Raw genomic sequence first — 56,181 nt, forward strand, 5'->3', positions numbered from 1 at the left:
GCCGGTCAGCGGCCCACGACTGCTGGCCCGTGATGCACAGGCGCGCGCGGCCCTCATCGAGGTGTTGTGCGCCACCCAACAGGCGGCCGAGGTGTCCTCGACCCACATCCTGTTCCCGCCCGACCAGGAAGCGCGCCAGCTGTCCGAGGCCGGCTTCATGCTGCGCAGCGGCGTGCAGTTCCACTGGCTGAACGAAGGGTATGAATCGTTTGAAGAATTCCTGTCCACGCTTGAACAGAAGAAGCGCAAAAACATCCGCGCCGAGCGGCGCAAGGTCGCGCAGGCGGGCGTGACGCTCACCCGCGTGCGCGGACGCGACGCCAGCGACACCCAGTGGCGCTTCTTCAACCGCTGCTACCGCCACACCTACGCCGCGCACCACTCGACGCCCTACCTGAACCTGGACTTCTGGCTGCGCATCGGCGCGACCATGCCGGACAATATCCTGCTGGTGCTGGCCGAGCGCGATGGCAAGCCGGTCGCGGCCTCGCTCGTGATCCACGATGAAGACACGCTGTTCGGCCGCTACTGGGGCGAGATCGAACACGTGCCCTGCCTGCATTTCGAGGCCGCCTACTACCAGCCGCTCGAGTTCTGCATCGAACGGGGCATCAAGGTATTCGAAGGCGGCGCCCAGGGTGAACACAAGATGGCGCGCGGCTTCCTGCCGACGCGCACCTGGTCCGCGCACTGGCTGGCGCACCCGGCGTTCGCGGACGCGATCGAGCATTTCCTTGAACGCGAGGCCGGCGGCATCGACAGCTACATCGATGAACTGAACGACCGCAATCCCTTCCGCACGCGCGACTGATCAGCGGGCGGGCGCCGCCATTGGCGCGCGTTGGTCCAGCCAGGAATTTAGTGCTGGCAGGTCCTCGGCAATGCCCCCGCCGACGACCATGTCGACCAGCTTGCCATCACGGTCCAGCAGGGCCATGCTGGGAAAGCCCTTCACGCCGACCGTCTTGATCAACTTGGCTGCGTCCGGCACGACCGGCCACGCAAGCTTTGTTTCGCGAATGAAGTCGCGCGCTTCTTCCGCACTGTCGTGTGTCAGCGCGACGAAGTTGAGGTCACTGCGGCGTTGGGCCACTGCGTTCAGCGACGGCACTTCGCGAACGCATGGCGCGCAGCCCGCGAAATAAAAACTGACCAGCGTGTAGCGGCCGGCGAGAGCGCTCAAGTCGATCGCGGTGCCATCCAGGCGCTTGAGGTCGAAGGCCGGGAAGCGCTCGCCCGCCTTCAAGTGCGCGAAGCTTCTGAAATCGCTCATCTGCGCCGCCGACAGCAAGCGGAAGGCCAGGCCGTCGACATTGATCTTTTTGGCCATCCCATAGCCCCGCCCCGCCTGCACCTGTGCGGCGAACTGCTCCGGCGTGAGAGCCTTGCCGTTCTCGTCCTGGAATGCGACGTGGGCCGCGTCTTCCGGGCCGGCTTTCTTGTAGAGGCCCGCGACAATGTCCGGAATCGACTCCGGTTTCGATTGCGCGAAAGCCGGCGTGCACATCGCGGCGGCGAGCGAGACTGCACTGGCGAAGCGTGGAAAAGTCAGTCGCATGCAAACGTCCAAGGCTGGTCTCGAAGCCTGGATCGTGGCACGCCTTGCCACGCCTGGCAAGACGCTATGCCCTGTGCATGAACAGCTGCGGATTGGCGTCCGCATGCTCGCGCAACAGGTTCCACACTGCCCGCACGCGCTGCAGGCGATACAGGTCGGTCGGCGCGGCGAGCCAGTAGGCGCGCTCGGCGAAGAAGTCGGGCAGCACCAGCTGCAGGCTGCCGTCGTTGGGGATCGCGTACGGCGGCGCCAGCATCAGCCCGAGCCCGTGCTTGGCCGCTTCCACCTGCGCCGTCATGCCGGTGCAGCACAGGCGCCGGCGCGGCGTGAATCCGAGCTCGTTCAGGTAGGACAGCTCCTGGCTCGCCAGCCGGTCCTGCACGTAGTCGACGAAATCGTGATGCTGCAGGTCGCTATGCTCGCGGATCGGCGCATGCCGCGCCAGGTATTCGGGCGCGGCGTACAGGTACATGCGAAAGCTGGCCATGCGCGTGACCACGTAGCGGCCGGTGGTAGGCGGGTCCAGCATCACGCCGAGGTCGGCCTCGCGGTTGGCGAGGTTGGCGAAGCGCGGCAGCACCAGCAGGTCGATCGACAGGTCGGGATGGCTGCGCAGCAGGCCCGCCAGTAGCGGCGCCACCACGCGCACCCCGAACAGCTCCGGCACGCCGAGCCGCACCACGCCGTGCGCGATCACCTCCGCCCCGCCCAGCTGCTCGGCGGCGGCCAGCGCCGCGCCTTCCATCGCCTCCGCATGGGGCAGCAGCGTCTGGCCCATCTCGGTCAACTCGTAGCCTTCGCGCGAACGGTCGAACAGCGTGGTGCCAAGCTGTGTTTCGAGCCGGTCGATGCGGCGCGACACCGTGGTGTGCTCGACATCGAGCCGGCGCGAGGCGCCCGACAGCGTGCCGGCACGGGCCAGTTCGAGGAAGAAGCGCAGGTCGGTCCACTCGGGCAGGATGTTCATCGCGGGGAATTTGTTGTTTGTTTGGAATATTGTGCACTACCGCACATTCCACCCGCAACGGCTTTGTCGCAACACTTTGGTCCTGCACAGAAATCGTGCAAAAAAGCCTTGCCTCCGTCTTTCCGCTCTCGCACATGCATGGTGCATCTGCATGTGCAATTACGCACAATCATTGGGCGTGCTTGTCAGCTATTCATCGAAACCGAACGAAGGCACACTGCGGAGCGTGCGAGCCTGCCGCATGCCGCTATCCATAATTAGGAGACATAAGATGCGTCCTAGCAATAAGAAGATCAAGCTGCTGAACCGTTCCGCCATGTCCGCCGCCGTGCTGTTCGCCCTCTACGGCGGCACCAGCGGCGTCGCCTTTGCCCAGGAAAGCGGCGATGCCGCGCCGGCCGCGAGCTCGTCCGACCAGAACATCGAAAAAGTGGTCGTCACGGCGCGCCGGCGTGCCGAGCTGATCCAGGACGTGCCGGGCGCGGTCACCGCGATCTCGGGCGCCGAGCTGGAAAAGACCGCCATCCCCGACCTCACCGCCCTCACCGACACCGTCCCCAACACCACCCTCAAGGCCTCGCGCGGCACCAACACCACGCTGACCGCCTTCATCCGCGGCGTCGGCCAGCAAGACCCGGTGGCGGGCTACGAACAGGGCGTCGGCATCTACCTCGACGACGTCTACCTGGCCCGCCCGCAAGGCGCCCTCACCGACATCTACGATCTCGAACGCATCGAGGTGCTGCGCGGCCCGCAGGGCACCCTGTACGGCCGCAACACCATCGGCGGCGCGGTCAAGTACGTGACCAAGAAGCTGGCCGCGCAGCCGATGCTGGACGCCAAGGTCACGCTCGGCAACCACGGCGAGAAGGACGCGGTCCTCAAGGGCAGCATCCCGGTGTCGGACATGCTGCGCCTGGGCGCCACGGTCGGCACCTTCAACCACGACGGCTACGGCCATAACGTGGTCAACGGCAAGGAGAACTACAACAAGGACGTGACGGCCGGCCGCTTCAGCGCCGAGCTGCTCCCGAACAGCGACCTGTTCATCCGCTTCACCGCCGACAAGACCGTCGACAAGTCGCAGCCGCGCCAGGGCCATCGCATCACCAACGGCCCGGCGCCGGACAACCTGGCCCCGCTGCCCGGCCTGTACGACACCCGCGCCAACCTGTACGCCGTCGCCGGCCACCAGCAGAAGGTGACCAACGAAGGCGAGGCGCTGCTGATCGAGTACACCATCGACCCGACCCTGTCGTTCAAGTCGATCACCGCCTACCGCGCATCCAAATCGTATGCGCCAATCGACTTCGACTCGCTCAACACACCGCTGTTCGAGGCCCCGTCGATCTACAGCGACCACCAGACCAGCCAGGAATTCCAGCTGACCTACACCGGTTCGCGCCTGCAGGGCGTGGCCGGCGTGTACTACATGAAGGCCAACGCCTTCAACGAGTTCGACGTGCTGTACAACGCGCTGGGCGGCCTGTCGCTGTACACCCGCGACGACATCGACACCAAGACCTGGGCCGCGTACACCGACCTCAGCTACAGCCTCACCGACACCTTCAACGTCACCGTCGGCGGCCGCTACACCTCCGACCAGCGCCAGGCCGCGATCTTCAAGAAGACCTACCTCGGCCTGGCCGGCTCGCCGACCTTGGGCAACCCGGCCGCAGTCGGCGGCGTCGCCAACACCGACCTCGGCAAGAACGACCTGGACCGCACCGACAAGAAGTTCACGCCGAAAGTCGGGTTCGGCTGGAAGATGGCGCCGGAGCACAATGTGTACGCCACCTACGCCAAAGGCTTCAAGGGCGGCATGTTCGACCCGCGCATGGACCTGGGCGGCGCGCCCAACACCGCGCTGTCGCTGGCCAAGCGCAAGGGCGTGAATCCGGAAGAAGTCAGCACCGTCGAACTGGGCCTGAAGTCGTCGATGAACGGCGGCCGCATCCAGACCAATGCCGACGTGTTCTACTCGGACTACAAGAACGTGCAAGTGCCGGGCTCGATCCCGACCTACGACGCCAGCGGCAACGTGAACGGCTTCGCCGGTTCGCTGACCAACGCCGCCAAAGCCAAGATCAGCGGCGTCGAGCTGGAGGCGATCGCCTACCTCACCAGCTCGCTCAACGTGAGCGCCATGTACAGCCACATCGACGCCAAGTACAAGGAGTGGTTCACCGCGAACGGCGCCAACCTGGTCAACATCGCGGGCAGCACCGAGTTCCAGAACACGCCGCGCAACGCCGCCAACCTGGGCGTGAACTACGACTGGGCCTTCCCGGTGGCCGGCCGCAACGGCACCATGACCCTGATGAACAGCCTGTCGTACAAGAGCAAGGTGTACCAGACCGAGATCGCGCGCACCACCGGCGTGGCTTCGCTGGATGCGACGGTGCCCGGCAACCTGATGCTGGCGCAGGGCGGCTTCTCGACCTGGGACGCGGGCCTGGTGTGGACCAGCTCCGACCGCAAGATCCAGGTCGGGCTGCATGGCCGCAACCTGACGGACAAGCGCTACAAGGTGGCTGGCTATAACTTCTCCGGCTTCTTCAACACCGTCACCGCGTTCTACGGCGATCCGCGCACCTACCGCGCCACGCTCAACGTCAAGTTCTGATCCGGCCCGCCGGATATCCAGCAAAGGGGCGTCCACGGGCGCCCCTGCAGGACGGCTCGCGCCTGAAAACCGCTCATCTCGGGGTCCAATGCTCAACTACACCGCCCTCACTTTCATCAGCAGCGACGGCCTGTCCCTGTACGCGCGCGACTATGCCGGCGCGGCCGGCCCGGCGCACCTGCCCGTGATCTGCATCCATGGCCTGACCCGCAATTCCTCCGATTTCGACGAGTTCGCGCCGCAGTTGGCGGCCATGGGACGGCGCGTGATCGCGGTCGACGTGCGTGGCCGCGGCCACTCGCAGCGCGATCCCAACCCCGACAACTACAATCCGGCGGTCTACGCCGGCGACGTCGAAAAACTGATGCGCGACCTCGGCATCGCGCGCGCCGTGTTCGTGGGCACCTCGATGGGCGGCCTGATCACGATGGCGCTCGCGGCCCGCAACCTCGAACTGGTGGCCGCCGCCATCCTGAACGACATCGGCCCGGTGATCTCGCCCAAGGGCCTGGCCCGCATTTCGGGCTACACCGGCAAGGCCGTCTCACCCGCGACCTGGGACGAAGCGGCCGCCGTCGTCCGCGACATCAACCTGTGCGCCTTCCCCGCCAACTCCGGCAATGAATGGCTCAAGTGGGCGCACCGCGCCTTCGAGCCGGATGCCGAGGGCAGGCTGGCGGCGCGCTACGATCCGAATATTGCGATCGCCCTGCAAACGGGTAAACTCAGGCCGACGTCGCTGGCGGCGCGCCTGGCGTTCAAGCGCCTGGCGCGCAAGCGCCCCACCCTGCTGGTGCGCGGCACCTTGTCCGACCTGGTCGAAGAACACCAGGCCGCGTGGATGCGCAAGGCGGCGCCGGAGATGCAGTACGTCGAAGTGCCGGATGTCGGCCACGCGCCCATGCTCACCGAGCCCGAAGCGCTGGCCGCGATCCGCACCTTCCTCAGCCAGGTCGCATAATCATAAGGAGACCCGCATGAACAGCATCCGACCACTCGTCAAACCCCTCGGCCTGGCGCTCGCATTCGCATTCGCGGCCAGCTTCGCCGGCTCCGCGTACGCCGCGCCCGACCTCAAGATCGCCCTCATCGCCGGCAAGACCGGCGTGCTCGAATCCTATGCCAAGGAGACCGAGACCGGCTTCATGATGGGCCTCGAATACCTCACCAACGGCACCATGCAGATCGGCGGCCGCAAGATCAAGGTGATCGTCAAGGACGACCAGGGCAAGCCGGACCTCGGCCGCACCCTGCTCACCGAAGCCTACGCCGACGACAAGGCCGACATCGCGGTCGGCACCACCTCGTCCGGCTCCGCGATCGCGATGCTGCCGGTGGCGAAGGAATACAAGAAGGTGCTGGTGGTGGAGCCCGCCGTGGCCGACGAGATCACCGGCGCCAAGTGGAACAAGTACATCTTCCGCACCGCGCGCAACTCGACCCAGGATGCGCTGGCTGCGGCCTCCACGCTCAAGGCGGGCAGCGTCGGCTTCCTGGCGCAGGATTACGCCTTCGGCCGCGACGCCATCAAGGCCGGCAAGGAAGCGCTGGCCGCCACCGGCTCCAAGGCCAATGTGGTGCACGAGGAGTATGCGCCGGTCACCACCACCGATTTCACCGCATCGGCGCAGCGCCTGTTCGATGCGCTCAAAGATAAACCCCAGCCGCGCGTGCTGGCCATCGTCTGGGCCGGCCCCAACCCGATGAACAAGATCGCCGACATGAAGCCGGAACGCTACGGCATCGTGCTGGCGCCGGGCGGGAACATCCTGCCGGTCATGAAGACCTGGAAGGGCTATGCGGGCACCGAGGGCACGATCTATTACTACTACGGCTTCCCGAAGAATAAGATGAACGACTGGCTGGTGGCCGAGCACATGAAGCGCTTCCGCTCGCCGCCGGACATGTTCACCGCCGGCGGCATGGCCGCGGCCAGCGCCGTCTACACCGCCCTGTCCAAGGTGCCGAGCGCGAACAGCGAACAGCTGGTCGGCGCGATGGAAGGCATGTCCTTCGATACCCCGAAGGGCAAGATGACCTTCCGGAAGGAGGACCACCAGGCGCTGCAGCCGATGTACCACTTCCGCATCAAGAAGAACCAGAAGGACGAGTGGGACCTGCTCGAACTGGTGCGCGAAATCCCTGCCAGCGAACTGCCGCTGCCGGTGCAGAACAAGCGCTGATTCGATGAGCGGTACTTCGCAACAGCCCTCGCTGTCGACGCGCGGCCTGACCATCCGATTCGGTGGCCACGTCGCCGTCAACGCGGTGACGGCGGATTTCTACCCTGGCACGCTGACCGTCATCGTCGGCCCCAACGGCGCCGGCAAGACCACCTACTTCAACCTGGTCTCGGGTCAGCTGGCGGGCACCGCCGGCAGCGTATTCGTCGGCGGGCAGGACGTGACGCGCCACGGCCCGGCCAAGCGCACCCGCCTAGGCATCGGCCGCGCCTTCCAGCTGACCAACCTGTTCCCGCATCTCTCCGTGCTGGAAAACGTGCGCCTCGCCGTGCAGGCGCGCGCCGGCATGGGCCTGAACATCTGGTCGGTGTGGTCCAGCCACCGCGAACTGATCGCGCGCGCCGAGCACTACCTGGAGCGGGTGCACCTGTCGGCGCGCCGCGACGCCTGGGTCGGCACGCTGTCGCACGGCGACCAGCGCAAGCTCGAGGTGGCGATCCTGCTCGCGCTGGAGCCGTCGATCATGATGTTCGACGAGCCGACCGCCGGCATGAGCGTGGACGAAGTGCCGGTGGTGCTGGACCTGATCCACCAGGTGAAGGAAGAACGCAACAAGACCGTGCTGCTGGTCGAGCACAAGATGGACGTGGTGCGCGCGCTGGCCGACCGCATCATCGTGCTCCACAACGGCACGCTGGTCGCGGACGGCCAGCCGGCGGAAGTCATGCAATCGAAGATCGTACAGGAAGCCTATCTTGGAACGCCAGAACATGCCTGAGCCGCTGCTGTCCCTGTCGGGCGTTCACACCCACATCGGCCAGTACCACATCCTGCAGGGCGTCGACCTGGTCGTGCCACGCGGCGGGCTGTCGGTCCTGCTGGGCCGTAACGGCGCCGGCAAGACCACCACGCTGCGCACCATCATGGGCCTGTGGAAGGCCAGCGCCGGCAGCATCGTGTTCGAGGGCCGCGACATCACGAAGATGTCCACGCCCGACATCGCGCGCCTGGGCATCGCCTACGTCCCCGAAAGCATGGCTGTGTTCTCGGAACTCACCGTGCGCGAGAACCTGCTGCTGGCCGCGCGCGGGGGCGCCCTCGATTCGGCCCGCGTCGACTGGATCTGCGGCTTCTTCCCGGCCCTGAAAAAATTCTGGAACTACCCGGCCGGGAATCTCTCCGGCGGCCAGAAGCAGATGGTGGCCATCGCACGCGCGATCGTCGAGCCGAAAAAGCTGCTGCTGGTGGACGAGCCGACTAAAGGCCTGGCGCCGGCCATCGTGCAAAGCCTGATGGCCGCCTTCCGCGAACTGAAGGACCTCGATTCCACCATCCTGCTGGTCGAGCAGAACTTCAATTTCGTGCGTACGCTGGGCGATACGGTCGGCGTGATGGACGACGGCCGCGTGGCGCACGCCGGCGCGATGCGCGAACTGGCCGAGGACGACGCGCTGCAGACCCGCCTGCTCGGCCTCTCGCTCGATTCGCACCAATAGGACAAACGATGAGCGCTTCCCTCCCCCTTGCCACACCCGACACGCTGCCCGCGGCCAAGCGCGACATCGCGCCGCTGCTGCTGGTGCCGGTGCTGGTGCTCGCGATGCTGCCGCTGGTCGGCAGCTTCCCCACCTGGGTCACGCTGACCGTCGCCGGCCTCGCGATGGGCATGATGATCTTCATTATGGCCAGCGGCCTGACGCTCGTGTTCGGCCTGATGAGCGTGCTGAATTTCGGCCACGGCGCCTTCGTGTCGGTCGGCGCCTTCGCCGCGACCATGGTGCTGCTGCCCATGCACGGCTGGCTCGAAGCGGATTCGGTCGCCGCCAACCTCGGCGTGCTCGGCCTCGCACTGCTGGTGGCGATGGTGGTCACCGGCCTGCTCGGCTGGGCCTTCGAGCGCGTGATCATCATGCCGGTCTACGGCCAGCACCTCAAGCAGATCCTCGTCACGATGGGCGGCATGATCGTGTCCGAACAGCTGATCGCCGTGATCTGGGGCCCGGACCAGATCGCGCTGCCGCTGCCCACCACCTTGCGCGGCTCGATCCTGCTGGGCGACGCCGCCATCGAGAAGTACCGGCTGGTCGCGGTCGTCGTCGGCCTGGTGGTGTTCGCCGCGATGTTCCTGGTGCTGAACCGCACCCGCATCGGCCTGCTGATCCGCGCCGGCGTCGAGAACGGCGAGATGGTCGAGGCCCTCGGCTACCGCATCCGCCGCCTGTTCGTCGCAGTATTCGCGGCCGGTTCCGCGCTGGCCGGACTGGGCGGCGTGATGTGGGGCCTGTACAAGGAAACGCTGTCGGCATCGATGGGCGCCGAGACCATGATCATGATCTTCATCGTCGTCATCATCGGCGGCCTCGGTTCGATCGGCGGCTGCTTCATCGGGGCGCTTCTGATGGCCCTGGTCGCCAACTACGCCGGCTTCCTCGCGCCCAAGGTGGCGCTGGTCTCGAACATCATCCTGATGATCGCCATCCTGGTCTGGCGTCCGGCCGGGCTGTATTCCAAATCGCGTTGACCATCATGTTCAAAGCCATCCTGTCCGCCGACCTGCCGCGCAGCCGCGCGCTGGCCATCCTGCTGATCCTGATTTTCGCGAGCCTGGCGCTGGCGCCATTCATCGTCACCGGCGCGCGGCCGCTGAACACCGCCGCCACCATCTGCGTCTACATCGTGCTGGTCGCTTCGTACGACCTGCTGCTCGGCTACACCGGCATCGTCTCGTTCGCGCACACGATGTTCTACGGGATCGGGGCCTACGGCGTCGGCATCGCGCTGGCCAGCAGCGACGAGCCGGGATGGTCGCTGGTCTTCATCGGCCTGCTGGCGGCGCTGGCGGCGGCGCTGGTGCTCGCGCTGGTGGTCGGCCTGTTCGCACTGCGCGTGCGCGCCATCTTTTACGCCATGATCACGCTGGCGGTGGCGGCCTCGTTCTCGGTGCTGGCCTCGCAGCTGTCCGGCTTCACCGGCGGCGAGGACGGCAAGACCTTCAGCGTGCCGGAACTGCTGTCGCCCGGCTTCACGCTGGTCGAGCAGGAAGTGTTCGGGCGCGCGATCGACGGCAAGCTGCTCAGCTACTACCTGGTGTTCTTCGGTTGCCTCGCGCTGTTCCTCCTGCTGCTGCGGGTGGTGAATTCGCCCTTCGGCCGCGTGCTGCAGGCGATCCGCGAAAACGAATTCCGCGCCGAGGCGCTGGGCTACCGCACCATGTACTACCGGGTGCTCGCCAATGTGATTGCCGCGCTGGTGGCCGCCTGCGCTGGCGCGCTGATGGCCCTGTGGCTGCGCTACGTCGGGCCCAAAACCTCGCTCGGCTTCGAGATCATGACCGACATCCTGCTGATCGTCGTGATCGGCGGGATGGGCACCCTGTATGGCGCGGTGGTCGGCGCCACCTTGTTCATCATCGCCCAGAACTACCTCAAGGAGCTGATGGAACACGCGGCCGGCGCACTGGCCGGCGTGCCGCTGCTGGCCAACGCGCTGTCGCCGGACCGCTGGATGCTGTGGCTCGGCGTGCTGTTCATCCTGTCGGTCTACTTCTTCCCATTCGGGATCGTCGGCAAGCTGCGCCTCGCGGCCTTGCGCAAGCCGCGCTGATCCCACCCCGCGGGATCAACCCGCGATGCATGGAACATTGAATAAAGATCAATGTTCTTGCGCTTGCCAACCCTAAGATGGGGTGATCAATGGCCTCGCCGTCCAGCCAGCGCGAGCGACATCCCATCCTTCTGGCTCAGCATGGAAGCGCACCCATGACACGACTAGGAACCTTGGCCGCCGCATTGGCGCTGGCTGCCGCACCGTTTGCCGTCCACGCCGCCCCCGTCGTGGTGTTCACCGAAGGCTTCGACAACGCCAAGCTGCCTGGCTGGGTCCAGGTCAATCACGGCAGCCCGCCGGGCAATGGCTGGTTCCAGGGGAACGCCGCGATCTTCGGCGCGCAGGCGGGCAGCTCCTACATCGCCGCCAACTACCTCGGCGCGCTGTCCGGCAGCGGCACGGTCGACAGCTGGCTCATCTCGCCGGTCATCGACCTGTACGGCGCCAGCAGCTTCTCCTTCTTCACCCGCAGCGCGGCCGATCCCGGCTACGCGGATACATTGCAGGTCTATTTCTCGCCCGGCGCCGGCACCGACGTCGGCGCCTTCAGCGACCGCCTGGCCACCATCGGCGCGGGCGGCTATCCCTCGGCCTGGACCCAGGTCAGCACCGACATCAGCTTCACGGGCGCGGGCCGCTTCGCCTTCCGCTACACCGGCGACGCCGGCACGCTCGACTACATTGGCATCGACAGCGTGCGCGTGCTCAGCGCCGTGCCGGAACCCTCGTCCGCACTGATGCTCGGGCTGGGGCTGGGCGCGCTCGGCCTGCTGCGCCGCCGCGCATCGAAGCGATAGGAGGACCACGCCATGCACTACACAAAACTGCTGATGGCGCTGCCGCTGGCGGCCCTGTTCGCCGCGCTCATGGCGCACGCGCCGGCCCGCGCGCAAGAAGGAATGGTGGTGGCGCGCGACCCGCTCACCGGCGAGCTGCGCGCGCCGACGCCGGCCGAACGCAAGGCCCTGAATGCATCGCCCAAAGCCTCGCTGCGCGCCGCCGCTCCGGTCGCGCCGCAGGCCATCGTCAACCCGGACGGCAGTCGCAAGGTGCGCCTCGGCGAACGCGGCCAGGTGTATGAGGTGGTCCGGCGCGCGCCCGACGGCAAGCTCACCGGGCAATGCGTGCAGGGAGAGGACGCCGCCGGCCGCGCGCTGGCGAAACCCGTGGAGGCGCGCGATGAGGACCGCTAAGCTGCTGGCCGCGTTCGCGCTGGCGTGCGCCGTGGGCGCCGCGCAGGCCGCCGCCACCATCACCATCATCAACACCAATGCGCCGGGCGAAGGCTTCAACGACCCGACGCCGGTCGCGCCGGTCGGCGGCAACAGCGGCGCCACGCTCGGCCAGCAGCGCCTGATCGCCTTCCAGCGCGCCGCCGACCTCTGGGGCGCGACACTGACCAGCACGGTGCCGATCCGGATCGACGCCGCCTTCATCCCGCTCAACTGCAGCGCCAACAGCGCGGTGCTCGGCGCAGCCGGCGCCAACGAGATCTTTTCCGACTTCGCCAACGCGCCGCGCGCCGGCACCTGGTATCCGAGCGCGCTGGCCAGCAAGCTCGCGGGCGCCGACGTGACCACGCCCGACCAGCCGCACATCGTCGCGCGCTTCAATTCCCGGCTCGGCCTGTTCGCCGACTGCCTGCCCGGCTCCGGCTTCTATCTTGGCCTGGACGACAAGTTCGGCAGCGGGATCGACCTGGTGACCGTGCTGCTGCACGAATTCGCGCACGGCTTCGGCTTCCAGACCTTCACCGACGACGAGTCTGGCGAACAAATGCTCGGCCTCCCCTCGGTCTGGGACTACTACCTGCTCGACAACCGCAGCGACAAGGCCTGGGTGCAGATGACCGATGCCGAACGCGCCGCGTCGGCGGTCAGCGGCAACGGCCTGTCGTGGAACGGCCCGCTGGTGACGGCAACCGTGCCACGAGTGTTGGCCCACCGTTCGCGGCTCGTCATCAATGGCGCGGCGGCGGGCGATGCGGCCGGCAGCTACGCCGTTGGCGACGCCTCCTTCGGGCCGCCGCTGTCGCGCAGACCCGTGACCGGCCCGCTGATGCCGGTGGCCGACCAGCCGGACGGCAGCGGCCTCGCCTGCGCGCCGTTGTCGCTCGCCGCCGCGCTGGCGGTCCGGGGCCGCGTCGCGCTGGTCGACCGCGGCGGTTGCGCCTTCGTGGACAAGGCCAGGACAGTGCAGGAAGCCGGCGCGATCGGCATGGTCCTGGCCGACAACCAGCCGGGAGCGCTGGCCGGCATGACCGGCGCCGATCCCACCATCACGATCCCGTCGGTGCGCATCACACAGGCCGATGGACAGCTGCTCAAGTCGGCCCTGCAGCGCCGCTCGCGCTCGCGGTCGGGCGTGATCGCCAGCCTGGGTACCGATCCAAGGCAGCGCGCCGGCGCCGATGCGTCCGGCCGCATCCTGATGTATACACCCACCATCTACGAGCCGGGATCGACGGTCTCGCACTACGCCACCGACGCGAAGCCGGACCAGTTGATGGAACCGTTCATCAACACCGACCTGGCCCACACGGTAATGCCGCCGCGCGACCTGACCCTTTCGCTGCTGCGCGATATCGGCTGGTAAGGGCGAAAAAAAGGCCGCCCCTCGCGGGTGCGGCCCTTTGTTCGCGCGCGGCGCGGGATTACTTCTGTTTGGCGTTGTACGCGGCCACGCCGTTGAGGATCTCGGCCTTGGCTTCGTCCGGGCCGCCCCAGCCTTCGATCTTGACCCACTTGCCTTTTTCGAGGTCCTTGTAGTGCTCGAAGAAGTGCTGGATCTGCTGCAGGCGCAGGTCCTGCAGGTCTTCCGGCTTTTGCCAGTGGCTGTAGATCGGCAGGATCTTGTCGACCGGGACCGCCAGCACCTTGGCGTCGCCGCCGGCCTCGTCGGTCATCTTCAGCACGCCGATCGCGCGGCAGCGCACCACGACGCCCGGGATCAGCGGGAACGGGGTGATCACCAGCACGTCGCACGGGTCGCCGTCATCGGCGATGGTCCGCGGCACGTAGCCGTAGTTGCACGGATAGTGCATCGCGGTGCCCATGAAACGATCGACGAAAATCGCGCCGCTGTCCTTGTCCACTTCGTACTTGATCGGATCGGCGTTCATCGGGATCTCGATGATCACGTTGAAATCGTTCGGCACGTCGCGGCCGGCCGGCACTTTGTTCAAACTCATGAAAGGTCCTTGGTTGCTGAAGAATCAATGAAGGTGGAACATTATAGCGAATTGGGCACGGTTTGTGCGGCGCAGCAAGGGGAATGCTGTGCGGAAATTCGGAATGGGAACGTTTCGAAGAAGGCTGCGGTGGCGTTCTCGTGACTTCAAAACAACGTCATCCCCGCGAAGGCGGGGATCCATGCTGAGCTTGGGTCGTTTGCGGCGCGAGCGGCAACCTGCTGTCAACGGTCTATGGGTCCCCGCCTGCGCGGGAATGACGGTCTTGAGGGCGGGGGGATTACAAGATCGTGGCCAAGGCACACTGGCGGTAATGCGCCGCCGCTTCCGCCTCCTGCCCCAGCGCCTCATGCATCTGCGCCAGCTTCAGGTGTGCTTCCTGCACCATGTCGGGGTCGGTGACGTCCGACAGCGCCTGCTCCAGGTAGCGCTGGGCCTTGCCCCACAGTTTCTGGCGCAGGCACAGCGAACCAAGCGTCAGGGCCAGCTCCGGATCGTTGGGCCGCTCGGCCAGCCAGGCCTCGCAATGCTCGATCTGCGCCAGCAGCACCGCGGAGCCGGTCGGTCCGGCCGATTCGCGATAGGCGCGCACCAGGCGGTCGTCCCAGTTGGCCCGCAAGGCCGCATCGGCCACCGCGCGCGCCTCGTCGTGCAAGCCGCGCGCATTGAAGGCGGCGGCGGCGCGTTCGGCGATGTAGGGCTTGGTGCGGTCTTCCGCCGGCACCGTGGCCCACACGCGCTGGATCGACTCCGCGTCGTGCGTGCCCTCGGACAGCAGCGCCTCGTAAGCCATTTCGCGCAGGCGGCTCGACAGCGCCGGATGCAGCGCCTTGCGCTTGTCGAGGATGCGCACCAGCCGCAGCACCTCCGGCCAGTTGCGCGCCTGCTGGTTGGCCTTGAGCGACCATTGCAGCGCATGGATGTGGCGCTGGCCGCTCGCGTTCAGCTCGGCCACCGCCTCCAGCGCTTCCTCCGGCTGGTGTTCGTCGACGCGCAGCTCGGTCACCGTCATCAGTCGCGCGGTCTTCAGTCCGTTGTCGTGCACGATCCCTGCCAGCCAGGCGTCGCGCCGCGCCGGTTCGCGCATGCGGTGCGCCGCGCGGGCGCCGATCAGGGCCGCCAGGCCGGCGTTTTCCGGCAGTTCGGCGGCGCGCATCGCGGCCTTTTCGGCGTGGCCGAAGCGGCCTTCGAACAGCGCCTTGAGCGCATCGCGCAGGCCCTTGTTGCCTTCGCGTTCGCGCTTGCGCAGGCGGTAGGCCGACACCCGCTGCGGCATGCCCAGCGTGCCGCCGATCGCGCGCACCAGCCAGTACAGCACCAGGAACAGCAGCGCCACCAGCACCACGAACAGGTTGAGCGACATGTCGATCCGGTGCGGCGGATAGAACAGCACCACATTGCCCGGATTGAAGCGCGCGGTCACGGCCACGCCGATCGCCGCGGCCATCAAGAGGACTAACCAGAGTAGAAGACGCATGGCTTACTTCGCCTTGTAGTTGCGCACGGCGTTCAGGCTGTCGGCCAGCGTCGGCATTTCGATCGCGACGTTGTTGGCCTGGACCTGGCGCAGCGCCGCCAGCGCACCCTGCGTCGCGCGGGCGCGCGCGTCGAAGTACTTGAGCAGCATGTTCTGCGCGGTGCCGAGGTCGTCGCGGAAAGCCGTCTCGTTGCGCGACAGGAGCGCCAGGCGCGCGTTCAGCAGGCGCAGCTTGAGGTTCTCGCGCACGAAGTACGACTCGGACGGCGACAGCATCAGCGCTTCCGGCGTGTCCACCGTGCGCACGCGGATCAGCTGGCGGATGTCGTCCCACATCTCGGCACTCAAGGCGCGCCAGGTGTCTCCGGCGCGCTCGGCCAGCGTAGGCGGCTCGGGCTTCACGGCCGGATGCGACGGCTTGGCCTTGGCCTTGGGCTTCGGCAGCAACGGCGCCGGCGCGGCCGGCAGCGCCGGCTTCTCGTCCGACAGCAGCGGCAGCGTGTCCACGTCCGCGATCACGTTATCGAGGCGCAGCGCGACGCCGTTCAGGTCGACCGAGGGCAGCGCCTTCAGTTTTTCGATGTCGCGCGCGATGGCGCGGCGAATGGTGATGAACTGCGGCTTGTCGGAGCTCGACAGCGAACGGTCGGCATTCCCGAGCGCGATCAGCGCGCCCTGCACATTGCCGGCCAGTTGCAGCTGCTGGCTGGCGGTCGACAGCACCTGCTCGATCTCCGACAGCGCCCACTCGTCGCGGTTCTTCGACAGGTCCTGGTACAGCTGCTCGAGCGCGGCCTGCTGGCTCTGCGCTTCCTGCTGGCGGGTTTCGAGCACGCCGACCTTCACCTGCATCTGCTTGACCTGCTCGGCCACGTCGCGGGCCTGGGCCGAGGTCTCGGAGGCCAGCTGCTGGTCCTTCTGCAGCATGCGGGCGACGTCGGCGCGCATGCTGTTGATGCGGCTGTGGGTCGACCACGCCTGCGCGGCCAGCAGCACGGCCAGCACCGTGACCGCAAGCGGCAGCGGCTGGCGCAGGGTCTCGAACAGGCCCGGGCGCCGCGGCGGCGCGACGTAGGGAGCGGGTTGGCTGGCAGGAGCGGGCTGCGCGCCTTGTTCTGGGAGATTCGGCAGTTCGTTCATTCCTGTGATTGTAACGCGGCAAGCACGCCGGCGTCCCCTGAACCGGTCTGTGTCACCCGGGTGAGGCCCAGCGAAAAAGCGGTTTCCGCGATCCGGGCGTGCGGAACGACCAGATGCTGTTGTTGCAATTTTGCGACGCCGCCTTCCGGATCGAGCTCGCGCACCCGCTCGACCAGGCCGCGCAGGGCCTCCGAACTGGTGATGATCCAGTCGTTCGGCGTCGCGACCAGCGCCGCCAATTGGGCCGCCAGGGCCGGGGTCAGCGCCGGCACCGCGCGCCGGTAGGCGGGCACCACGGTGACCGCGGCGCCGGCGGCAATGAAGCCGTCGGCCATCAGTTCGCGCCCGCTTTCGCCGCGCACGATCAGCACGCGCCGGCCGGCCAGTTGCACCAGGTCGATCGCGCGCAGCAGGTGCTCGGTATCGCTGGCCTCGCCCTGGGCCGGGCAGTAGATGGTGACGCTGCGCTCATCCACGCCATGCCGGGCCAGCGCCGCGCGGCTGCCCTCGCCCACCACGCCGATCGCGACGCCGGAAGGCCACGCGGGGATGTGGGCAAAGGCGGCGTCGATCGCGTTGGGCGACACGAAGGCCGCCAGCGCATAGTCGCCGAGTTGGGCCAGCGCCTGCTTCAGCGCGGATTGGTCCGGCAGCGGCTCGATGTCGAGCAAAGGCAGCACCACCGCCTCGCGGCCCAGCGCGGCGACGGCGCGCGCCAGCGGCTCGGCCTGCGCGCGCGGACGGGTGATGACGACCTTACCAGGCATCGGGCGCGGCGGCCTCCCGGCAAGCCGCGAGGATCGCGTCGGCATCCTGCTGCTGCAGCAGCTCCGAGACCCGCAGGCCCAGTTGTTCCGGCTGGTCGGCCGGGCCGGACAGCTCGGCGCTGGCGCTGCGCTTGCCGTCGGGCGTGGCGACCATCGCGCGCAGGTGCATGGTGGCGCCGGCGATGGTGGCGTGGGCGGCCAGCGGGATCTGGCAGCTGCCGCCGAACACCTTGGACACCTTGCGCTCGGCGGCGACGGCCAGGCCGGTGGCGCGGTGGTTCAGCGGCGCCAGCAGCGCGGCGAGGTCGACGCCGTCGGCGCGCGGGCGGCTGGCGATCTCGATCGCCATCGCGCCCTGGCCGGCGGCCGGCAGGCTCATTTCCGGCGATAGCAGCGCGCGGATGCGCTGCGGCAGGCCGAGCCGCTTCAGGCCCGCGGCCGCGAGGATGATGGCGGCGTAGTCGCCGCGATCGAGCTTGCCGAGGCGGGTGTCGAGGTTGCCGCGCAGCGGCTTGATGACGAGCTGCGGGTAGCGCGCGGCGATCAGGGCCTGGCGGCGCAGGCTGCTGGTGCCGACCACCGCGCCGTCCGGCAGCGCGTCGAGGCTGGCGTAGTCGTTGGAGACGAAGGCGTCGCGCGGGTCCTCGCGCTCCAGCACGGCGGCCAGCGCGAAACCTTCCGGCAGTTCCATCGGCACGTCCTTGAGCGAATGCACGGCAAGGTCGGCGCGGCCCTCGTCCATCGCGACCTCCAGCTCCTTCACGAACAGGCCCTTGCCGCCGACCTTGGACAGGGCGCGGTCGAGGATCTGGTCGCCGCGCGTGGTCATGCCCAAGATCGAGACCGTGGTATTTGGATATAATGCTGCGAGGCGGTCGCGCACATGCTCGGCCTGCCACATGGCGAGCCGGCTTTCGCGCGAGGCGATAATCAGCTTCGAGGGCACGGCCGTCGTCAAATCAGCTGCTTTCAAAACGTATTCTTTCAAAGTCGTGAGCCACACCCGGCTTGCGGCGCCAAAGGGCTCGTACAAGAGATCACAAATTTTAGCACGCGCCCTCCCGCAGAACCGGTCAAAAGCCCTCCGCCAACCTTAACCCCTTTGGTCGACATGGAAACTCCCGCCGTAACCGTAGCATCCCCTGGTGCAGACAAAGACGCGCCGTTGAAAGAAGACATCCGCCTGCTCGGCCGCCTGCTGGGCGACGTGCTGCGCGACCAGGAAGGCGACACCGTCTTCGACGTGGTCGAAACCATCCGCCAGACTGCCGTGCGGTTCCGCCGCGACGCCGATCCGAAGGCGGCCGAGGAGCTGAACGCGCTGCTGCACAAGCTGACCCGTGACCAGACCATTTCGGTGGTCCGCGCCTTTTCCTACTTCTCGCACCTGGCCAATATCGCGGAAGACCAGCACCACATCCGCCGCCGCCGCGCCCACCTGATCGCCGGTTCGGCGCCGCAGGAAGGCAGCGTCGGCTTCGCGCTGGCGCGCCTCAACCAGGCCGGCATCGACCAGGCCACCGTCGAAGGCTTCCTGCGCGACGCGCTGATCTCGCCGGTGCTGACCGCGCACCCGACCGAAGTGCAGCGCAAGAGCATCCTCGACGCCGAGCACGACATCGCGCGCCTGATGGCCGAACGCGACCTGCCGCTCACGCCCAAGGAAAAGGTGCGCAACCTGCAGTTGCTGAACGCGCGCATCGCGACGCTGTGGCAGACCCGCATGCTGCGCTACACCAAGCTGACCGTGGCGGACGAGATCGAGAACGCGCTGTCCTACTACCAGACCACCTTCCTGACCGAGCTGCCGGCCCTGTACGACGACGTCGAGCAGGAGATCGGCGCGCAGTACCGCGGCCGCGCCGCCGCGCTCGACGACAGCGCCTTCATGCAGATGGGCAGCTGGATCGGCGGCGACCGCGACGGCAACCCCAACGTCAACGCGGACACCATGCGCCGCGCGCTGGTGCGCCAGTCGACCACCATCCTCGGCTACTACCTGGAGCAGGTGCACCTGCTGGGCGCCGAACTGTCGACCTCCACGCTGATGGTCGAAGCCAGCCCCGAGCTGCAGGCCCTGGCCGATGCCTCGCCCGACCACTCGCCGCACCGCGCCGACGAACCGTACCGCCGCGCCCTGATCGGCATCTACGCGCGCCTGGCCGCTACCTCCCGCGAACTGGGCAGCACCGACATCCTGCGCAAGGAAGTCGGCCACGCCGAGCGCTACCAGGACGCGCGCGAGTTCCGCGCCGAGCTCAAGATCGTCGCCGACTCGCTCACCGCCAACCACGGCGCCATGCTGGTCGCGCCGCGCCTGGCCGGCCTGATTCGCGCCGCGCGCATCTTCGGCTTCCACCTCGCTTCGCTCGACATGCGCCAGAGTTCGGACGTGCACGAGCGCGTGCTGGCCGAACTGCTTGAACGCGCCGGCGTCGAAGCCGACTACGCGAGCCTGGACGAAGCGGCCAAGGTCAAGCTGCTGCTGGCCGAACTGGCGCAGCCGCGCCTGCTCCTGTCGCCGTACGAGACCTATTCCGACGAAGCCAATACGGAGCTGGACGTGTTCCGCGCGGCGCGCGAGATCCGCGCCCGCTACGGCAAGCGCGCGATCCGCAACTACATCATCTCGCACACCGAGACCGTGTCCGACCTGCTGGAAGTGATGCTGCTGCAGAAGGAGACCGGCCTGTTCCGCGCCGGCAGCGGCGAATCGGACGTGATGGTGATCCCGCTGTTCGAGACCATCCCCGACCTGCAGCGCGCGTCCGAGATCATGGGCGAATGGATGGCGTTGCCGGTGGTGGCCAAGGTCATCGAGCAGCGCGGCCGGATCCAGGAAGTCATGCTGGGCTACTCGGATTCGAACAAGGACGGCGGCTTCCTGACCTCGAACTGGGAGCTGTACCAGGCCGAGATCGCGCTGGTGAAGGTGTTCGAGAAGGCCGGCGTGAAGATCCGCCTGTTCCACGGCCGCGGCGGCACCGTGGGCCGTGGCGGCGGCCCGAGCTACCAGGCGATCCTGGCGCAGCCGCCGGGCACCGTCAATGGCCAGATCCGCCTGACCGAACAGGGCGAGATCATCGCGTCCAAGTTCTCCAACGCCGAAATCGGCCGCCGCAACCTCGAGCTGCTGGTCGCGGCGACGCTGGAAGCGGGCCTGATGCCGACGCCAGGCGAGGGCGAGAAGGCCGACCGCATCCGCCAGTACGAAGCGGTGATGGCCGACCTGTCGGAACGCGCGTACAAGGCCTATCGCAACCTGGTGTACGAAACCCCGGGCTTCGCCGACTACTTCTTCGCGGCGACGCCGATCCGGGAAATCGCGGAACTCAACCTCGGTTCGCGCCCTGCTTCGCGCAAGGCCACCAACCGCATCGAGGACCTGCGTGCGATTCCCTGGGGCTTCTCGTGGGGCCAGTGCCGCCTGCTGCTGCCGGGCTGGTACGGCTTCGGCTCGGCCATCAGCGGCTGGCTCGAGGAAGGCGACCGCGAAGCGAAGCTGGAAACGCTGCGCGCGATGCACCGCGAGTGGCCGTTCTTCGCGACGCTGCTGTCGAACATGGACATGGTGCTGGCCAAGACCGACCTGCCGATCGCCTCGCGCTATGCCAAGCTGGTGCCGGACGTCGAGCTGCGCGAGCGGATCTTCAAACGCATCTCGGACGAGTATGCGGGCACGCTGCGCTGCCTGGCATCGGTCACCGGCACCGCCGAACGGCTGGCCTCCAACCCGTTGCTGGCGCGCTCGATCCAGAACCGGTTTGCGTATCTCGATCCGCTGAACCACTTGCAGGTGGAGCTGATCCACCGGCACCGGGCGCTGTCGAAGGAGGCGGATAATGTGGATCCACGGGTGCACCGCGGTATTCAGCTGAGTATCAATGGCGTGGCGGCGGGCTTGCGCAATACGGGCTGACCCGAAGCCTCAATACCGTCGTCTTCGCGCAGCGGGAGCATTGATCCGCCTTCGCGGGGACGACGTTATTTTATCTTTGCGGTAGTTCCCGGCATGTCGACCAAAGAAAGCGGCGCCGACGAGACAATTTGAGGAATTTCTGCCAGCTTTCGAACGCTACAATCGCTTGATTGACTTTCATCTTTCAAGATATGTATCGTTCGCTTCGCACCTGCGCGGCCGCCTGCCTGGCCGCCCTTTTCCTGAATGCCTGTGGCGGCGGTGGCGGCAGTGGCGCCGCCCCGGTCTCGCCGCCGCCTCCGGTGGTCGTCGATCCGCCACCGCCAACCCTGCTGCACGCCGAGTTGGTCGCCGGCCAGCCCAACACGCCGCCGCGCTATGCCAACGGCACGCTGGCCACCGCAGGCTTCAACAACCCCGCGCAACTGGCCTTCGACAAGGACGGCAACCTGTACGTCAGCGACGCGGACTACGTGGTCCGCAAGATCACGCCGTCCGGGCAGGTGTCGCTGCTGGCCGGTAGCGCCGGACATGCTGCCGCCGTCGATGGCAATACCACGAACGCATCGTTCATGCCGATCACCGGCATGGCGATCGACGCCGGCGGCAACGTGTACGTGTCAAGCGCCACCACAATACGCAAGATCACCCCGGCCGGGGTGGTGCTGACCTTCGCCGGCACGCAGTGGGCGATGGGCACGCAGGACGGGCCAGGTTCGCAGGCCGGCTTCTGGTCGATCCAGGGCATGACCATCGACGCTGCCGGCAACCTGTACGTGGCCGACTATGGCCTGCGCCGCGTGAGCCCCTCGGGCAATGTGGAGACGATCAAGCTCGAGCAATATCCGACCGAGCTGCGCGCGGTGGCGCTCGATCCTCGTGGCGGCATCACCGTCACCGATGGCAAGCAGCTGCTGCGCTACGACATGGCGGGCAAGCTGCTCCAAGCGATCGACATGACCGACCGGACCGATGTCGCGCCCGGCACCGAGACCCAGCAGCACTACACCCGGATCAACGCCATCGCCTATACCGCGGACGGCACGCTGTACGCCGTCGACACGGTGGACTACGCCTCCGCCAGCGTGGCCATCCGCATGGTCGACCCGTCGGGCAAGGTGACCACCCTGCACTCGCGGCTCCTGCCCGCCGGCTTGGCGAACGGGCCGATCGCCGCGGCGCACCTCGGCAACGCCGCCCCGGGCGGCAATGGCCTGCTGGTCGACAAGACCGGCAACCTGCTGCTGGCCGACGCCAGCAATCACGCGATCCGCAAGATCAGCCCCGGCCTGCAGGTAAGCACTTTTGCGGGCGGCTGGGCGCCGCCGCCAGGGTTCGCCGACGGGATCGGCGCCACCGCCGCTTTCGGTAGCATCGCAGGCTTTGGTACCGACAAGGCCGGCAACTACTACGTCGCCGACCGCGGCAATTGCGAGATCCGGAAGATCAGCCCCGCTCACGAGGTGACCACGCTGGCAGGCATTGCACTGTGCGGCAGCATCTATATGGACGGGGTCGGCGACAAGGCGCGCTTCCAGGCGATTACGGCGATGACCCAGGCCGCGGATGGCTCGCTGTACGTCACCGAAAAGACGACGGTGCGCAAGGTCGCGCTGGACGGCACCGTCAGCACGATCGCGGGAACTCTTGGCACCTACCAGAAGCAGGACGGGACCGGCTCGCAGGCAAGCTTCCAGAACCTGAACAGTATCGCGGTGGCGCCTGATGGCACGCTGCTGGTCAGCGACGGGGCCCAGGCGCTCAACGGCTGCAACTTCGATCTCGATAATGCGCCGACGTCGCTGCGTGCGATCACAACCCAGGGTGCGGCTGTGGTCACCACGCTTCCCGGAACCGAGTGGCTGTGCGGCCAGCGCGCCACCGCCCCGGCTGTGTGGTCGGCGAGCGACCTCGCCTTCGACGGCGCGGGCAAGCTGTATCTGGTCAGCGGAGGCTACCTCGGCAAGCGCACGCCGGACGGCACCGCGACTTGGCTGCTCGACAGCCAAGGCGCGAAGATCGCCGCGAACGAGGTGGTGGTGGATGATTCGGGCACCGTGTTCTTCGTGTATGACGGCGCGGTGTTCAAGTACGGGGCCGATCACGCCGTGACGAAGGTGCTGGCGCCGACCATCAGCGGGGCGCCGATTCCGATTACGCCGGATGTCGCGGTGGCCAGGGTGTCGGCGCTCACGTACATCGGGAACCACAAATTCGTGGCGAGCTTTGATCAGCAGGTGGTGGTGGTGACGCTCAAATAGCGCTCAGCCACCCACCGAAAAACCGTCGTTCCCGGCACTGCCGGAAACGACGTTTTTTGGGTTGGTGGTGATACAAAAAACGCGCCGACCCTTGCGGGTGGCGCGTTTTCTGTTGAGCGATGTAGCTTACTGGTGCTGCAGGAAGGTCTTCAGCTTGTCCGAGCGCGAAGGCTGGCGCAGCTTGCTCATCGCCTTGGCTTCGATCTGGCGGATTCGCTCGCGGGTCACGTCGAACTGCTTGCCCACCTCTTCCAGCGTGTGGTCGTTCGACATCTCCACGCCGTAGCGCATGCGCAGCACCTTCGCTTCGCGCGGGGTCAGCGAATCGAGCACCTCGGCGATCACATTGCGCATCGAGGCATGCATCGCGGCTTCCAGCGGCGCCAGGGTCGCAGTGTCCTCGATGAAGTCGCCCAGCTGCGAATCGCCGTCCTCGCCCATCGGCGTTTCCATCGAAATCGGCTCCTTGGCAATCTTCATGATCTCGCGCACCTTCGATTCCGGCATCTCCATCTTCTGCGCGAGCGTCGCCATATCCGGCTCGGTGCCGGTCTCCTGCATGATCTGGCGCGAGATGCGGTTCATCTTGTTGATGGTCTCGATCATGTGCACCGGCACGCGGATGGTACGGGCCATATCCGCGATCGAACGCGTGATCGCCTGGCGGATCCACCAGGTCGCGTAGGTCGAGAACTTGTAGCCGCGGCGGTATTCGAACTTGTCCACCGCCTTCAGCAGGCCGATATTCCCTTCCTGGATCAGGTCGAGGAACTGCAGGCCGCGGTTGATGTACTTCTTCGCGATCGAGATCACCAGGCGCAGGTTCGCCACCGTCATTTCGCGCTTGGCCTGGCGCGCGCGCTTCTCGCCGGCCGCCATCTGCTTGTTAATCTTGCGCAGGTCGGCCAGGGGCAGCGCCACGCGGGCCTGCAGGTCGATCATGCGCTGCTGCAATTCCTTGATCGCCGGGAGGTTGCGCGACAGGACCGCGCTGTACGGGTAGGCGCAATCGACTTCGCGGTCGCCCCATTCCAGGTCGGTCTCGTTGCCCGGGAAGACCTTGATGAAGTGCGCGCGCGGCATGCCGCAACGGTTCACGCAAATGTCCAGCACCGCGCGCTCGACGCTGCGCACTTCGTCCATCTGGCCGCGCAGGGTGTCGCACAGCTTCTCGACCACCTTGGCGGTGAAGCGCATGCCCAGCAGCTCGTTGGAAATGGTCTCCTGCGCCTTGACATAGGCCGCCGAGCCGTAGCCGACGGTCTTGAAGGCGTGGCCCATCTTGTCGAACTGCTTCTCGATCAGCGCGAACTTCTCCAGCGCGCCCTTCTTCAGCTGCGCCAGCTGCTCGGCGGTGTAGCCGGCGGCGCCGCCGGCGTTGCCTTCTTCCTCGTCCTCGCCATCGTCGAGGTCTTCCTCGTCCTCGTCATCCGAGCTGGCCGCCACCGGCGCGGCCGTTAACTCGTTCTGGTCGACGAAACCGTCCACCACTTCGTCGATCTTGGCTTCGTCGCTGGCGATCTTGTGCGACAGCGCGATGATTTCGGAGATCGTCACCGGGCAGGCCGAAATCGCCTGCACCATGTCCTTCAGGCCGTCCTCGATGCGCTTGGCGATCTCGATCTCGCCTTCGCGCGTCAGCAGCGCCACCGCGCCCATCTCGCGCATGTACATGCGGACCGGGTCGGTGGTGCGGCCGAATTCGGAGTCGACGGTCGACAGCGCGGTGGCCGCGGCAGCTTCGACTTCCTCGTCGCTGGTGGCGGTCGGCACGTTGTCCGACAGGAGCATCATCTCGGCTTCCGGCGCGCGCTCGTAGATCGCGATGCCCATGTCGTTGAAGGTCGCGATGATGCCCTCGATCGCTTCCGGATCGATGATGTTCTCGGGCAGGTGGTCGTTGATCTCGGCGTGGGTCAGGTAGCCGCGCTCCTTGCCCAGGTTGATCAGCGCCTTGATCTGGGCGCGGCGCTTTTCCAGATCGGCTTCACTGGTGCCGGCGTCGCCGTGGATCAGGCTGGCCAGGTTGCCCTTCATCTTGCGCTCACGGATGCGCGAGGCGACCTTCATCTCGGCGCGCTCGACCGCGTTCAGGGCGGCGATCTCGTCGTTTTCCGGCACGAATTCGCTCGGCTTGCGGCCACGGCGGCCCGGCACCTTCACGCCCGGCAGCACGTAGCCCGAAGTGTCGATCGCGGCCAGCGCGCTGGCGTCGGTGGTGGTGCTGACGGTGCCGGTGGCCGCGGCCGCCGGTGCAGCGGCGCCCCGCACGGTGCGGGCGCGCGCCGGCTTGGCCGCTTCAGCGGATGCGTCCGCCCCGGCCCCGGCTTGCTCCGCAGCCTGCGCGGCCTTCACTGCGGCCAGGCGCGACACGCGCTTCTTGACCACCACCGGCGCCGCAGCTTCCGCGGCCACGACCGCTTCGGGGGCCGCTTCGACCGCTTCGACTGGCACCGACGCCTCGGCCTGCTGTTCCGCCTGCGCTGCCTTGGCCGCGGCCAGGCGCGAACGCGTCTTTACCACGGTGACTTTGGCCGCGGCATCGGTTTCAAGCTGGTACGAGGTCGCGGTTTTCGGCACCGCCAGCGGGGCAGCGGCCTTGGCGGCCGGCTTCTTCGCCGTCAGTGTCAACGTCTTGGCAGGGTTTTTCATCATCACTCTCCAATCGCGGCGAGATGCGCGCCAGCGAGGTCAATAATCGACCTGAGCCGCAGCCGCGACTCGGTGCATAGGTTGGTTCAGGGGCAGCGCCCTAATTAGGGACGGACAGGCCGCAAATCAAGCAATTCCGCTCCTTGTCCAGGGAAGTTTCCTGGCGGGTGGGCGTGGCGGAGGCGTGCTGTGATCGAGGTTGCGGTGTGCATGTCGGAACGAAAAAAAGCCCGTCGATAACAAACGGGCTTGAATCTATTTTCTCAAGGAAGATAGAGGAGACAAACAGCATTATGCCGCATGGCAAGATTTTGCGATAATTGATAGTTCCGATAACGGATATCACTGCATCGCATAGCTGGGGCTGCTCGCCTTCCCTATCCCGTCTGCGCTGGCGCAAGCCGAGCGCAAGGCAAGCGGCGGATCATACACGATTTCGCCGCCGGCCGCTGCCGGGATGCCGTTTGCAACCAGCGGTTGGCGTCCGCCCGCAACCAGCTGTAGGCGCGCGGCCCTGCCACTTGAGCCAGCCGCCATGCTATCCTTCGCTTTCCAGTTCTTACAATGAAGTCAATGAATACCAATAGCACCGCCGCCGCATCCCAGGAACCGCAAACCGCCGCGCCCGCAGCCACGCCGGCACCAGCCCAGCCCGAGGCGGCGGGGCAAGCGCCGCAACTGTCGCCACGCGCCCTGCTCAAGCAGTTGCAACAAGATTTCACCGCATTCAAGCAGTGCTTGCCACTGGCCATCGGCGTCGACAAGCAGCTGCTGGCCCGCATGCCCGGCCTGAACCGCAAGGTGATGCGCGCCGCGCTCGGCATCCACACCGGCTCGCTGCGCTACCTGAAGGCCATGGAAAAAGCCACGGTCCGCTACGACCTCGACGGCCAGCCAGGCGAGGAAGTGACCGATACCCACCGCGCCCACGCCCGCGAACAACTGCAACAGCGCTTCAAGAAAGAAGCCGAGCGCAAACGCGCCGAACGCCAGGCCGCCGAGGCCGAGGAAGCGGCACGCAAGCGCCAGGAAAAGCTGCAGGCCCTCGCCTCCAAGTTCTCGTCGCGCCACTGACCGGCGCATGAGCGATTCGCACGACGAGCTGCTGCCGCCTTACGACGGCATCAAGCTGGACGATGTGCGCCTGGTGAAAACCGCGGCGGACGCGCAGCAGGCGCTGGCCGCGCTGTCCGCCAGCGACGTCATCGGCTTTGACACCGAATCCAAGCCGACGTTCACCAAAGGCGAAGTGTCGACCGGGCCGCACCTCGTGCAACTGGCCACTGACGATACCGCCTACCTGTTCCAGATCGGCCGGCCGGATGCGCTGGCGCCGCTGCGCGAGACTTTGCGCGCGGTGCTGGAGTCGCCCGCGATCCTGAAGGTCGGCTTCGGTCTCTCGGACGACCTGAGCCGGGTCCGGTCCAAGCTCGGCATCGATCCACAAAACGTGCTCGACCTGTCGACCGCGCTGCGCATCGACAAGAAGCACACCCTGGGCGCGAAGGCCGCCGTGGCGCGCTACTTCGGCCAGGAAATGCAGAAGTCCAAGCGCATCACGACCACCAACTGGGCCCAGCCGGTGCTGACCGAAAGGCAGATCCTGTACGCGGCCGACGACGCCCACGTGGCGCTGCGCATCTACCGCCGTGCCAGCGAGCTGAAGGGCTGACCTGCGGCCTGGGGAGGCGTGGTGGGTGGGCTGCCAAAACCCGTTCTCCCGATAAGGCCACATCTGGCGCGCTTCCGCTCGATTCGCAGACTCAGTTGCACGATTCACGGTCGAATCCAGTCGATTGGCGGTCGATTCCTACCGCTTTGCGCTCGATAAAGGCCGATTCGCGCTCGATTTCAGGCGCGCACGGCCACAATCTGAAATCGAGCGAGTTTCGCGATTAATCGACCACGCTTCGTAAAGAACCGAGCGCATATCGTCAAGATTCGAGCATGCATCGAGCATGCTCGAACAGGTATCGCACCTTATCGACTTAATCTGACGATATCGTGCGCACCGCGGAAAAAAGTCCCCACACCCCACCGCCCCGCCGGTCCCGCCCTGTGATCACTCTGGCAATGTATGATGTGCTCTGGACCCGCTTCCAAAGCCACGCATGCGCCTGTTCGCCCACACCGCTGTCGCCGTATCGCTGTCCCTGTCCGCCACCGCCCAGGCTGCGTCCGACGCCGTCCCCGACACCCTGGCCCAGCGCCTGACGGCCTGCACCTCCTGCCACGCCCGCAAGGATCCGCAGGGCGTGCCCGGCACCGACCGCTACTTCCCGCGCATCGCCGGCAAGCCCGCCGGTTATCTGTACAACCAGTTGATCAATTTCCGGGAGGGGCGCCGCCAGTACCCGCTGATGACCTATATGGTCGATCACCTGCCCGACGCCTACCTGCACGACATCGCCGACTACTTCTCGAACGAACACCTGCCCTACCCGCCGCCCGCCGCGTCCGACGCCGCGCCGGCGGTGCTCGAACGCGGCCGCCAGCTCGCGACCAAGGGCGATGCCACGCTCAAGGTCCCGGCCTGCATGGCCTGCCACGGCGAGCGCCTGACCGGTGTCGCGCCCGCGATCCCCGGCCTGGCCGGCCTGCCGCGCGACTACATCAACGCCCAGTTCGGCGCGTGGCGCAACAAGACGCGCAAGGCGCAGGCGCCGGACTGCATGGCCGCCATCGCCGCCCGACTGTCGCTGGCCGACGTGGCGGCCGTATCGAGCTGGCTGGCCGCGCAGCCGGTGCCGCCAGACGCCAGCCCGGCCACCTCGATCGCGCGCCCGCTGCCGCTGGCCTGCGGCAGCATGCCGGAGGCGGCCCGATGAATAAGTTTTTCTATCTCATCGCGCTCGTGGCCGCCCTGCTCGGCGCCGCCGTCTACCATGCCTGGCCGCGCGACCAGATGGTGGCCGGCACGCCAGCCGGGTGGGCCGCCACGCCAGCCAACATCGAGCGCGGCGCCTACCTCGCGCGCGCCGGCGACTGCATGGCCTGCCACACCGTGCGCGGCGGCGCCCCGTTCGCCGGCGGCCGCACCCTCGACACGCCGTTCGGCCGCGTGGTCTCGCCCAACATCACGCCCGACGCGGCGACCGGCATCGGCAACTGGAGCGCCGACGATTTCTGGAACGCCCTCCACAACGGCAAGGCGCCCGGCGGCCGCCTGCTGTACCCGGCCTTCCCCTACCCGAACTACACCAAGGTCACGCGCCCCGACAGCGACGCCTTGTACGCCTACCTGCGCAACATCGCGCCGCAGCGCCAGCCCAGCCAGCCGCACGGCCTGCGCTTCCCCTACAACCAGCAAGTCGCGCTGGCGGCCTGGCGCCTGCTCTACTTCAAGCCGGGCGTGCATGAACCGGATCCGAAGAAGCCGGCCGAATGGAACCGCGGCGCCTACCTGGTCGAGGGACTGGGCCATTGCAGCGCATGCCACAGCAGCCGCAACAGCCTGGGCGCGAGCGAAGCCGGCCTGTCCGGCGGCCTGATCCCGCAGATCGGCTGGTACGCGCCCTCGCTCACCGCCGACAACGAAGCGGGCCTGGGCAGCTGGGACCGCACCCACATCGTGCAGCTGCTGCGCACCGGCGTGGCGCCGCGCGCGACCGTGTTCGGGCCGATGGCGGAAGTGGTGTCGCGCAGCCTACAGCACCTGTCCGAGCCGGACCTGGACGCGATGGCGCTCTACTTGCAATCGCTGCCCGCCACGCCGGCCGCGCCGCAGGAACTGCCGCCGCCACCGCAGCTGGAACCCGTGCTGCGCCAGGGCGAGGCGCTGTACAAGGAGCACTGCGCCGACTGCCACGGCGCCGGCGGCCAGGGCAAGGGCGGGGTCTATCCGCCGCTGGCCGGCAACCGCGCGCTGACCATGCGCGAGCCGGTCAACGCGATCCGCATTGTCCTGAATGGTGGATTTGCGCCCGGCACCGCGGGCAATCCGCGGCCCTTCGGCATGCCGCCCTACGGCCCGGTGCTGTCGGATGGAGAGGTGGCGGCGGTGGTCACTTTTCTCCGCGCCAGCTGGGGCAACCGCGCCGCGCCGGTGACGTCGGCCGAAGTGAACCGCTACCGCACGGTGCCGCTCGATTAAGCGTTAACTTACACACGTCGTCCCGGCGAAGGCCGAGATCCATAGAACGTTTGCGACGTCCGGAAATCAGCATGGGTCCCCGCCTGCGCGGGGACGACGTTGCAACGGTTATCGGCTGATCAGATCATCTCGGCGAAGCCGATACGGTCGGTGGTGGCCGCACGCGCCGCGTCCACGCTGACCTTGTGCGAGGCCAGGAACTGCTCCAGCATCGAATTCATGGTGTGGCTGTTCGGGACCCGGCCCGCGTTCAGGTGCTCGCGCACCGCACCGAGGTCGCCCTGCTCCAGCATGCGCGCCACCGCCGGCTCCATGGTCAGGCACTCGGTCGCCAGGTGGTAGCGGTTGCCTTCGCTCGAGGGCAGCAGCGCCTGGCACAGCACGCCGCGCAGCGCGTGCGCCAGCGCCTGGGTCTGGGCGCCGTCGTTGCCGAGCAGGCGCATCATCTTCTGCAGCCCCAGCTCGGTCGAGCGCGCATGCAGCGAGGCCAGCACCAGCGGACCGGATTCGGCCAGCGCCAGCGCCTCCTGCGCGGTCTGGGCGTCGCGGATCTCGCCGATCACGATCACGTCCGGGCGCTCGCGCAGCGCGTCCAGCGCGCCCAGGTAGTAGCTCTCCACGTCCGCATCCACGCCCACCTCGCGCTGGGTGACAATGCAGCGGCGCTGCGGGATCAGGGTCTCGACCGGATCCTCGATGGTGATGATGTGGCCCGAGCGGTGGCGGTTGATCTCGTCCAGGATCGAGGCGATGGTGGTCGACTTGCCCTGGCAGGTGTCGCCGATGATCAGCACCAGACCGTTGGTCAGGCAAGCGAACTCCTGCTCGTCGGCGTGCAGGCCCAGCTCCGGCAGCGGCAGCGGCTCCTTGGGGAAGCGCCGGATCACGCAGCCAAGCCGCTTCTTGCCCTGGAAGCTGAAACAGTTGGCGCGGATGCGCGCGGTATGCAGGTCGATCGAGCGGTCGAAGGCGCGCTCCAGGATGCGTTCGGCCCAGTTCGGCTCGATCACCTCGAAGAATTCCTCCAGCTCCTCGCGCGTGATCGGCGAATCGGTCACCGCCACCAGGCCCTTCGGCTGGCGCAGCATCAGCGGGCTGTTCTGGTGGATGATGATGTCCGAGAACACCAGCCGCGAGTTCAGCAGGTGCAGGATCTGCTCGACCAGGGTGCCGAACACCGGATGGTCCTCGTTCTCGATATAGGTGAGAGTGGGAATCTGCGAGGACTGTTGGAATTCCATGGCGCGGGCGGGCGTGGGTGAGCGATTGCAGGATTATAAAACCAGCGCCAGCGGAATCTTGCATCTTTGAAAGAAAAATGTTCGGCGTGACATCTTCACAACGAGCATTGCTGTGATTGCAAAGCGGACCCGGGAGTGGCAGGATATTTACAAACCATTCCTGGAAGAGACGATCATGCGCTACCTGCTCCCTTTCCTGGCCGCTCTCCTGCTGCCGGGCGCGGCTGCGGCCGCCGACAGCTTCCTGGCCCGGTGTGACCGCGAAATGGCGCCGGTGCTGGAAGTGAAGGCGGAAGAGGCCGAGTTCGACTTGTCCAGCTCGGTGTCGAGCAAGGTGCTCAACACCAGGGGCAGCTACGCCAGCGCCAACCAGCTCACGATGGGCCTGACCTCGGGCACCAACCGCACCGAGATCACGATCGACGCCCCGGGCCTGCGCGACACCGCCACCGGGCGCGAATGCGTGTCGCCGCACATCTACGTCGACATGGCCTACAAGCCGCTGCAGGTGTTCGTGGCGCGCGAATTCCACCAGCAGTCCTGCGCCTACCGGACCGTCTACGAGCACGAGATGCGCCACGTGCAAATCTACCGCGACAACCTGCCGGTGCTGGAGCGGAAGGTGCGCGAGGCGCTGCAACAGCGCTACGGCACCCATGCGCTCATCATCCCGGCCGGCGCCCCGGCCAATGCCGGCATCGACCAGCTGCAGAAGGACGTCGACACCTGGCTGCGCCCCTATATCAGGGAACTGCTGGCCGACGTCGAGCACCAGCAGACCCTGCTCGACACCCCGGAAGAAGTGTTCCGCCTGTCGCACGCCTGCCTGGGCGAGATCGAAAAGGCGATGGGCAGCAGTTTCTGACAGCCTGGGCCGCGGTTTTACCATTTAGACCACGCAGCCTGCAGTTCGTCGCAAATCACCGCGACGATGCGGGCGGGAGCGTTACGCTGTCGTCCGTCATCACTACTTTCGAGGAAACCGACATGAGCCATGCCAGCACTTCCGTCCGCCGCAAACTCCTGCTCACCGCTGCCGCATGCACGCTGGCGTCCCCGGCCTTCGCCTGGAGCTTCGGCGGCGAGACCGTGAACGGCAGCGGCAAGGTCCGCACCGAAGCCCGCAAGGTCGAGCACTTTACCGGGATCGAGGTGTCGGTGCCGGGCGATGTCGAGCTACGCGTCGGTTCCAGCGAAGGCGTGAGCATCGAGTCCGACGACAACATCCTGCCGCTGATCGAAACCAAGGTCGACGGCCGTACCCTGGAAATCCGCGTGGCGCGGCGCAAGCTGAACCTGCACCCGCACACCCTGCGCATCACCGTCAACGCCAAGGAAATCGACCACGTGGACCTGGCCGGCTCCGGCTCGATCTCGGCCGACACGCTGCGCGCGCGCAACTTCAAGGCCTCGGTGTCCGGTTCGGGTTCGATCAAGGCGCGCGCCATCGAGGGCGACAACCTGGCGATCAGCATCGCCGGCAGCGGCGACATGACGGCCGACGGCGGCAATATGAAACAGGTGAAGATTTCGATCGCCGGCTCGGGCGACGTCGACATCGGCAAGCTGAAGGCGGCCGATGTGAAGGTAAACACCTCGGGCTCGGGCAACAGCACGGTGTGGGCCAGCAGCGCGCTGGACGTGTCGGTGGCGGGCTCGGGCGACGTCAACTACTACGGCGAGCCGCGCATCTCGCGTTCGGTGATGGGGTCGGGGGACGTCAAGCGCCTGGGTGCATCGCCGCGCTAAGCGCTAATCACCCCTACCCTGAAAGCCGTCGTCCCCGCGCAGGCGAGGACCCAGCCGGGCTGACGTGCCTGCGGCAATACAGTTCGATCACGCACGCTGTCCATGGGTCCCCGCCCTGCGCGGGGACGACGTTTGAGGTGGCTTATTTGGGCGGCTGGTAGGCAATCGATTTCACCGGCACCTGCACCTTCACTTCCTCACGCTTCTTGGCAGCATCCTCCACCACCAGCGTCAGCGGCACCGTCTCGCCTTCCTTCAGCTGCTGCTTCAGCCCGAACAGCATCACGTGATACCCGCCCGGCCCCAGCTTCACATCCTTACCCGCCGGCAGCGCGATCGACTTCACCGCGTGCATCGCCATGGTCTGCCCCTGCATCTCCATCTGGTGCATCTCGGCCTTGTCGGCGGCCGGCGTGCGCACCGCGACCAGGGTCGCCGCTTTCGCCGAACGCAGCTGCATGAACGCACCCGCCGATTTCTGCTGCGGCACCGTGGCGCGCACCCAGGCATCGCTCACCGTCACCTGCGCCAGGGCGGTGGCCGACAACAAGGCGCCGGCGGCCAGCGCAATCGATCGTTTGCCCATCTGAATCCTCCCGAAAAACGCGTCAGCTTGCAGGATACCAGCGCTCGCGCTCGACCAGCACGGTATCCTCGCCGTCGGTCACCCACACCTGGCCGTCCTGGATCGTGACTTGCAGCTGCATGCTGCGCTTGGCCAATTTCTCCAGCGCGGCACTGGTCTCGGCCGGGATATTCACGATCGTCACCTTCTCGGACCGCCCGAGCTTGCCGACCAGCCCCTTGAACCACACCTGGCTGGCCGCGCTGTAGCTGTACACGAACACTTTTTCGGCGCGCGAGCAGGCCTGCTTGATGCGCTTTTCGTCCGGCTGGCCGACCTCGATCCAGGTCTGGAGCGCGCCGGTCAGGTCCTTTTCCCACAGGTCCGGCTCGTCGGTGTCGAACAGGCCCTTGGTGAACGTGAGCGCCTCGCTGGCGTGCAGCGCGAACGCCAGCACCCGGATCATCACCCGTTCGTCGGTCTCGGACGGATGGCGGGCAATGGTCAGGCCATGCTCCTGGTAATAGTGGCGGTCCATGTCCGCGATATTCAGGTCTGCCTTGTAGATGGTTGCTTTGAGGGCCATTGGAATTGTCGGTGAGATTGCAGCCCACTATTGTCGCACCCTGCGGGCGCCTTGAGCAAACCGGGTGAATTCCACGGCTGGGCGAACTTCGGGCCGCAAACGGCGTCTATTCGACTCGCTCCATTCATTTGCCCACAGAGGAAACCATGCAAGCAACACTGGCCACCAATCCGGCCTTGCGCTCGCAGCTCGAAAGCCAGGTGAATTTCCTGACCGAGCTGTCGCACCGTACCTACGAGTCGGTGCGCAAGGTGAGCGAGCTGAACATGCACTACACGCAACAGCTGATCGAAGATTCGATGAACCTCGGGCGCGAGCTGATGAACTGCTCCGACCCGTTCCAGGTGACGTCCACCGCCATCGGCCAGCTGCAGCCGGCCACCGAACACCTGCGCAACTACCAGCGCGACCTGATGGGCGTGCTGTCGGGCGTGCAGGCCGAACTCGGGCGCGTCGCCGAAACCACCATTCCGGAAGCGACGCGCCAGGCCAGCGCCATGGCCGACCAGATGGTGCGCAACGCAGCCAACGCGGCGGCCGACGTTGGCGCCGCCCACAACCCCACCTGAATGCAGCACAGCATGAACCGACACGATAAACCAAGGGCCCTGGCCCTGCTGCACGCCGACCACCTGCGCGTGCGCAAGCTGTTCCAGGACTACCACAGCCTGCGCGGGCTGGACGAGGAAGACGCGCGCAAGGCCGAGCTGGTGGACGACATCTGCTACGAGCTGACCGTGCACGCCATGCTCGAGGAAGAAATCTTCTACCCGGTGCTGCGTTCGGCCATCGGCGATGACGAACTGATGGACGGGGCCGAGCTCGAACACGCCGGCATGCGCGAGCTGATCGGGCAACTCGACATCATCTACCCCGGCGACGACCACTTCGACGCCACCGTCGCGGTACTGGCCGAGGAAGTCGGGCACCACGTCGACCAGGAAGAAGCCGAGCTCTTCGCCGCTGCCCAGCGCGCCGGCATCGACCTGGAGCGCCTGGGCGGGCAGCTGGCGGCGCGGCGCGCCGAGCTGGAGGAAGACCTGTCGGCGCCGGCCGGCACGGCCGACGCCATCGAACTGCACGACGGCGCGCGGCGCGCACCGCGTCCGCCCGACTGAGTCCGGAACCTATCGCAAAAAAACGCTCTCTAAGCCCACGAGCGCGTCACGCCGCGCTCGCGGCTTTCACCTTTGACGAAACGGGCATTCAAGGAGAACGACATGGCGACAAACAAGGAAGGCGGCAAAGGCGCGGGCAGCTCCAGCGGCAGCGCACAAAAGAGCGGCAGCGGCAGCAGCCAGGGGCCGGCCAAGCGCGGGTTTGCCGCAATGGACCAGGCCCAGCAGCGTGAAATCGCCAGCAAGGGCGGCCAGGCCGCGCACCAAAAAGGCACGGCCCACGAATTCGATTCCGAAGAAGCGCGCCGCGCCGGGCAAAAAGGCGGTGAAGCCGTCAGCCGCAACCGCGCCCACATGGCCGACATCGGCCGCAAGGGCGGCGAAAGCCGCCAGTCCGCGCACCGCGCAGCCCAGGCTGCCGCAGCCGCGGCCAAGAACGGCGGCAACCGGCAGGGTGGCGACAAGGAATAAACAGCGCGGAACGGAGGACGCTATATGACTGAATCACCGAAGTGCCAGCGCGCCTGCGCATCCCGGTCGTTCGGTCGCTTTTTGCGCCTCGCACGCGGCCGTGCTACAGTGCCGGCCGCATGTCCTCCTCCCTCCCCTACCTCGCCGCCTACCCCGAGCCGCTGCGCGCCCAGGCCGCGTCGCTGCTGGCCGATGGCCGCCTGGCCGGCGTGCTGCGCGGCCGCTACCCGCGAGCCCACGATGTCCGCAGCGACAAGGCCCTGTACCGCTACGTGCAGGACCTGAAGGACACCCACCTGCGCAACGCCGACGCCATCAGCAAAGTGGCCTTCGACAGCAAGCTGCAAGTGATCCAGCACGCGCTCGGCCTGCACACCGCGATCTCGCGCGTGCAGGGCAGCAAGCTCAAGGCCAAGCACGAAATTCGCATCGCCACCATGTTTCGCGAGGCGCCGCCGGAGTTCCTGCGCATGATCGCCGTCCATGAACTGGCGCACCTGAAGGAAAAGCAGCACGACAAAGCCTTCTACCAGCTGTGCTGCGCGATGGAACCGCAGTACCACCAGTACGAGTTCGACCTGCGCCTGTACCTGACCCTGCTCGACCACGGTGGCCCCCGATTGTGGGCCGCCGCGTCCTGATTTGTTGAATTTTCGCAACATTAATTGCATTTCGATTAATGTTTGGGCGACTAAAATTCGACTTTCGGTCTACAAATCGTTACATTCGCGTCTTGCACTAAAACAAGACCAAGGCATCCTACCCGTTTCGCCTCCCCACCAGCGTCCCTACCCAGGACGCGTGAATCCAGAATGCGCGCCATCGTCCGCCAGTTGTTCGCCTCCACCCTGCTCTGCCTCGCGGCCGGCGCCTGCGCGGGCGCGGACATCGTGGTCGTGGTGTCGAGCCGCTCGCCGCTGGCCGCGCTGCGGATGGACCAGGTGGCCGCGCTGTTCCTCAGCCAGGAGGCGCGCTTTCCCGACGGCTCTGCCGCAGTCCCGCTCGACCAGCCGGTCGGTACCGCCCTGCGCGACCAGTTCTACCAGAAAGTGACCGGCAAGACCCCGGCCATGCTGAAGGCATACTGGTCGAAGATGGTGTTCACCGGCCGTGGCCAACCCGCGCGCGACCTGGCCGGCAACGCGGCGGTGCGCAAGGCCGTCGCCGGCAATCTGGCGATGATCGGCTACATCGACCGCGATGCGCTCGACGACAGCGTGCGTCCGGTGCTGGTCATCCATTAAGCCGATGAACGCCCCGCAGCCCATGTCGCCGCTGACCAGCGGCCCGCCGCCCGCGTCCGCAAGCAAGCCCCGTCCGGGCTGGGCGCGCCGCCTCACGCCGCTGCTCGAAACCCATATCTCGCTGCCGCCCTTCGCCCTGCTCCTGATCGTCGCGCTGTGGGTCGTCACCTTCCACATGATCCGCACCGAGCGCGCCGCGGCCGAACAGGGTGCGCGCGAAGGCGCACGCAAACTGGCCGAAACCTACGAGGCACAGATGGCGCGCAGCCTGTCCGGCATCGACCAAACGCTCAAGATGCTCAAGTATGCGGTTGAACGCGACGGTCCCGCGCCGGCGCTCGCCACGCTGCGCCAGCGCGGCCTGCTGCCGCCGGCGATGCTGTTCGTGGCTGCCGTGGCGGACCGCCACGGCGTCCTCGTGGCGCGCAGCCCGAGCCCGCCGCCGGGGCCGCCGGTGGACATCTCGCACGAGCCGCATTTCACGATGCACCGCGCCGCCGACACCGGCATGCCCTACGCCAGCCGGGCCTCCGGCGACTCCATGCGGCACGAGCCTCACCTGCATTTCACACGCCGCCTCAACGATGCCAAAGGCGGCTTCGCCGGCATCGCGATCATCGTCACCGACCCGGCCTACTTCACCAGCGCCTACGAACGCTCGCGCGAAGGCGATCACGGCATGCTCGGCCTGGTGGGCGACGATGGCGTGGTGCGCGCGATGCGCATCGGCGACCAGGTCAGCTGGGGCCAGCACCTGCCGATGGCATTGCTGAAGGACGGCCAGGTGCGGCTCGACACCGTGGCCGGCGACGGCACTCCACGCTATCTGTGTGCGCGCCGCCTGCACGGCTTCGGCATGTATGCCATCGTCGGCCTGGACGCGAAAGAAGCAATGGCCGCCTTCGCGCGCCGCGAGCGCACCTGGCTCGCCGCCGCCGCCACCGGCACCGCGCTGCTGGCGATCCTGGTGGCGCTGCTGTCGGCCTGGTCGTGGCAGGCGGCGCGGGCGCGCCGCAGCGTGCGCCACGCCCAGGAAACCTACGCCGCCGCGTCCGAGGCCAGCGTCGACGCCTTCTTCGTGTTCCGCTCGGTGTTCGGCGCCGACGGCAGCATCGTCGACCTCGAAATCGAGATGGCCAACGGCCGCGCCGAAAAGATGACCGGCCGCTCGCTCGACCAATTGCGTGGCACCCGGATCTGCGAGCTGATGCCACACTACCGCCGCAATGGCGTGTTCGCCGCGATGGCGCGGGTCGCGCGCGACGGCGGCGTCGAGCAGGCCGAATGGCTGGCCGAGGTGGGCACCATGGCCGGCCGCTGGCTGCACCTGCGCGTGGTGCAGGTCGAAGGCGGCGCGTTCGCGATGATCAGCGATATCAATGAACGCAAGCTGGCCGCCGACCGCATCGTCCACATGGCCCACCACGACGACCTCACCGGCCTGCCCAACCGCACCATGCTGCGCCTGCGGCTGACCGAGGCGATCGTCGAGGCCGAGCGCAAGCAGGAATGCGTGGCGCTGGTGTTCGTCGACCTCGACGGCTTCAAGCTGATCAACGACGGCCTGGGGCACAGCGCCGGCGACGAACTGCTCAAGGTGATCGGCCAGCGCATGCAGGCCTGCCTGCGCCGCGGCGATACCCTGGCCCGCTTCGGCGGCGACGAATTCGTGCTGCTGTTGCCCGCCACCCGCCCCGATCCGCAGGCGCTCGCGCCCCTGCTCGACAAGCTGCGCCACGCGGTGCAGGAGCCGGCCCAGGTGGCCGGCCAGTCGGTGCAGGTCAGCTGCAGCGCCGGCGTGGTGATGTATCCGCGTGACGGCCGCGACGCCGATACCCTCCTGATGAACGCCGACGCCGCCATGTACCGCGCCAAGGATGGCGGCCGCAACAACTACCGCTTCTACACGCGCGACATGAACGCGCGCGGCGAAGAGAACCTGGTGCTGCTCGACGGCCTGCGCCAGTCGCTCGACGCCAGCATGGCCGATGACGGCGGCGCGCACGGCTTCACCCTGCTGTACCAGCCAAAGATCGAACTGGCCAGCGGCCGCATGTTCGGGGTCGAGGCCCTGCTGCGCTGGGAGCATCCGGAACACGGCCAGATCGCACCGGCGCGCTTCATCGGCCTGGCCGAAGACAGCGGCATGATCGTCGACATCGGCGACTGGGCCCTGCGCACCGCCTGCCGCCAGGCGATGGCGTGGCGCGCCGCCGGCCTGCCGCCGATCACCGTCTCGGTCAATGTCTCGCCGCGCCAGTTCGAGGAGCGCCGCCTGGTCGAGCGCGTGGCCGCGGCGCTGGCCGACAGCGGCCTGCCGCCGGACGGGCTGGAACTGGAGGTGACCGAAACCCTGATCATGCGCGACCTGGCGCAATCGATCGCCAAGATGCGCACCCTGCAGCAGATGGGCGTGTCGCTGTCGATCGACGACTTCGGCACCGGCTATTCCAGCCTGTCCTCGCTCAAGTCCTTCCCGATCAGCCGCCTGAAGATCGACCAGACCTTCGTGCGCGAACTGGCCGACAATCCTGGCGACCAGGCCATCGCCACGGCCGTGATCTCGCTCGGCCACAAGCTCAAGCTGCGCGTGATCGCCGAAGGCGTCGAGACCGAAGCCCAGTGCGCCTTCCTGCGCGCGCACGGCTGCGACGAGATGCAGGGCTACCTGTTCAGTAAACCAGTGCCGCCCGAGCGCATCGCCGCTTTGCTGCTGGAAGAGCCCTGCCAGCCGGAGGCCGCATGATCGACCGCGCCCGCCTTGGCAAGCTGCTGATGGGGACCGATCCCAGGGTGCGCCGCATGGTGGCCTACTGGGCCGCGACGGGCGTGATCTATGTGCTGATGATCGCGCTGATGCAGGTCGCGGTGCAGGTCGGCCTGGCCGATCGCCGCGCGGTCGCGATGCTGACCGCGTACGGCGTGTGCGGCGTGCTGGCGTTCGCGGTGCTGGTGCGCGCCAGCGCGGTGCTGGGCATCTCGCCGTGGATCCTGTCGGTGCTGCAGGGCCTGTTCGCGGTCAGCTGCAATATCTGGCTGTATACCGTCAGCGGTCCGCTGCGCGAAGCGTCGCTGATCACGCTGCTGGTGGTGGTCACCTTCTGCACCTTCTCGCTGCGTCCGCGCCAGACCATGCTGCTGTCCGCGGTCAGCATCGCCGGCATGGGGATCGCAATGTGGTTTGGCGTGTCGCGCGATGCCGCCCACTATCCGCCGATGGTCGAGGCGCTGACCTTCGCCTTCGCCAGCGTCGGCCTGATCGCGATCACGCTGCTGACCGGGCAGATGAACACCCTGCGCGCGCGCCTGAAGAACCAGAAGGAAGAGCTGCTGGTGGCGCTGGCCACGATCCGCACACTGGCGACCAGGGACGAACTGACCTCGCTCGCCAACCGCCGCCACATGAATGACGTGCTGGCGGACGAGGAACGGCGCCAGAAGAGCGCCGGCGCGACCTGCATCGCGCTGATCGACATCGACTTCTTCAAGGACATCAACGACCGCTTCGGCCACGCCCAGGGCGACGCGGTGCTGCGCGAATTCGCGGCCGCGGCGCTGGGTGCGCTGCGTGGCTCCGACATGCTGGCGCGCTGGGGCGGCGAAGAATTCCTGCTGATGCTGCCGACCACCCAGCTGGCCGAGGCCACCCAGGTGCTGGCGCGGATGGCCGGCGCGGTGGCGGCGATGCGCCTGCCGGAAGTCGAGCTGGGGCGGCCGGTCACCTTCTCGGCCGGCGTGACCGCGCGCGCCGCCGGTGAGCCCTTCGCCGAAACCATCAACCGCGCCGACAAGGCCCTCTACCGCGCCAAAGCCGAAGGGCGCAACCGCGTGGTGACCGTCTGAACCCAGGCGCCAATACCCGGGGTCAGGTCGTCCAATCGATCAAAATTGCAATAGCGGCCTATCCCTCGTGGTTTCTGCTCCGCACTTTTGATTCTTTGGACGACCTGACCCCTGGTAGCCGCGTGGTTTCTGCTCCGCACTTTTGATTCTTTGGACGACCTGACCCCAGGTAGCCGCACTCTCTTGCTTTAGGCGCCGATTGCTTTCGCGTCATCCTGCAGGCGCTGCACCAGCGCATCCGCATCGGCATCGACCCGGATCATCTCCAGGTACTCGGCGCGCACGAAGCCTTCCTGCTGCTGGTGGCGGCAGAAGCCCATCAGCCCATCCCAGAAGCCGTCCGTGTTCAGCAGGCCGATCGGCTTGGCGTGGATGCCCAGCTGCCACCAGGTCACCATCTCGAACAGTTCTTCCAGCGTGCCCATCCCGCCCGGCATGGCGATGAAGCCTTCTGCCAGCTCCGACATCATCGCTTTGCGCTCGTGCATATCCTTGACCACGAACTGGCGCGTCAGGCCAGTGTGGCCGACCTCGCGTTCGAGCAGCGCGCGCGGGATCACGCCAGTGGCTTCGCCGCCCAGGCGCAGCACCTCGTCCGCGATCACGCCCATCAGCCCGACCTTGCCGCCGCCGTAGACCAGCCCGATATTGTGTTCCACCAGCGCGCGCGCCAGTTCGCGCGCGGCTTCCGCGTACAGGGGACGTGCGCCCGGCGAGGCGCCGCAATAGACTGCGATCGATTTCATGTGTGCTTGTATTGTCAGTGTTGGGCGGCGCCCTGCGGCGCCGTTTTGCTCAGGTAGGCGCTCGACTGCTTGTCGAAACGCTCGCGCGACTCGCCGCGCAGGTAGGGGCCCGCCATCGACAGCACCTGGTAGCAGGCCCGTTCGAGGGCGTCGACGATGGCCTGTTGTTCACTGTACTTGCGCGGATTGCGCACGTATTCATAGGACAGCCAGTAGGTCGCCACTACCACCATATTGGCCGACAGCGCCGCGATCTCGGCGTCGGTCGCGACCATCGAGCCGTCGCTGCGCAGGCCTTCGCACATCTGGCGCGCGATCTTGTGCTTGTGGTCGAGGATGGCCTTGAACTGCAGTTCCAGCGTGCGGTTGCGCGACAGGAGGTCGTTCATGTCGCGGTAGAAGAAGCGGAAGCGCCAGATCAGCTCGAACATCTGGTGCAGGTAGGCCCACACGTCTTCCATCTGCGAGCGGCGCCCGGCCGGCACGTTCAGCATGCGCACGATCTCGGCCTCGAACTGGGTGAAGATCGAGTTGACGATGTCGTCCTTGTTGCGGAAGTGGTAGTACAGGTTGCCCGGCGAGATGCCCATCTCCTCGGCGATCACGGTGGTCGTGATGTTCGGTTCGCCGAAGTCGTTAAACAGGCGCAGCGACAGCTCGAGGATGCGTTCGCGGGTGCGGCGTGGGGCTTTCTGTAGCATGGCGGCGGGCCTTGTTCGGATCACCCGCAAGCATATCACCGATCTCGCGGGCAGCGGCAGCTAGCCGCCGGCGGCCCGCTGGCGCGCGAGAATGAAGGCGTCGCGCAGTCCTTCGTGCAGCGACACGCCCGACCACGGCTTCGAATGGAAGGCGTCGACGATCCCGGCGCCGACGGCGCGCGCGATGTCGCCCGACTCCAGTTGCGCCGACAGGATCAGGCGCGCGGTATGCGGGTACTGCGACTGCACCTGCGCCATCAGCTCGGTGCCGCTCATGCCCGGCATCCACTGGTCGCTCACCACCACCTGCACCGGCTCGCGCGCCAGCGCCTCCAGCGCGGCGAAGCCGGAGCTGGCGCGCAGCACGCGATAGCCCTGCGCTTCCAGCAGATCGCCCAGCAGCTCAAGCACGTAGGCGTCGTCGTCGACCAGCAGCAGGGTCTGCACCCGGGCCGGCTGCGGCGGCAGGAAAGCCTCGATCTCGGCCACGAAGCTGCCTGGCTCCAGCGGCAGGGCGATGTAGCCGTCATAGCCATCGGCGGCCAGGCGGCTGGTGTCGGCCGGCTCCGGCTGCGGCGTCAGCGCCAGCACCGGCACGCCCGGCGGGGCCGCGGCGCCGCGCAGGCCGGCCAGCAGCTTGCTGGCGTCGGCGGTGGCCGGCAGCACGCACAGCACCAGGTCGGGCGCGGCATGCGCGGCCGCGCTGCCCGGCAGCAGCGGCTGGTGCCCCGCGTGAACGAGCAGGTCGGTGATGGGGGCGGCAGAGACGGGATCGGCAGCGATGATCAGGATGCGGGCCAAGCAAACTCCAGTGATGCGTGCGGCGGACAGAAAACAAGCCACTGTACCACATGGCTGGGATCCCGGCTCAGGCGGCCCAGCCAGATGCTTCCGCGATCTCGTGCATCACCGCGGCCAGCACGCCGGGATCGCTACCCAGCGCGACATGGCCGACGCCGCCGAACTCGATATTGCGCGCGCCCGGCAGCAGGCTGGATGTCTGCGGCGCGACGATATTGTCGTGGTGGCTCCAGATCGAGGTGATCAACGCGCGGGTCGCATCATCCTCGCCGGCCGCGAGCTCGCGCAACCAGGCGCTCTCGGGCCGGTCGCCGGCGCCGCGCCGCATCTGCTGGCCGTTGGCGCCCAGTGCCAGGCCCGCGAGCCGGGTGCCATGGTGCGGCGTGCCGAGCGTGATGAGGCGCGCGATCATCGCACCGCGGTCGCGCCGCAGCCAGGCCCGCGCCACCAGGCCGCCCATGCTGTGGCCGACCACCACCAGCTTGTGGCTGCCGCTGGCCCAGCACAGCGCGCGCGCCGCCTCCTCCACCATCGGCAGGTAGTCGTCGATGCCGCAGCCGAGCGGCTGCAGGTCGAGCGTGGCGTGGCTGATGCGGGCCGCGTCCAGCCGCGCCGCGAGCTGGGCCCAGAAGCCGCTGTTGGCGCCATAGCCGTGCAGCAGCAGCACCGGCAGCCCTTGCGCGTCCGGGTAGATGCGGGTCGCGGCGCGGCTGCGCGGCATATGCCACGACGCCGCCATCATGCTGGCCGCGAACTCGCGCCAGAACAGGCGCAGCCGGCCCAGCGGGCCAAGCGCGAACGCCGCCGGCGTCGGGCTGCCGTGGCGCGCGCTCATCGCGAAGTTGTTGACGCTGATCGCCAGCCGCACCAGCAACGCGCAGGCCAGGCCGATCATCAGCGCCGCCAAGGCGCCGGCGCCCAGCCAGAAATGCAGGGCCGCCGCGATCACGAGCACGCCGCCGGCCTGCACCGCCAGCAGAAGCCAGAGCAGGCCGCGCATGCTCATGCCGTCACGCGCGGCGCCGGCCGTCCTGTCAGCGCCTGCGCCAGTCCGCTCGTCAGCCACGCCGTGATGCCATAAATCGACAGCTGCGGGTTGGCCCCGATCGAGGTCGGGAACAGCGAGCCGTCGTGCACCGAGAGGTTGGCGAGATGGCGATAGCGGCCATCGGGCGCGGTCACGCCGAGCCGCTCGTCACCGGCCATGCCGCAGCCGCCCATCACGTGCGCGGACGCGACTTTCACCAGCTGCGGCCGGAGCGACAGCGCGCCGATTGCTTCCCTGGCCTCGGCCCAGCTGCGGTACGGTGTCGCCATCTCGTGCGCCGGCTTCACCGTCTTCGCGCCGGCCGCGAACTGGATCTCGGCCATCGCCAGCAAGCCGCGCCGCGCGCCATCCCACACGGCATCCGTGAGCGGATAGTCCAGCACCGGCGCGCCGCCGTGCAGCTTGACCTCGCCGCCGCGCGCGTCGGCATGAAAACCGTCGCGCAGCAGCGCCAGCATGCCCTGCATATGCGGGAACTGGCGCATCAGCTCCGCGTGGCGCCTGCCAAAATCGGTCATGGTGGTCGCCAGCAGCAGCGGATGCATCGGCGGCACCTCCAGCTTGAAGCCGAGCGGGCCGTCGATCGGCTGCGTCTTCAGGAAGTGGTCGGAGTAGATGGTCTGCGGCGCGCCCGCGTAGCCGTTGACGGGCTGCTCATACAGCGCCGCCGAGACCAGCGTCGGATGCAGGAAGGTGCGCTTGCCGAGCAGCCCGTGCGGATCGGGCGCGCCGGAGCGCATCAGCAGCGCCGGCGTGTTGATCGCGCCGCCGGCGGCCACGAAGTGCTTCGCGCGCAGGAGCAGCACGCGGCCGGTGGCGGCCTGGCCATGCGCGTCCAGCGCCACGCACAGCAGCTCGCTGACGCGATTATGCGTGATCTCGAAGCGTTCGGCGCGGGCGCGCGTCACCAGCGTCGCGCCGTGGTCGAGCGCGGAGGGGATCGTGGTCACCAGCATCGACTGCTTGGCGTTGGTCGGGCAGCCCATGCCGCAGTAGCCCAGGTTCCAGCAGCCGCGCACATTGCGCCGGATCGCCGCCACCGGGATGCCCAGCTTGTCCGCGCCGCGCCGTAGCAGCGCGTTGTTCTCGTTGGGCGCGGTCTGCCAGTCCGAGATGTTCAGGCGCTCTTCCATCATTGCGAACCAGGGCGCCAGCGACTGCTCGCTGTAGCCGGCAAGGCCGTAGCGGCGCCGCCACCAGTCGAGTGTCGAGGGCGGCGTGCGAAAGCTCGAGGTCCAGTTGACCGTGGTCGAGCCGCCCACCGTGCGCCCCTGCAGGATGTTGATCGCCTTGTCCGCCGTCTTGCGCGCCGCCGACTCCTGGTACAGCGCGGGATAGGCCTCGGCTTCGCGCATCCTGAAATCCTGCGAGGACTTCAAGGCGCCCTCTTCCACGATCACGACCTGCAGGCCCGCGAGCGCGAGGATCTCGGCGCTGACGCCGCCGCCGGCGCCGCTGCCGACCACCACCACGTCGGCATCCATCGCCTGGTCGGCCGCCAGCGTCGACGCATCGATGACTTTCCAGCCGCGCGCGAGGCCGGCCTGGATCGGGTCCGGGATCGGGCTGCTCATGCCGCCAGCTCGCGATTGGGGCCGGGATAGCCGATCGCCTCCCAGCTCGACGGATCGGCATACCAGCCGCCCAGCACGAGGTCGTGCAAGGCGCCGTAGGCACTGCGCAGCAGTCCGAGGCGATGCACGCGCCAGTCCTGCAGGAAGGCCGAGACCTGCTCCACATGCGCATTGGCCCACCCGCCAGCGATCCCGGTCAGCAGGCGCCGCGCCGGCGCCAGCGCCAGCAGGCCAAACAGGTCCTGCACTTCCTTTTGGGTCGCCAGCGGCAGGCCGAGGATGGCCTGGTGCACGCGCGCGGTGGCGGCGGCGATCGCCGCTGCGCGCGCCGGTCCGGCATCCGGCAGCGCGCCGTCGAGGATGGCGGGGACGATCGCATGCAGCGCAGCGCGCGCTTCGCCATCCAGCGCGAACCGCGCTAGCACCGGTGGATGGGTGGCGCGATAGATGCCCCCGCCCGCCGCCAGGGCGAGCGCGGCCACCGCGCCGGCTTTCAGGAAGGTCCTGCGGGATGCCTCCATGTCGTCTCCCGATCTCCTTGTACTCCTAGTGTACGCGAACGGGAAGACCGGCAGCTCAGTCCTTCTGCTTGAGGATCTGGCGCGCGATGCCGCGCAGGATATTCACCTCTTCCGTTTCCAGCCCGGTGCGCGCGAACAGGCGCTTCAGGCGCGGCATCAGTTTCTTCGGATTGTCGGCATTCAGGAAGCCGATCGACACCAGGGCCTGTTCCAGGTGCTCGTACATGCCTTCGATCTGGGCCACGCTGGCCGCATCGCCGCGAAAGCCGACCGGCAGCGCCGCATCCGGCTCGCCGCAAGCGGCCTGGCGGCACTCGTAGGCCAGCACCTGGGCGGCCTGCGACAGGTTCAGGGACGAATAATCCGGATTGGCCGGGATGTTGATCAGCACATTGCACTGCTGGACCACCTCGTTGGGCAGGCCGAAGCGCTCGTTGCCGAGGATGAGCACGGGCGCCAGTTCCGCCTGTGCCGCCACGTGGCCGGCGAAGGCGCGCGGGGTCCACACCGGCGGCGAGAACTCGCGCAGGCGCGCCGACACCGCCGCCGCGAAATTGCGGCCCTCCAGTGCCTCGGCCACGCTGCCGACGATGCGCGCCCCGGCCAGCACGTCGCCGGCGCCACTGGCGAAGGCCACCGCCTCGGGGTCGTTCAGCGGGTCGGCGCAGCGCGGCGTGACCAGCACCAGGTCGGAAAATCCCATCGTCTTCATGGCGCGCGCCACCGAGCCCACATTGCCGGCCCGGCTGGTCTCGACGAGCACGAAACGGAGGCGTTTGAAAAGAGACGTGTCGGAATTTTGCTGGTTCATTTAAAATAGACCCTTTCGCGCGGGCGCCGCGTGTTGCAATCGTTACCAGAAGTGCGCGATTGTAAACAGTTCGGCCGCGCTTTGCTCTTTATAATCTGTTCGAATCCTGACCGTCTACGGCGCCCTTTGCGCGGTGGGCGTTCGCTTTTTTTCATCGGAAAGCATATGCACCCAATGCTCAATACGGCCGTCAAGGCCGCCCGCCGCGCCGCCACCGTCATCAACCGCGCGTCCTTCGACCTCGATCGCGTCACGGTCAGCGAAAAAGAACACAACAACTTCGTCACCGACATCGACAAGGCCGCCGAGCAGGCGATCGTCGAGACCTTGCTCAAGGCCTACCCCGACCACGCCATCCTGGGCGAAGAGTCCGGCCCCTCGGGCAACCTGAACGACGACAGCGAATTCGCCTGGATCATCGACCCGATCGACGGCACCACCAACTTCATCCACGGCTACCCCAACTACTGCATCTCGATCGCGCTGCAACAGAAAGGCGTGATCACCCAGGGCGTCATTTACGACCCGGTGCGCAACGACCTGTTCACCGCCACCAAGGGCGCCGGCGCCTACCTGAACGACAAGCGCATCCGCGTGCGCAACCCGGACCGCCTGGCCAAGTCGCTGATCTCGGCCAACCACGCCTCCAACCCGCGCGCGCTGGCCGAGTTCCTGAAAATGTACGAAACCGTGCACCCGCGCTGCCACGGCATCCGCGCGTCCGGCTCGGCGGCGCTGGAGCTGGCCAACGTGGCGGCCGGCCGCAGCGACGGCTACTTCGAGAAGGGCCTGAAAGTGTGGGATATCGCGGCCGGCTCGCTGCTGGTCACCGAGGCCGGCGGCATCGTCGGCGAGTTCAATGGCGAATCGGCCTACCTGCACAAAGGCGACATCATCGCCGCCGGCCCGAAGGTTTTCGCACAGATGGTCACGCTGTTGGCCCCGTTCGCGTAAAATAGCGCACTTGCCCGGGCCGCCCGGCCCGGCGCAGCTTGTATTTTTCACATCTGAAACAAAAATTTCCACAGCGAAATTTATTTAACACTATAATCCCCGCTGGACACGTTTCGCCAACCATGGAACGGGTCTGGGTCTTGACGGCACGCTACCAGTAAGTCTGCCGGCTGGCACTGAATAATCCGATTTCGCCTGCACTGGCGCCGCTTGCGGCGACGGGCCGATCTTTTGTAGAGCAATACATGTCCTTTTCCACTCTCGGCTTGTCCGACGCGATTTTGCGCGCGGTCAGCGAACAAGGCTATACCGCGCCGACCCCGATCCAGGCCCAGGCGATCCCTGCGGTGATGGCGGGCGGCGACCTGCTCGCCGGCGCCCAGACCGGCACCGGCAAGACCGCCGGCTTCACCCTGCCGGTGCTACAGCGCCTGTCGACCGATGCGGCCGGCCTGGCGCTGCGCAACAAGAGCTCCAAACGCCCGATCCGCGCGCTGGTGCTGACCCCGACCCGCGAGCTGGCTGCCCAGGTCGAGGAAAGCGTGCGCCTGTACGGCAAGTACACCAATCTGAATTCGGCCGTGATCTTCGGCGGGGTCGGCATCAACCCGCAGATCAAGCTGCTGGCGAACGGCGTCGACATCCTGGTGGCCACGCCGGGCCGCCTGCTCGACCATATGGGCCAGGGCACGGTCGACATTTCCAAGATCGAGATCCTGATCCTGGACGAAGCCGACCGCATGCTCGACATGGGCTTCATCCACGACATCCGCAAGGTGCTGGCGGCGCTGCCGCCGAAGCGCCAGAACCTGCTGTTCTCGGCCACCTTTTCGGACGACATCAAGGCACTGGCCGACCGCCTGCTGAACAATCCGGCGATGATCGAAGTGGCGCGCCGCAATTCGACGGTGGAAGTGATCTCGCAAACGATCCACCCGGTCGACCGCGACAAGAAGCACCCGATGCTGGCGCACCTGATCAAGAGCAACGACTGGCACCAGGTGCTGGTGTTCACCCGCACCAAGCACGGCGCCAACAAACTGGTCGAGCAGCTGGGCAAGGACGGCATTGGCGCGATGGCGATCCACGGCAACAAGAGCCAGTCGGCGCGCACCAAGGCGCTGGCCGAGTTCAAGGACGGCAGCCTGCAGGTGCTGGTCGCGACCGACATCGCGGCGCGCGGCATCGACATCGACCAGCTGCCGCACGTGGTCAACTACGACCTGCCGAACGTACCGGAAGACTACGTGCACCGCATCGGCCGCACGGGCCGCGCGGGCGCGACCGGACAGGCCGTGTCGCTGGTCTGCGTGGACGAGCACCAGATGCTGAAGGACATTGAAAAGCTGATCAAGCAGACGCTGCCGCGCGATGTGATTCCGGGCTTCGAGCCGGACCTGAGCGCGAAACCGCAGCCGATCCAGCTGCGCAGCGGCGACCGCGGGCACTCGAACCGCGGTGGCCGTCCGGGCGGCGGCCGTGGCGGCAATGGCGGCGGCCAGCGTCCGCAGGCGCAGCCGGCGGCGCGTTCGGCAGCGCCGCGCGCGCCGGGGAATGGCGGCCAGGCACGTCCGCAGGGCAATGGCGGGCAGCAGCGTGCCGGCGGCAACGGCCAGGGCCGGCCGGGCAATGGCGGCGGCCAGGCGCAACGTTCCGGCAATCGCGGTCCGCGTCCGGCAGGCGCCCAGCGTTCGGGCAGCCGCGATAACTAATTTCCGGCGCTAGTTTCACCGGTCGCGCGGCGCACGCTCAGCGCAGCCGCGATAAGCAAACCTCAGCACCAGCGTCACCACGTCGTCCCCGCGCAGGCGGGGACCCATGGACAGTTTGTGTATGGCACGGCTCGAATACAGCCGCGTTGTTGCAAGCTCAGCATGGGTCCCCGCCGCCGCGGGGACGACGCTTTTTTGGGCGCTTCCCCCCATTTCCCCTACCGCACCCGTCGTCCCGGCCGCCGCCCGGACGGCGTGGTCGTTTGATGTCGGACTTCAGAAATGTCTACCAAAACTTCAAACTTCGCTATATACTTGAGTACTCAAGTATCAGTAAACAATAAAGGAGCCCCCCCCATGAGCACTGCCACCGCCACCGATTTCTGCCTGCAACTCGCCCGCGTCACCACCGCCATGACGCGCCGCTTTGACGCCTGGCTCGGCAATCACCACGGCATCAGCTTCGCCGACTACCAATTGCTGCGCCACCTCGCCCGCGCGCCCGAAGGCCGGCTGCGCCGCGTCGACCTGGCCGAACGCATGGGCCTGACGGCCTCCGGCGTGACCCGCTCGCTGATGCCACTCGAAAAAATCGGCCTCGTCGGCCGCCAGAGCGACCCGCGCGACGCCCGTGTCGGCTACGCAATCATCACCGCCACCGGCGCCGAGCTGGCCGCCACCGCCGACACCCTGGTCGAACAAATGGCCGCCGAGATGATCGGCGAGCCGCCGTTCGCCGACCTCCAATCCCTGACCGACTTACTCAGCCGTATCGTGAATCTCAACCAGCGCTGAGCGATCCGCGCGCAGTGCTGATCCTGTTCGGCGGCGCCGTGGTCGACCGCTACTCGCCGCGCCGCGTGCTGATGCTGACCAAGTACGCCAACACCGTCCTGCTCGGCGCCCTGGCCGCGCTGGTGCTGGCCGGCCAGGCGACGCTGCCGCTGGTGGCGCCGATCGCGCTGGCGATCGGCGTGGCCTCGGCCTTCAGCATCCCGGCCGGCACCGCGATCCTGCCCCATGTGCTTGCACCCGATCACCTGGCGCAAGCCAACGGCATGATGATGGGCATGCGCCAGCTGTCGCTGCTGGCCGGCCCGCTGCTGGCGGCGCTGCTGTTCGCGCTGGCTGGCGACGGCAGCGGCGGGATGAACCATGCCAACGGCCTCGGCTACGCTTTCGCCTTCGATTGCTTCAGCTTTGTGTTTTCCGCCTGGGCCTTGTCCAAGGTGACGCTGCGTCCGGTCGCGGCGGCGCCGCGCCAGCCCATCGTCCGCTCGGTGCTGGCCGGCCTGGCGCAGGTCTGGCACGACCGCATGATGCGCGCCTGCTTCATCTACTGGGCCGTGTGCGCCTGCATCACCGGCAGCCTGATGCAGGTGGCGCTGCCGCTGCTGGCCAACAGCCGGATGCATGGCGGCGCCTCGCTCGGGCTGCTGCTCGGCGCCCACGGCACCGGCACCCTGCTCGGCATGGCCGCCACCAGCATCAAGGGCGACCTGCGGGTACGCAACCTGGGCACGACGCTGCTGCTGGTCGACGCCGTGATCGCGGCGCTGATCCTGCCGGTGGCGCAGCTGGCGGCGACGTGGCAGATCGCCCTCGTCAACGCCACGATCGGCGCCCTCGCCGGCTTCATGCAAGTGGCCGTGATCACCTGGATCCAGCGCCGCGTGCCGCCCGTGATGCTGGGACGCACGATGAGCATCTTCATGTTCATCCTGATGGGCCTGGCGCCGCTGTCGGCCGCGCTGACCGGCTGGCTGATGCAGTACACCGGGCTGTCGGGCATGTTCACCGCCTCCGGCCTGCTACTGGCGGGCGCGGCCGCCCTGGCGTACGCGTTCACGCCGATGCGCGCCATGGCCGATGCCCCGGCCACCCAGCGGGCCTGAGCCGGCAGGCGGACGGCGGATGGTTTACCATGGCTGGTTACCAGCCGTCTTCCCGCCGCCATGCCGAAGTTTGCCGCCAACCTGAGCACCTTGTTTCCCGAACTGAGCTTTCTCGACCGCTTTGGCGCGGCCCGGGAAGCCGGCTTCGATGCGGTCGAGTTCCTGTTTCCCTATGCCTTCGAGGCGGAGCAGATCACCCAGCGCCTGCAGCGCCATGGCCTGGAACTGGTGCTGCACAATCTCCCGCCGGGCGACTGGAATGCGGGCGAGCGCGGCATGGCCTGCGATCCGCGCCGCGTCGGCGAGTTCCAGGACAGCGTCGGCCTGGCGCTGGAGTACGCACAGGAACTGGGGGTCAAGCGCCTGCATTGCATGGCCGGCATCGTGCCGCCCACACTGCCGCATGAGCGTGCGCACGCGGTCTATGTCCGCAACCTGCGCTTCGCCGCGGCTGCGCTCGCGCCGCACGGCATCGAGCTCTTGATCGAGCCGATCAACAACCGCGACATGCCGGGCTATTTCCTCAACCACAGCCGCCAGGCGCTGGACATCATCGCCGAGGCCGGAGCGCCGAACCTGTTCCTGCAGTACGACATCTATCACATGCAGCGCATGGAAGGGGAACTGGCCGATACGCTGCGCGCCAACCACGCGCTGATCCGCCACATCCAGCTGGCGGACGTGCCCGGCCGCCACGAACCGGGCACGGGCGAAATCAATTTTCCTTTCCTGTTCCGTCTGCTCGACGAGCTGGGCTATGCGGGCTGGATCGGCTGCGAATATTTCCCCCGCGGCGATACTGTCGAAGGCCTGCGCTGGCGCGATGAACTCGGCGTCCCGGCAGCGGTCAAAGCTGACAGCTAGACAAGCGCGGCCTGCGCGCGCACACTGCACTCCTTTCACAAAACAACAACAGGAGGCTCGCATGATCCAGGGACTGCGCACCGTCATCTACCCGGTGGCCGACATCGCCGAAGGCAAGGGCTGGTATGGCCGCGTGCTCGGCAAGGAACCGTATTTCAACGAGCCCTTCTATGTCGGCTTCGAGGTCGGCGGCTTCGAGCTCGGCCTCATCCCTGACGGCCAGCCCGGCGCCGCCGGCGCCACCGCCTACTGGGGCACGGCGGATGCCCGGGCGGAGCTCGCGCGCCTGCAACAGCTCGGCGGCACGGTCGAACAGGACGTGACCGACGTCGGCGGCGGCATCCTCGTCGCCACCGTGCGCGATCCCTACGGCAACCTGTTCGGCATCATCCAGAATCCGCACTTCGACCTGAACAAGGTCGGCTGATCTTGAGTTACTGCAAGATGCGGTAGAGATATTTTGCAAGAATGGGGCTTTCCGGTCCGCCCTTTTGTGCGGCCAGAAAGGACCCCATGAAGCTGCTGCGCCCCGCTGCTTGCGCCCTACTCTGCCTGAGCTTGCTGCTTGGTGGCTGCGCCACCAACGGCGGCATGGTCAGCATGGAGGAAGTGCGCGATTTCGCCAACGCTTCCGCCAAGCTCGGCGGCTATGCCGAACTGTCCCAGCGCTACCGCGACACCTACGACCGCGAAGAGCCCTACCTGTCGCCCGCTGCGGACCGGCTGGCACGCGACAACGACGCCAAGCGCCAGGCCGTGTACCAGGAATTTGTCAGCATCCAGAAGGCGGTGGTGCTGTATATGCAGACCCTGAGCCTGCTCGCTGGTGACGGCCGCTATGACTTGTCGGCCAGCGTCGACGACCTCGGCCTGGGCCTGCAAGCCAATGCCGAGGCCGGCGTCGGACAAAAGCACATCGCCGCCTACACGGGGCTGACGCGCCTGCTCACGCGGGTGATCGCCTCCGGCTACCAGAACCGCAGCGTGGAAACCATGGTGCGCGACGGCGATGCCGACGTGCAGACCTTGCTCGAAGCCATGATCTCGATCACGCGCCTGTACTACAAGACCAACGAGAACGAGAAGAAGACCGTGCTCGGCATCTTCGACGTCGAGCTGCCCTTCTCCAACCGCAATACCGACCGCATGCTGGTGACCTTGGCCAAGGTGCACTACATGAACAAGTCGGAAGAGTACAAGCTGATCGACAAACGCTACGACATGGCCCTGCAGGGGCTGACCAAGGTTGCGCTCGGCCACCAGAAGCTGCGCGAGAACCTCAACAAGCTGTCGCGCGAGGAAGTGCGCAGCATGATCGCCAGCTACGGGCGAGACCTGCGCAAGATCCGCGACAAGCTGAGCGGCGGCTGACCACAGGAGGCGCACCATGCAAGCAGAAGATTTCACCCCCGCGGCTCCGGCCGATGCCGGCAGCGGCGCCCTGTCCACGCCGGACCAGGTGACCCAGCTCGGCGACCAGTTGACGGCCATCGCCGACGCGCTGCACGAGCGCACCTTGCGCGAGCTCCGCGCCTACGGTGGCGGCCCGGTCCCAGGCCCGGCCCAGCAGGCGGCGCGGCAATTGCTCGACGACGAACAGGTGCTGCGCCAGCGCGCCAATGCCCTGTACCTGCAGGCCGCGACCCTGATCGTGAAAGCGCTGCCGCAATCGCAGCTGCACGTGATGCAACTGACCGCGGCGGCGGCGGAACAGCTGAAGCAGCTCGTGCAGTTGCGCGATGCGATGGGCGTGATCGGCCGCGTGCTCGAACTGTCCGGCGCCGCGCTGACCGGCAACCCGGTGCTGATCATGCGCGCGCTGGAGGATATGCACCACATGATCGACGCGATCGAGCTGCATAATCCCAAGCCGGCGGCGCCGGCGCCGTCGGTAGCGCCTGAACATGGGTCCTCGGCCAGCCCGCCGCCGCTGCCATGAGACTTAGCATCATGCCCGCGGAAGGCGGGCATCCCTTGCTTGCGCCGAGCTATCGCTTGCCTCATTTGCTGCGCAAGGGAGGGGGTTCCCGCCGGCGCGGGAACGACGGTATCGGTTTTGACCATGCAGCCTCCACCTCCCGGTGCCATTCGTGCGCTTATGTTCTTCCCCGGTCTAACGCGCTAAACTGGATCTGACAAACGACAAAACGCCACCGGGGAGTCCAGCCATGACGTCCGTTCAGCCCACCCGCGCCGCCCGCAGGTCCGCGTCCGCGCGGCCACACCCCAGCCATTCCTGACGCGAGGCATGCCATGAACGGTCTGGACGAGGGCCAAGTCGCGCTCCTCAAATCTAAATTGCAACAGCGCCTGGACGAACTGGCCGGTGTGGTGCAGCCGCGCGCCGCAGGCGAGCACGACCTGCCCGTGTCCGAGGTGGAGACCTCCCCCGCCGACAAGGCCACCGTACGCCTGCTCAACGATCTGGCGCTGGAAGCGGCAGGCCACGCCGCTGCCCAGATGCAGCAACTGCGCCGCACGCTGGAAAAGTTTGACGACGGCAGCTACGGCCTGTGCGAGGAATGCGGCAACGCCATCGGCTTTTCGCGGCTGCAGGCGCGGCCCGAGGCCCGCTTGTGCATCAGCTGCCAGACCCGGGCCGAAAAGCGCTAGCCCTGCCTCCATGGCTGGCCAAGCTAGGCCATGTGCTGCCCCCCATTGATCGCGATATTCGCCCCGGTGACGAAGCCAGCCTCCGGCGACGCCAGCCAGCCCACCAGCGCGGCGACTTCCTCCGGCTCGCCCAGCCGCCCGACCGGTATTTGCGGCAGGATCTTGTCGCGCATGATGTCCGACGCTACCTGTTCCGTCATCTTGGTGCGCAGGTAGCCCGGCGACACCGTGTTCACCGTGATGCCGTGGCGCGCCATTTCCATCGCGAGCGCCTTGGTGAAGCCATGCATGCCAGCCTTGGCCGCGGAGTAATTGCACTGCCCGAAGGCGCCGCGCTGTCCGTTGACCGATGAGATATTGATGATGCGGCCGGAGCGCTGCGCCAGCATCGGCTCGATGGCTTGCCGGGTGATGTTGAACACGCTGTCGAGGTCGGTGCGCAGGACAGCTTGCCAGTCGTCGTGCGTCATCTTGAGCAGGCTGCGGTCGCGCGTGATGCCCGCATTGTTGACCAGCACGTCGAGCCGGCCCATGTCCGCCAGCAGGCGCTGCACCATCCACTCGCAATCGGCATAGTCGGCCACGTCGACCTTGTAGCCCTTGAAGTGGAAACCGTCGTCGCGCTGTGCGGCCAGCCATGCCTCGGGCGTTTGCTTGGCCGGTGAAAATGTGACCGCCACGCGGA

Annotated in this window: 54 protein-coding genes (2 of these 54 cut by a window edge); 35 read left to right on the plus strand and 19 right to left on the minus strand. The window is 67.2% G+C overall.

Translation table 11 applies throughout. From position 1 onward, the window contains the following. Positions 1-811: the 3' portion of a GNAT family N-acetyltransferase gene (locus NX778_RS18945; protein ID WP_258813342.1), read on the plus strand. It extends 329 nt beyond the left edge of the window; the window shows 811 of its 1,140 coding nt (coding positions 330-1,140); its start codon lies beyond the left edge, outside the window; the stop codon is at positions 809-811. Here the strand turns inward: NX778_RS18945 and NX778_RS18950 are convergent, their stop codons facing one another. Continuing rightward, on the minus strand, positions 812-1,570 hold the full coding sequence (locus NX778_RS18950) for a TlpA family protein disulfide reductase (protein WP_258813343.1): 759 nt from the start codon (positions 1,568-1,570) through the stop codon (positions 812-814). Positions 1,571-1,622: 52 nt separating this feature from the next. Continuing rightward, complete coding sequence (locus tag NX778_RS18955; protein ID WP_258813344.1) at positions 1,623-2,525, minus strand: LysR family transcriptional regulator; 903 nt, start codon at positions 2,523-2,525, stop codon at positions 1,623-1,625. 271 nt (positions 2,526-2,796) lie between these two features. Between NX778_RS18955 and NX778_RS18960 the strand changes: the two genes are divergently transcribed. The 10 genes from NX778_RS18960 (at position 2,797) to NX778_RS19005 (ending at position 13,535) form a co-directional block, all read left to right on the plus strand. Continuing rightward, positions 2,797-5,151 carry a TonB-dependent receptor gene (locus NX778_RS18960; RefSeq protein WP_258813345.1) on the plus strand — a complete coding sequence of 785 codons (2,355 nt, stop codon included), beginning with the start codon at positions 2,797-2,799 and terminating at the stop codon, positions 5,149-5,151. Positions 5,152-5,239: 88 nt separating this feature from the next. Continuing rightward, the gene (locus tag NX778_RS18965; protein ID WP_258813346.1) at positions 5,240-6,112 is read left to right on the plus strand and encodes an alpha/beta fold hydrolase; all 873 of its coding nucleotides are present in this window, start codon (positions 5,240-5,242) and stop codon (positions 6,110-6,112) included. Positions 6,113-6,128: 16 nt separating this feature from the next. Further along, entirely contained in the window at positions 6,129-7,334 is a 1,206-nt protein-coding gene (locus tag NX778_RS18970; protein ID WP_258813347.1) for a substrate-binding domain-containing protein, read from the plus strand. A 4-nt stretch (positions 7,335-7,338) separates the two neighbouring features. After that, positions 7,339-8,112, plus strand: a complete 774-nt coding sequence (locus tag NX778_RS18975; protein ID WP_258813348.1) for an ABC transporter ATP-binding protein — start codon at positions 7,339-7,341, stop codon at positions 8,110-8,112. Then, complete coding sequence (locus tag NX778_RS18980; protein ID WP_258813349.1) at positions 8,105-8,830, plus strand: ABC transporter ATP-binding protein; 726 nt, start codon at positions 8,105-8,107, stop codon at positions 8,828-8,830. The genes NX778_RS18975 and NX778_RS18980 overlap by 8 nt, the downstream gene beginning before the upstream one ends. Positions 8,831-8,838: 8 nt before the next feature. Next, positions 8,839-9,855, plus strand: coding sequence for a branched-chain amino acid ABC transporter permease (locus tag NX778_RS18985; RefSeq protein WP_258813350.1), 1,017 nt, complete (start codon positions 8,839-8,841; stop codon positions 9,853-9,855). A gap of 5 nt (positions 9,856-9,860) precedes the next feature. Continuing rightward, complete coding sequence (locus NX778_RS18990) at positions 9,861-10,937, plus strand: branched-chain amino acid ABC transporter permease (protein ID WP_258813351.1); 1,077 nt, start codon at positions 9,861-9,863, stop codon at positions 10,935-10,937. A 155-nt stretch (positions 10,938-11,092) separates the two neighbouring features. Then, complete coding sequence (locus NX778_RS18995; protein WP_258813352.1) at positions 11,093-11,737, plus strand: choice-of-anchor J family PEP-CTERM protein; 645 nt, start codon at positions 11,093-11,095, stop codon at positions 11,735-11,737. A 12-nt stretch (positions 11,738-11,749) separates the two neighbouring features. After that, entirely contained in the window at positions 11,750-12,133 is a 384-nt protein-coding gene (locus NX778_RS19000) for a post-PEP-CTERM-1 domain-containing protein (RefSeq protein WP_258813353.1), read from the plus strand. Continuing rightward, on the plus strand, positions 12,120-13,535 hold the full coding sequence (locus NX778_RS19005; protein WP_258813354.1) for a PA domain-containing protein: 1,416 nt from the start codon (positions 12,120-12,122) through the stop codon (positions 13,533-13,535). The genes NX778_RS19000 and NX778_RS19005 overlap by 14 nt, the downstream gene beginning before the upstream one ends. A gap of 58 nt (positions 13,536-13,593) precedes the next feature. Here the strand turns inward: NX778_RS19005 and ppa are convergent, their stop codons facing one another. From ppa to hemC, 5 genes are all read right to left on the minus strand, one after another. Next, the gene (ppa, locus tag NX778_RS19010) at positions 13,594-14,130 is read right to left on the minus strand and encodes an inorganic diphosphatase (RefSeq protein ID WP_258813356.1); all 537 of its coding nucleotides are present in this window, start codon (positions 14,128-14,130) and stop codon (positions 13,594-13,596) included. Between the two features lie 280 nt (positions 14,131-14,410). Further along, on the minus strand, positions 14,411-15,607 hold the full coding sequence (locus NX778_RS19015) for a heme biosynthesis protein HemY (RefSeq protein ID WP_258813357.1): 1,197 nt from the start codon (positions 15,605-15,607) through the stop codon (positions 14,411-14,413). A 3-nt stretch (positions 15,608-15,610) separates the two neighbouring features. After that, positions 15,611-16,747 carry a uroporphyrinogen-III C-methyltransferase gene (locus NX778_RS19020; protein ID WP_258813358.1) on the minus strand — a complete coding sequence of 379 codons (1,137 nt, stop codon included), beginning with the start codon at positions 16,745-16,747 and terminating at the stop codon, positions 15,611-15,613. After that, entirely contained in the window at positions 16,744-17,514 is a 771-nt protein-coding gene (locus tag NX778_RS19025) for a uroporphyrinogen-III synthase (protein WP_258813359.1), read from the minus strand. Before NX778_RS19025 ends, NX778_RS19020 begins: the two co-directional genes overlap by 4 nt. After that, complete coding sequence (gene hemC / locus NX778_RS19030) at positions 17,504-18,415, minus strand: hydroxymethylbilane synthase (protein WP_370661352.1); 912 nt, start codon at positions 18,413-18,415, stop codon at positions 17,504-17,506. The genes NX778_RS19025 and hemC overlap by 11 nt, the downstream gene beginning before the upstream one ends. A gap of 210 nt (positions 18,416-18,625) precedes the next feature. On the opposite strand from hemC, the gene ppc reads away from it, so the two are divergent. Both ppc and NX778_RS19040 read left to right on the plus strand, forming a co-directional pair. Further along, complete coding sequence (gene ppc / locus NX778_RS19035) at positions 18,626-21,433, plus strand: phosphoenolpyruvate carboxylase (protein WP_258813361.1); 2,808 nt, start codon at positions 18,626-18,628, stop codon at positions 21,431-21,433. Positions 21,434-21,624: 191 nt separating this feature from the next. Further along, on the plus strand, positions 21,625-23,694 hold the full coding sequence (locus NX778_RS19040; RefSeq protein ID WP_258813362.1) for an NHL repeat-containing protein: 2,070 nt from the start codon (positions 21,625-21,627) through the stop codon (positions 23,692-23,694). 126 nt (positions 23,695-23,820) lie between these two features. Here NX778_RS19040 and rpoD read toward each other — a convergent pair whose 3' ends face one another. After that, positions 23,821-26,346 carry an RNA polymerase sigma factor RpoD gene (rpoD, locus tag NX778_RS19045; RefSeq protein ID WP_258813465.1) on the minus strand — a complete coding sequence of 842 codons (2,526 nt, stop codon included), beginning with the start codon at positions 26,344-26,346 and terminating at the stop codon, positions 23,821-23,823. Positions 26,347-26,919: 573 nt separating this feature from the next. On the opposite strand from rpoD, the gene NX778_RS19050 reads away from it, so the two are divergent. The 4 genes from NX778_RS19050 to NX778_RS19065 all read left to right on the plus strand — a co-directional run bounded on the left by NX778_RS19050 (position 26,920) and on the right by NX778_RS19065 (position 30,439). Beyond that, complete coding sequence (locus NX778_RS19050; RefSeq protein ID WP_258813363.1) at positions 26,920-27,420, plus strand: ProQ/FINO family protein; 501 nt, start codon at positions 26,920-26,922, stop codon at positions 27,418-27,420. Positions 27,421-27,427: 7 nt separating this feature from the next. Beyond that, the gene (locus NX778_RS19055; protein ID WP_258813364.1) at positions 27,428-28,018 is read left to right on the plus strand and encodes a 3'-5' exonuclease; all 591 of its coding nucleotides are present in this window, start codon (positions 27,428-27,430) and stop codon (positions 28,016-28,018) included. 439 nt (positions 28,019-28,457) lie between these two features. Further along, positions 28,458-29,174, plus strand: a complete 717-nt coding sequence (locus NX778_RS19060; RefSeq protein WP_258813365.1) for a c-type cytochrome — start codon at positions 28,458-28,460, stop codon at positions 29,172-29,174. Further along, positions 29,171-30,439 carry a cytochrome c gene (locus NX778_RS19065; RefSeq protein ID WP_258813366.1) on the plus strand — a complete coding sequence of 423 codons (1,269 nt, stop codon included), beginning with the start codon at positions 29,171-29,173 and terminating at the stop codon, positions 30,437-30,439. Before NX778_RS19060 ends, NX778_RS19065 begins: the two co-directional genes overlap by 4 nt. Positions 30,440-30,558: 119 nt before the next feature. Here the strand turns inward: NX778_RS19065 and NX778_RS19070 are convergent, their stop codons facing one another. Further along, a complete protein-coding gene (locus NX778_RS19070; RefSeq protein WP_258813367.1) occupies positions 30,559-31,680 on the minus strand; it encodes a type IV pilus twitching motility protein PilT in 1,122 nt (373 codons plus the stop codon). Between the two features lie 175 nt (positions 31,681-31,855). Here NX778_RS19070 and NX778_RS19075 point away from each other — a divergent pair, with 175 nt between their 5' ends. Both NX778_RS19075 and NX778_RS19080 read left to right on the plus strand, forming a co-directional pair. Beyond that, on the plus strand, positions 31,856-32,545 hold the full coding sequence (locus NX778_RS19075) for a hypothetical protein (RefSeq protein WP_258813368.1): 690 nt from the start codon (positions 31,856-31,858) through the stop codon (positions 32,543-32,545). Between the two features lie 122 nt (positions 32,546-32,667). Continuing rightward, entirely contained in the window at positions 32,668-33,429 is a 762-nt protein-coding gene (locus NX778_RS19080; protein WP_258813369.1) for a head GIN domain-containing protein, read from the plus strand. Positions 33,430-33,571: 142 nt separating this feature from the next. On the opposite strand, the gene NX778_RS19085 is transcribed toward NX778_RS19080, so the two are convergent. Both NX778_RS19085 and NX778_RS19090 read right to left on the minus strand, forming a co-directional pair. Then, on the minus strand, positions 33,572-34,015 hold the full coding sequence (locus NX778_RS19085; RefSeq protein ID WP_258813370.1) for a copper chaperone PCu(A)C: 444 nt from the start codon (positions 34,013-34,015) through the stop codon (positions 33,572-33,574). Positions 34,016-34,037: 22 nt separating this feature from the next. Next, on the minus strand, positions 34,038-34,580 hold the full coding sequence (locus NX778_RS19090) for a YaeQ family protein (protein WP_258813371.1): 543 nt from the start codon (positions 34,578-34,580) through the stop codon (positions 34,038-34,040). A 146-nt stretch (positions 34,581-34,726) separates the two neighbouring features. On the opposite strand from NX778_RS19090, the gene NX778_RS19095 reads away from it, so the two are divergent. From NX778_RS19095 to NX778_RS19125, 7 genes are all read left to right on the plus strand, one after another. Continuing rightward, positions 34,727-35,149, plus strand: a complete 423-nt coding sequence (locus tag NX778_RS19095) for a phasin family protein (protein ID WP_258813372.1) — start codon at positions 34,727-34,729, stop codon at positions 35,147-35,149. A 12-nt stretch (positions 35,150-35,161) separates the two neighbouring features. Continuing rightward, positions 35,162-35,698, plus strand: coding sequence for a hemerythrin domain-containing protein (locus NX778_RS19100; RefSeq protein ID WP_258813373.1), 537 nt, complete (start codon positions 35,162-35,164; stop codon positions 35,696-35,698). Positions 35,699-35,800: 102 nt separating this feature from the next. Beyond that, positions 35,801-36,169 (plus strand): KGG domain-containing protein, encoded by a 369-nt coding sequence (locus NX778_RS19105; RefSeq protein ID WP_258813374.1) that lies wholly within the window; start codon positions 35,801-35,803, stop codon positions 36,167-36,169. Positions 36,170-36,288: 119 nt separating this feature from the next. Continuing rightward, positions 36,289-36,810, plus strand: coding sequence for a M48 metallopeptidase family protein (locus NX778_RS19110; RefSeq protein ID WP_258813375.1), 522 nt, complete (start codon positions 36,289-36,291; stop codon positions 36,808-36,810). A gap of 171 nt (positions 36,811-36,981) precedes the next feature. Further along, positions 36,982-37,413, plus strand: coding sequence for a type 2 periplasmic-binding domain-containing protein (locus NX778_RS19115; protein WP_258813376.1), 432 nt, complete (start codon positions 36,982-36,984; stop codon positions 37,411-37,413). A gap of 4 nt (positions 37,414-37,417) precedes the next feature. Then, the gene (locus NX778_RS19120; protein ID WP_258813377.1) at positions 37,418-40,159 is read left to right on the plus strand and encodes a bifunctional diguanylate cyclase/phosphodiesterase; all 2,742 of its coding nucleotides are present in this window, start codon (positions 37,418-37,420) and stop codon (positions 40,157-40,159) included. Next, on the plus strand, positions 40,156-41,256 hold the full coding sequence (locus tag NX778_RS19125; RefSeq protein ID WP_258813378.1) for a diguanylate cyclase: 1,101 nt from the start codon (positions 40,156-40,158) through the stop codon (positions 41,254-41,256). Before NX778_RS19120 ends, NX778_RS19125 begins: the two co-directional genes overlap by 4 nt. Positions 41,257-41,444: 188 nt before the next feature. Here the strand turns inward: NX778_RS19125 and NX778_RS19130 are convergent, their stop codons facing one another. The 7 genes from NX778_RS19130 to NX778_RS19160 form a co-directional block, all read right to left on the minus strand. Continuing rightward, positions 41,445-42,002: an LOG family protein gene (locus tag NX778_RS19130; RefSeq protein WP_258813379.1), complete on the minus strand. Its 558-nt coding sequence runs from the start codon at positions 42,000-42,002 to the stop codon at positions 41,445-41,447. A gap of 14 nt (positions 42,003-42,016) precedes the next feature. Then, entirely contained in the window at positions 42,017-42,703 is a 687-nt protein-coding gene (locus NX778_RS19135; RefSeq protein WP_258813380.1) for a TetR/AcrR family transcriptional regulator, read from the minus strand. Positions 42,704-42,763: 60 nt separating this feature from the next. Then, positions 42,764-43,504 (minus strand): response regulator, encoded by a 741-nt coding sequence (locus NX778_RS19140; RefSeq protein ID WP_258813381.1) that lies wholly within the window; start codon positions 43,502-43,504, stop codon positions 42,764-42,766. 67 nt (positions 43,505-43,571) lie between these two features. Further along, entirely contained in the window at positions 43,572-44,504 is a 933-nt protein-coding gene (locus tag NX778_RS19145; protein ID WP_307728116.1) for an esterase/lipase family protein, read from the minus strand. Positions 44,505-44,506: 2 nt separating this feature from the next. Next, on the minus strand, positions 44,507-46,126 hold the full coding sequence (locus NX778_RS19150) for a GMC family oxidoreductase (RefSeq protein ID WP_258813383.1): 1,620 nt from the start codon (positions 46,124-46,126) through the stop codon (positions 44,507-44,509). Next, positions 46,123-46,647 carry a twin-arginine translocation signal domain-containing protein gene (locus tag NX778_RS19155; protein ID WP_258813384.1) on the minus strand — a complete coding sequence of 175 codons (525 nt, stop codon included), beginning with the start codon at positions 46,645-46,647 and terminating at the stop codon, positions 46,123-46,125. Before NX778_RS19155 ends, NX778_RS19150 begins: the two co-directional genes overlap by 4 nt. A 55-nt stretch (positions 46,648-46,702) precedes the next feature. Next, on the minus strand, positions 46,703-47,458 hold the full coding sequence (locus NX778_RS19160; RefSeq protein ID WP_258813385.1) for an RNA methyltransferase: 756 nt from the start codon (positions 47,456-47,458) through the stop codon (positions 46,703-46,705). A gap of 174 nt (positions 47,459-47,632) precedes the next feature. Between NX778_RS19160 and NX778_RS19165 the strand changes: the two genes are divergently transcribed. From NX778_RS19165 to NX778_RS19205, 9 genes are all read left to right on the plus strand, one after another. Continuing rightward, positions 47,633-48,412 carry an inositol monophosphatase family protein gene (locus NX778_RS19165; RefSeq protein ID WP_258813466.1) on the plus strand — a complete coding sequence of 260 codons (780 nt, stop codon included), beginning with the start codon at positions 47,633-47,635 and terminating at the stop codon, positions 48,410-48,412. 245 nt (positions 48,413-48,657) lie between these two features. Then, positions 48,658-50,124 (plus strand): DEAD/DEAH box helicase, encoded by a 1,467-nt coding sequence (locus NX778_RS19170; protein WP_258813386.1) that lies wholly within the window; start codon positions 48,658-48,660, stop codon positions 50,122-50,124. A gap of 357 nt (positions 50,125-50,481) precedes the next feature. Next, positions 50,482-50,919, plus strand: coding sequence for a MarR family winged helix-turn-helix transcriptional regulator (locus NX778_RS19175; RefSeq protein ID WP_258813387.1), 438 nt, complete (start codon positions 50,482-50,484; stop codon positions 50,917-50,919). 14 nt (positions 50,920-50,933) lie between these two features. Then, positions 50,934-52,019: an MFS transporter gene (locus tag NX778_RS19180; protein WP_258813388.1), complete on the plus strand. Its 1,086-nt coding sequence runs from the start codon at positions 50,934-50,936 to the stop codon at positions 52,017-52,019. 60 nt (positions 52,020-52,079) lie between these two features. Then, positions 52,080-52,883 carry a 2-oxo-tetronate isomerase gene (otnI, locus tag NX778_RS19185; RefSeq protein WP_258813389.1) on the plus strand — a complete coding sequence of 268 codons (804 nt, stop codon included), beginning with the start codon at positions 52,080-52,082 and terminating at the stop codon, positions 52,881-52,883. Positions 52,884-52,944: 61 nt separating this feature from the next. Then, positions 52,945-53,310, plus strand: a complete 366-nt coding sequence (locus NX778_RS19190) for a VOC family protein (protein WP_258813390.1) — start codon at positions 52,945-52,947, stop codon at positions 53,308-53,310. A gap of 86 nt (positions 53,311-53,396) precedes the next feature. Then, positions 53,397-54,254 carry a hypothetical protein gene (locus NX778_RS19195; protein ID WP_258813391.1) on the plus strand — a complete coding sequence of 286 codons (858 nt, stop codon included), beginning with the start codon at positions 53,397-53,399 and terminating at the stop codon, positions 54,252-54,254. 16 nt (positions 54,255-54,270) lie between these two features. Then, positions 54,271-54,822 (plus strand): hypothetical protein, encoded by a 552-nt coding sequence (locus tag NX778_RS19200; RefSeq protein WP_258813392.1) that lies wholly within the window; start codon positions 54,271-54,273, stop codon positions 54,820-54,822. A 314-nt stretch (positions 54,823-55,136) separates the two neighbouring features. Then, positions 55,137-55,496, plus strand: a complete 360-nt coding sequence (locus NX778_RS19205) for a TraR/DksA family transcriptional regulator (protein ID WP_258813393.1) — start codon at positions 55,137-55,139, stop codon at positions 55,494-55,496. A 23-nt stretch (positions 55,497-55,519) separates the two neighbouring features. Here NX778_RS19205 and phbB read toward each other — a convergent pair whose 3' ends face one another. After that, positions 55,520-56,181, minus strand: partial view of an acetoacetyl-CoA reductase gene (gene phbB, locus NX778_RS19210; protein ID WP_258813467.1) — the 3' portion only. Its footprint extends 85 nt past the window's final position; only the last 662 of its 747 coding nucleotides appear in the window; the start codon falls outside the window, past its right edge; it ends in the stop codon at positions 55,520-55,522.

It is taken from the genome of Massilia terrae (assembly GCF_024753145.1).
GTDB classification, from domain to species: Bacteria; Pseudomonadota; Gammaproteobacteria; order Burkholderiales; family Burkholderiaceae_D; genus Telluria; species Telluria terrae.

Excerpts from the sequence above, each read along its gene's own strand:
- NX778_RS19070 (WP_258813367.1), bottom strand. The coding sequence starts at position 31,680 with ATGGAATTCCAACAGTCCTCGCAGATTCCCACTCTCACCTATATCGAG.
- NX778_RS19095 (WP_258813372.1), top strand. The coding sequence starts at position 34,727 with ATGCAAGCAACACTGGCCACCAATCCGGCCTTGCGCTCGCAGCTCGAA.
- NX778_RS19165 (WP_258813466.1), top strand. The coding sequence starts at position 47,633 with ATGCTCAATACGGCCGTCAAGGCCGCCCGCCGCGCCGCCACCGTCATC.
- NX778_RS19115 (WP_258813376.1), top strand. The coding sequence starts at position 36,982 with ATGCGCGCCATCGTCCGCCAGTTGTTCGCCTCCACCCTGCTCTGCCTC.
- NX778_RS18970 (WP_258813347.1), top strand. The coding sequence starts at position 6,129 with ATGAACAGCATCCGACCACTCGTCAAACCCCTCGGCCTGGCGCTCGCA.
- NX778_RS19190 (WP_258813390.1), top strand. The coding sequence starts at position 52,945 with ATGATCCAGGGACTGCGCACCGTCATCTACCCGGTGGCCGACATCGCC.
- NX778_RS19145 (WP_307728116.1), bottom strand. The coding sequence starts at position 44,504 with ATGCGCGGCCTGCTCTGGCTTCTGCTGGCGGTGCAGGCCGGCGGCGTG.
- NX778_RS19085 (WP_258813370.1), bottom strand. The coding sequence starts at position 34,015 with ATGGGCAAACGATCGATTGCGCTGGCCGCCGGCGCCTTGTTGTCGGCC.
- NX778_RS19080 (WP_258813369.1), top strand. The coding sequence starts at position 32,668 with ATGAGCCATGCCAGCACTTCCGTCCGCCGCAAACTCCTGCTCACCGCT.
- NX778_RS19025 (WP_258813359.1), bottom strand. The coding sequence starts at position 17,514 with ATGCCTGGTAAGGTCGTCATCACCCGTCCGCGCGCGCAGGCCGAGCCG.
- NX778_RS19130 (WP_258813379.1), bottom strand. The coding sequence starts at position 42,002 with ATGAAATCGATCGCAGTCTATTGCGGCGCCTCGCCGGGCGCACGTCCC.
- NX778_RS19150 (WP_258813383.1), bottom strand. The coding sequence starts at position 46,126 with ATGAGCAGCCCGATCCCGGACCCGATCCAGGCCGGCCTCGCGCGCGGC.
- NX778_RS19060 (WP_258813365.1), top strand. The coding sequence starts at position 28,458 with ATGCGCCTGTTCGCCCACACCGCTGTCGCCGTATCGCTGTCCCTGTCC.
- NX778_RS18990 (WP_258813351.1), top strand. The coding sequence starts at position 9,861 with ATGTTCAAAGCCATCCTGTCCGCCGACCTGCCGCGCAGCCGCGCGCTG.
- NX778_RS18975 (WP_258813348.1), top strand. The coding sequence starts at position 7,339 with ATGAGCGGTACTTCGCAACAGCCCTCGCTGTCGACGCGCGGCCTGACC.
- NX778_RS19175 (WP_258813387.1), top strand. The coding sequence starts at position 50,482 with ATGAGCACTGCCACCGCCACCGATTTCTGCCTGCAACTCGCCCGCGTC.
- NX778_RS18980 (WP_258813349.1), top strand. The coding sequence starts at position 8,105 with ATGCCTGAGCCGCTGCTGTCCCTGTCGGGCGTTCACACCCACATCGGC.
- NX778_RS19005 (WP_258813354.1), top strand. The coding sequence starts at position 12,120 with ATGAGGACCGCTAAGCTGCTGGCCGCGTTCGCGCTGGCGTGCGCCGTG.
- otnI (WP_258813389.1), top strand. The coding sequence starts at position 52,080 with ATGCCGAAGTTTGCCGCCAACCTGAGCACCTTGTTTCCCGAACTGAGC.
- NX778_RS18960 (WP_258813345.1), top strand. The coding sequence starts at position 2,797 with ATGCGTCCTAGCAATAAGAAGATCAAGCTGCTGAACCGTTCCGCCATG.
- NX778_RS19000 (WP_258813353.1), top strand. The coding sequence starts at position 11,750 with ATGCACTACACAAAACTGCTGATGGCGCTGCCGCTGGCGGCCCTGTTC.
- NX778_RS19050 (WP_258813363.1), top strand. The coding sequence starts at position 26,920 with ATGAATACCAATAGCACCGCCGCCGCATCCCAGGAACCGCAAACCGCC.
- ppc (WP_258813361.1), top strand. The coding sequence starts at position 18,626 with ATGGAAACTCCCGCCGTAACCGTAGCATCCCCTGGTGCAGACAAAGAC.
- NX778_RS19135 (WP_258813380.1), bottom strand. The coding sequence starts at position 42,703 with ATGCTACAGAAAGCCCCACGCCGCACCCGCGAACGCATCCTCGAGCTG.
- NX778_RS19160 (WP_258813385.1), bottom strand. The coding sequence starts at position 47,458 with ATGAACCAGCAAAATTCCGACACGTCTCTTTTCAAACGCCTCCGTTTC.
- NX778_RS19055 (WP_258813364.1), top strand. The coding sequence starts at position 27,428 with ATGAGCGATTCGCACGACGAGCTGCTGCCGCCTTACGACGGCATCAAG.
- NX778_RS19105 (WP_258813374.1), top strand. The coding sequence starts at position 35,801 with ATGGCGACAAACAAGGAAGGCGGCAAAGGCGCGGGCAGCTCCAGCGGC.
- rpoD (WP_258813465.1), bottom strand. The coding sequence starts at position 26,346 with ATGAAAAACCCTGCCAAGACGTTGACACTGACGGCGAAGAAGCCGGCC.
- NX778_RS19065 (WP_258813366.1), top strand. The coding sequence starts at position 29,171 with ATGAATAAGTTTTTCTATCTCATCGCGCTCGTGGCCGCCCTGCTCGGC.
- hemC (WP_370661352.1), bottom strand. The coding sequence starts at position 18,415 with ATGTGGCAGGCCGAGCATGTGCGCGACCGCCTCGCAGCATTATATCCA.
- NX778_RS19015 (WP_258813357.1), bottom strand. The coding sequence starts at position 15,607 with ATGCGTCTTCTACTCTGGTTAGTCCTCTTGATGGCCGCGGCGATCGGC.
- NX778_RS18985 (WP_258813350.1), top strand. The coding sequence starts at position 8,839 with ATGAGCGCTTCCCTCCCCCTTGCCACACCCGACACGCTGCCCGCGGCC.
- NX778_RS19075 (WP_258813368.1), top strand. The coding sequence starts at position 31,856 with ATGCGCTACCTGCTCCCTTTCCTGGCCGCTCTCCTGCTGCCGGGCGCG.
- NX778_RS19170 (WP_258813386.1), top strand. The coding sequence starts at position 48,658 with ATGTCCTTTTCCACTCTCGGCTTGTCCGACGCGATTTTGCGCGCGGTC.
- NX778_RS19195 (WP_258813391.1), top strand. The coding sequence starts at position 53,397 with ATGAAGCTGCTGCGCCCCGCTGCTTGCGCCCTACTCTGCCTGAGCTTG.
- NX778_RS19020 (WP_258813358.1), bottom strand. The coding sequence starts at position 16,747 with ATGAACGAACTGCCGAATCTCCCAGAACAAGGCGCGCAGCCCGCTCCT.
- NX778_RS19040 (WP_258813362.1), top strand. The coding sequence starts at position 21,625 with ATGTATCGTTCGCTTCGCACCTGCGCGGCCGCCTGCCTGGCCGCCCTT.
- ppa (WP_258813356.1), bottom strand. The coding sequence starts at position 14,130 with ATGAGTTTGAACAAAGTGCCGGCCGGCCGCGACGTGCCGAACGATTTC.
- NX778_RS18965 (WP_258813346.1), top strand. The coding sequence starts at position 5,240 with ATGCTCAACTACACCGCCCTCACTTTCATCAGCAGCGACGGCCTGTCC.
- NX778_RS19100 (WP_258813373.1), top strand. The coding sequence starts at position 35,162 with ATGAACCGACACGATAAACCAAGGGCCCTGGCCCTGCTGCACGCCGAC.
- NX778_RS18955 (WP_258813344.1), bottom strand. The coding sequence starts at position 2,525 with ATGAACATCCTGCCCGAGTGGACCGACCTGCGCTTCTTCCTCGAACTG.
- NX778_RS19200 (WP_258813392.1), top strand. The coding sequence starts at position 54,271 with ATGCAAGCAGAAGATTTCACCCCCGCGGCTCCGGCCGATGCCGGCAGC.
- NX778_RS19205 (WP_258813393.1), top strand. The coding sequence starts at position 55,137 with ATGAACGGTCTGGACGAGGGCCAAGTCGCGCTCCTCAAATCTAAATTG.
- NX778_RS18995 (WP_258813352.1), top strand. The coding sequence starts at position 11,093 with ATGACACGACTAGGAACCTTGGCCGCCGCATTGGCGCTGGCTGCCGCA.
- NX778_RS19090 (WP_258813371.1), bottom strand. The coding sequence starts at position 34,580 with ATGGCCCTCAAAGCAACCATCTACAAGGCAGACCTGAATATCGCGGAC.
- NX778_RS19110 (WP_258813375.1), top strand. The coding sequence starts at position 36,289 with ATGTCCTCCTCCCTCCCCTACCTCGCCGCCTACCCCGAGCCGCTGCGC.
- NX778_RS19155 (WP_258813384.1), bottom strand. The coding sequence starts at position 46,647 with ATGGAGGCATCCCGCAGGACCTTCCTGAAAGCCGGCGCGGTGGCCGCG.
- NX778_RS19120 (WP_258813377.1), top strand. The coding sequence starts at position 37,418 with ATGAACGCCCCGCAGCCCATGTCGCCGCTGACCAGCGGCCCGCCGCCC.
- NX778_RS19125 (WP_258813378.1), top strand. The coding sequence starts at position 40,156 with ATGATCGACCGCGCCCGCCTTGGCAAGCTGCTGATGGGGACCGATCCC.